Origin of the sequence: Saccharothrix carnea (assembly GCF_003014735.1) — a bacterium.
GTDB classification, from domain to species: Bacteria; Actinomycetota; Actinomycetes; order Mycobacteriales; family Pseudonocardiaceae; genus Actinosynnema; species Actinosynnema carneum.
In genome coordinates this window covers 1-57671 of the sequence record NZ_PYAX01000024.1, presented here as the reverse complement: position 1 = coordinate 57671, position 57671 = coordinate 1, and the positions used below count along the sequence as shown (strand labels likewise).

Below are 57671 nucleotides of genomic sequence, written 5' to 3'. Positions count from 1 at the left end.
CACGCAGGCGGCGTCACCGACCGGGAACAGCCCGCCCACCGGCCGACCGCCCGGTGCGAGCGTGCCGCGCAGCGCGTTCGGCGGTGTCGCGATCACCCGGACCGGGGTCAGCGGTGTCGCGACCTCGTCAGCCGCCCACGCCGCCACGTGCGGTGTCAGCCGGGCCGCGGTGGTGAACGCCTCGGGTCGGCGCAGGACGGCCGTGGCGCGGTCGTCGGACGGCGTGCCGACCGTGATCGCGAAGACGCCGTCGTCCGCCAGGTGCACGATCGCCGCGTAGTGGTCCCAGATGCCGCCCGCCGCGTTGCCCCGGTTGAGCGGACCGGGCAGTGCCCCGGGCTCGCGCAACCGGTAGAAGCGGGTGAAGCACCGGATCCCGGTCGGGCTGGTCACGTCCTCGGGGACCGCCACACCGGCGTCGGCTAGCCAGGACCGCGACAGCGCCTTGCGGCCGGTGGCGTCCACCACGAACCGCGCCGGCACGTGCTCGCCCCGGTCGGTCACCACCGCCGACACGTGGCTGCCCGCGGAGTCCGACACCACCCCGCGGACCGTCGTGCCCCAGCTGATCGTCACCGCGGGCAGGGCCTGGACGGCACGCCGGAGCACCAGGTCCAGCACCGGGCGGCGCACGGCGAGCGCGACCAGTTCGTCCTCGGCCGGGTCGGGTGGGCCCGGTGGCGCCGCCGTGGCCAGGTCGAGCAGCACCGCGCCTTCCTCCAGCGCCGCGTCGAGCACGTCGGGCGCGTGCCGGCGCAGCACCCGCACACCCAGCGACGTCAGCACGTGCGAGTGACCGCTCTGCGGCACGGTCGGCCGGCCCCACCACTCGACGGCCTCGGCGACCGGACCACGCGGTGGCGGCGCGGCGCGTTCCAGGACCCGCACCGGGCAGCCGCGCCGGGCCAGCGCCAGCGCGGTGGCCAGACCCGCGGTGCTGCCACCGACGACGACCGCGGGCGTGCTCACCGCCGGCGCCCGTCGATGAAGAACACCCGGCGCACGTCCCGCACCTCGCGGGCCGGGACGGGGTCGGGCCAGCGGCCGAAGTCCGCGCCCGGCTCACCGGGCTGCGACGCCACCACGTCGAAACCGTGCTCGGCGAACAACGCCTCCGGCTCGTCGCTGCCGAACAGCCACGGGCAGCCCCAGCCCGCGAACACGTCCAGCAGGCCGCGCATGTTCGGCAGGGTCAGCGCGGCGGCGTTGACCAGGTCGGCGGCGATGCGGCTGCCCGGCGCGGTGATCGCGGCGACGCGCGCCAGCACGCGGCGCGCGTCCGCCTCCGGGATGTAGTAGAGCAGGCCTTCGAGCAGCCACGTGGACGGCCGGGACGGGTCGTAGCCCGCGGCGACCAGGTCGTCCTCCCAGTCCGGCGCGGTCAGGTCGACGGCGACGGTGCGGTGGTCGACGTTCGGCGCGACGCCCGCCAGCCGCTCCGCCTTGAAGTCGAGCACGGCGGGCCGGTCGACCTCGAAGTAGCGGACCCGGTCGGGCCACGACATCCGGTAGGCCCGCGAGTCCATGCCCGCCGGTGCCAGCACGACCTGCGTCGTGCCCTCGTTGTCGGCGGCGTCGCGCAGCAGGTCGTCGAAGAACCGCGTGCGGATGGCGTTGTAGTCCGGTGTGCTGGGCAACGTGCGCTGCCGGTCGACCGGGAACGTCGCGGCCCGCACCTCGGCCAGCAGCTCCGGGCCGATGTCGCCGGCGAGCCGTTCGGCGTACGGGTCCTGGTAGAGCCGGTCCGGGCGGCGGGTCTCGGCCGCGCGCAGGGCGGCGGTCAGCAGCGCCGTGCGCTCCACCGAGTTCAACAGGTCGGACATGTCCGCTCCCTCGTCAGGCGCTGGTCGGGCCGGTCAGGCGCCGCCAGCGGTCGTCGTCCTGCCAGAACAGGCGGTCCTTCACCTGGGTCGGGCGGACGCCGTCGGCCACCGCCGCGTGCCAGTCGCGGTGAAAGGCGTCCGGCCCGAGCAGCCGCACCGCGGGCGGGGACAGGCGCCGCTCCGCCCGTGCCGCCCGGTAACCGGCGGACTCCCGGGCGAGGGCCGCGTCGAGCGCGTCCGCGAAGCGGCCGACCTCGCCCTCCAGCCACGAGCCGACCGGCGCCACCGCGAACAGGTACCTCGGCGTCGCACCGTCCCGGTCCACCCGGCACGCCACGTTGCGCAGCCCGAGGCCCCCGCTCGCCAGCGCCGCGGCCACCGCCCGGACGACCTGAGACTCGCGCAACCGCTCACCGGCCACGTCGGACCGCGTGGCACGGCCCGCGTACGCCACGCGCGGCGTACCGCCGACCATGTCCACGACCCGCACCACGTCGCCGACCGCGTACCGGTACAGGCCACCGACGTGGCTGAAGATCGCGTGGTACTCCCGGCCCTGCTCCAGCTCGTGCGGCAGCAGGGTGTCCACGTCCGGTGCGAGGTCGGTCTCGGCGGGCACGAACTCGTACAGCGCGGCCGACGCGACCAGGCTTCCCGCGGCGCCGTGCCGGTCCAGCGGCACCGCCACCGGCCCTTCCGAGGCGGCCACCGGCGCGGGCAGCGCCGCCACGCCGACGCCGAACTCCTCGCGCAACGCGGGCAGGTACAGCGAGGCGATCCCGGTCGTCCAGCCGAACAGGGCCCGCATCCGAGGCCACACGTGAGCCGGCCGCACGGCGCCGAAGTAGTCGGCCAGCTGCTCCAGTTCGGCGGCCCGCGCGGGATCCGGGTCGAGGAGCGCGACACCGCCGAGCGTGCCGTCGCGCACCTCCTTGACGATCCGCTCCCACCACAGGTTCAGCTGGTAGGGGACCGCCGCGAGCATCGCCGGGTTGATGCCGATCACGGCGCGCACGTCGTGCTGCACCGCCAGCCGCAGCCGCAGGTAGGTCTTCTCCAGGTGGTCGTCCGGCGCGACGTCGACCGGCAGGGTGGACCAGGGCGCCGCGGTGCCGAGCTCCGCCGAGAGGGGTTCGCCGAACGTCGTGCCGAAGTCGACCTGGCTGGCGCCGACGTGCGGGTAGCCGCCCGCCGTGACGGGCGGCGCGGACAGCGGGTCGTGCTTGAGGTTGAGCACCGCGTCCGGCCGGTGCGCCACGTCCGGGAAGCTCTCGATCAACGGCGCCCAGGCCGCGTAGTAGAACGGGAAGAAGGTGGTGCGCATGAACCGCCGGGTGACCGGGATCTTCTTGTGCGCGCCGGTGCTGCCGCTGCTGGTGAAGTACACGACCGGCGGGTCGGCGGACAGCACCCCGGTCTCACCGGCCGCCATGCGGTCGATCATCGGCGCGATGGCCCGGTAGTCCTGGACCGGCACGGCCCGCCGGTAGGCGTCGACGTCGCCGATGCGGTCGAACCCGTGCCGCCTCCCGAACTCGGTGCCCGCGTTGAACTCCAGGAAGTCGGCGAGCACCGCGTGCTGCCGGGCGGCCAGGTGGTCGAGGTCCGCGGCCAGCCGGTCGCGCTCGGCGAGCACCCTGGCGCGGTACCGGTCGGCGTGCCCCGGCGAAGCCCAGCTCTCGTCGCCCGTCACCGGTCGAGCACCTCGGCCACCGCCGCCGCGGTCCGCGCCACGTCGGGTTGTTCGGCGATCACGGTCACCGGCAGGTGACCCACCTCCTCCAGCATCAACTTCCCGAGACCTTTCTGGTAGCGCTCGAACCCCGGCCAACCCGGGTGGTCGCCGAAGTGCTCGAGCGGGTTCAACCGCGTGCCGTGCCCCGACCGCCGCCACGCCGTTTCCGGTGACACGTCGAGGTAGATCACTCCGCCGGGCTGCGGGAAAGACCTCCACCACTCGTACAGCGGGTGTTCGTCGATTCCGGCGAGGCGGCACTTCGCGAGGATCTTGTAGTAGTAGGAATCCACCAACAACGGCGTGTCACCGGCCCGCAGGACCTCGTCGCGCAGGTGCACGACGGCGGTTTGCAGGACGCTGGCGAGGAATTCGGCGGAATACGCGTCGCCGAGCCCCGGCAGCACGTCGCGCACGACGTGCCGCCGGAGCCGGCCGATCAGCGCGTGCCCGGCGCCGAGGAACTCGTCATCCGTGGACACCGCCCGCCAGTGGGGCAGGCTCGTCCGCAATTCCGCCAGGGCGGAGGATTTGCCCGCGCCGTCCGGGCCGAGCAGCACTTGGAACATGTCTCACATCCCCGGGGGGAACCGCGAGTCGATTCGTGCTTACGCGCGCACCCGGTCGAGGGCCTGTTCCGCGGCCCTGAACCCGCTTTCGATCGCGCCCTCGACGAACCCGCCCCACGAAGTGGAGAGCCCTTCGTTGGCGAACGTCATGCGCCCGTGCGGCTGCTGGATCCCGGGCAGGTGCGCGAAGAGCTGGCCGGGACGCCGGTACGCCCAGCCGCCCAGGGAGAACTCGTCGCGTCCCCAGTCCACCGCCCGGACGTCGAGCACCTCGATCGGCCCGAACAGGCTGACGGCCTCCTGAAGCTGTGCCCGGTCGTAGACGTTGAACGTGTCGTCCTGGCTGAAGCCGATCATCAGCTGGTCGCCGTCGTCCAGCTGGTGGTAGGTGAACAGCGAGTTGACCGGGTAGCCCTCGGCCGCGCTGGCGGACAGGGAGCCGATGTCACCGCGGGTGCGCAGCCAGAACTTCGCGCTGTACGGGACGTTGAGCTGCCGTGCGGCGGCGTCGACGTGCACCGCGGGCAGCCCGGGGGAGAAGTCGATCTTCTTCCAGATGTTCGGCGGCACGGCCACGACCACCGTCTTCGCCGAGAAGACCCGTCCGCTGCGGGTGGTGACCCGCACGTGGTCACCGGCGTCGACCACCCTCGTGACGGGGTTGCTGAGCCGGACCTCGGCGCGCGCGTCGTCCAGCATCCGCTGCAGGAAGTTGCCGACACCGCCCACGGGCGCCTGCCCGATGAACGTGTTCCACCCGGCCGCGTCGTGCCCGGCCGCGGCCCACCACTGCGCCATCGGGGTGAACGCGCCGCGGCTGCTGTCACCGCCCGCGTAGGTCGACGTGACGTTGCTCAGCCAGAGCTTGTCCTGCTCGGACACGGGCAGCTGGTCCAGTCGTTCGCGCAGCGTCAGCTGGTCGAGCCTGCGGATCACCTCACCGGCGGCCAGCGGCCGGTAGGGGTCCGGGTAGTAGTCCCGGGTGCCTTCGAAGAACACCCCGAGCAGGTGGTCGAAGTGGGCGAACGCCGTTTGCGGGTCGAACTGCGCGACGCCGTCGACCGTGGGCATCAGCACCTTTTCCGGGAATACGCCCTCCGGCACGAGGTCGATCCCGTAACGGCGCAGTTCCGCGGTCACCAGCGGGTGGTGCGGCGAGAACCACGAGGCGCCGAGGTCGATCGTCTTCCCGGCGAAGGTCTGGCTGAACGCCTTGCCGCCCACGCGCGGGCGCGCCTCCAGCACGAGCACCCGCAGGCCCGCGGCGCGGAGTTCACGGGCCGCCGTGACCCCGGCGAAGCCGGCGCCCACCACGATCGCGTCATAACCGCGTGATTCCGTCGAATCGTCACCGTGCGCTTGCGGTGAAGAGGCCAGCACGCCGGCGGCGACCCCGCCGACCACGCCGCTGAGAAAGCCGCGACGCGACAACTCCATGTGCACTCCTCGGTATGAGAGTCGACGTCCGGGCGGTCAGACCGGTTGGTGGCTGACGACATTCCCGATCTCGGATTTCGTGACGTCCTCGACAGTCATATCCCAGGGCTGCGGCGATGGGTTCTGCGATCGGTAATGGGACGGTAATTCACGCGTCCGGACGAATCACGTCCTGCACGCGTGCGCCGACCGTCACCGGCGTGACGGGTGCGGTCACCCGGTGGTCACCGCGGGATCGGCGGCCGGGTGATCGGCGACGTGATCGGCGGCGACGAGAGCGACGGCCGGGTGGTCGGCGGCGACGAGCGCGGCCACCTCCGCGAACGTCATCCGCCGTCCCCGTTCGAGCGCGGTGCTGCACCCGTCCTCGCCGAGCGTCTCGCGGCACCGGGCGGAGATCCGCTCGACGTCACCCGCCTCGCCGGCCGGCAGCGCGGCACCCGCCTTCTCCCGCGCCTCGGCCGCCGCGCCGAGCAGGTGCGCGGCCAGTTCGTGCTGCCCGGTCAGGGTCTTCGCGCCGGCCAGCCCTTCCAGGCTCAACGCCACCGCGCGCGGGTCACCGCTGGAGGTGGCCGCCCGGAAACCGCGCAGGTGCAGGTCGAGCGCCGAGTCGACGTCGCCGCGCTGCTCGGCCACGAACCCCAGTTCGGCCAGGATCAGCGAGGCACCCGGCTCGGACTCGTCCTGGCGGTGCCAGTCGAACACCTGCCGCAGGTAGGCCTCCGCGGCGTCCAGGCGCCCCTCCCGGCGGGCCGCGAGCCCGAGGCCGATGGTCGCGTGGATCTCCCCGGTGCGGTTGGAGTGCTCGACGGACAGCCGCAGCGCCTTCTCGTGGTACTGGCGCGCGGCGGCGTGGTCACCGGACAGCATCGCGATGTTGCCCAGGCCGGTGAGCTGCTCACCCGCCTCCAGCCACAGGCCCATCTCCTCCGCCATCCGCAGCCCGTCCTGGTACAGGCGGTTGGCCTTGTCGTAGTCGCCGACGATCTCGGCCAGCGCGCCGAGCGGCGCCAGCGTCTGCAACCGCCCCCACTGGTCGCCCAGCCTGCGGAACAACGCCTCGCTGCGCTCGCCGTCCCGTTGCAGGCCCGCGAGGTCGCCCCGGATCAGGCGCTGGATCGCCCGGGTGCTCAACGCCGCCGCGACACCCCAGTCGTCGCCGAGGTCGCGGAACGAGGTCAGCACCCGCTCGATCAGCTCCTCGCTCGCCGCCAGCTCACCCGCGCCGCTCAGGGCGAAACCGAGGAACCACAGGCTCCGCGCGCGTTCGGCCGGGTCCGCGATCGTCTCCGCGGCCCGCAGCGCCCGGCAGTGGTGCTCCAGCGGTGCCGGGTAGTCGCCGGTGAGCAGCGCGACCCCGACCTGCCAGGCCGTCGCCGTCGCCCGCGCCTGCTCGGGACCGCCTTCGAGCCCGAGCGCCAAGTCGAGCGAGCGCCGCGCCTCGCCGAGTCGACCGCGCAGGAACCAGTACCAGACCGCGGAGTTGACCAGCCGCAACGCCAGTTCGGCGTCCCCGTCCTGCACCGCGCCGTCCAGCGCGGTGCGCAGGTTCGAGCTCTCCGCGTCGAGCCGGCGCAGCCACTCCCGCTGGGGGTGACCCCGGAGCAGGGCGGTGGCCGGTGCGACCAGGTCGGCGTAGTACCGGTTGTGCCGCCGCCGGACGTCGTCCCGCTCGCCCGCCTCGTGGAGGCGTTCCAGGCAGTACGCGGCCACGGACTCCAGCAGCCGGTAGCGGCTGCCGCCCGCGTCCTCGATCATCATCACCAGCGACCGGTCGACCAGGCGGCCGAGGTGGTTCGCGACCTCCTCCACCGGCACGTCCGGCCCCGCGCACACCGACTCCACCGCCTTGAGCGTGCAACCGTCGGCGTGCACGGCGATGCGGCGCAGCACCGCGCGCTCCGGCCCGGGCAGCAGGTCCCAGCTCCAGTCGATCATCGCGCGCAGCGTCTGCTGCCTGGGCACGGGGCTGCGGTTGCCCGAGTTCAGCAGGCGGAAGCGGTCGTCGAGCCGCGCCACGACGTCGTGCACGCCGATCGACCGCACCCTGGTCGCCGCGAGCTCCAGGGCGAGCGGGATCCCGTCGAGCCGGTTGCACAGCACCGCGATCGCTTTCGCGTTGTCCTGGTCGAGGGTGAAACCCGGTAGCGCGGCCCGCGCACGGGCCATGAACAACCGCACGGAACCCACTTGTTCCAGTTCCGCCGGCTCCGGCACCGCGGAGGTGTCCGGCAGGTCGAGCGGCGGTACCACCCGGCTCACCTCACCGGGCAGCCCGATCGCCTCCTGGCTCGTGGCGAGCACCCGGATGTGCGGCGCGGTCTGGAGCAGGACGCCGACGACCGCGGCGACCGCCTGGACGAGGTGTTCGCAGTTGTCCAGCACGAGCAGCAGCCGCTTGCCCCGCAGGGCCGCCGCCAGCCGCGTCGCCGGGGTGACCGGCCTGCCGGTGACCGGCACGCCCGCCACCGCGTGGTCGCGGATGTCCAGGGTGGCCGCGATGAGCCCGGCGACCTCGGCCATCGCCGCGTCCGGGTCGTCCGGCGGGTCGAGGGCGGCCAGCTCCACCAGCCAGGTGCCGTCCGGGAACTGCCGGTTGAGCTGCGTCGCGGTGGCCAGCGCGAGCCTGGTCTTGCCGACGCCGCCGGTGCCGGTGAGGGTGACGAGCCTGGCCTGCCCGACCAGCTCGCACACCTCGTCCATCGCCTGCTCGCGGCCGATCAGGTCGGTCAACGGCACCGGCAGGTTGTTCGGCGGCACGGCCTGCGCGGCGTCGAGCGCGGGCGCCTGTTCGAGGATCGCCTGGTGCAGGGCGGTCAGGTCGGCGCCCGGGTCGAGGCCGAACTCGTCGGCCAGCAGTCGGCGCAGGTCGTCGTAGCTGGCCAGGGCCTCGTGCTGGCGGCCGGCCCGGTACAGGGCGCGCATCTGCGTCGCCCGGAGCCGCTCGCGCGTCGGGTACCGGTCGACGAGTACGGACAGCTCGCTGACCAGCAGGTCGTGCTCGCCCAGCTCCAGGCGTGCCTCGACCTGGTCCTCGATGGCGACCACGTGCTGCTCGCTCAGGCGGGCGAGCGTCGGCTGGGCGAACTCGTCGTCGGCGAACTCCGCCAGCGGCTGGCCGCGCCACAGGGCCAGCGCGTCACCGGCGAGCGCGACCCGCTTGCCGGGGTGCGCGGCCTCGTGCGCCCGTGTCGCCAGCGCGGTGAACTGGTCGGCGTCGATGTCGCAGGCGTCGGAGCGCAGCATGTACCCGGGCGGCTGGGACACCACCAGGTCACCCGACCCCGGCTCGGCGTCCTCGATCGTCCGGCGCAGGCGCCACACCTTGTTCTGCAGCGCCGCGGCCGGGTCGCGCGGCAGGCGTCGGTCCCACAGCGCCTCGACCAGTTCGTCGGTGGAGACCGGGCGACCGCGGTTCACCAGCAACACCGCGAGCAGCTTGCGCACCTTCACCTCGGGCACCGCGACCTCACGGCCACCGGTGTCCCAAACCGCCAGTGGGCCGAGAATGCCGAAACGCATACCGATGACGTTATCGCACGCCAATCGGTGTCGCGCTGTCATTCGGGAGTGGACCGGTGGCCGCACGAGATCCGGGCGAGACCCGAGCAAGAGCGCTACCAGTAAGACTGTCGTCGAAGTGCGGTCGGACGCTGGGCAGGTGGCACGAGACCTGCGGGTTCGCGATCGCGCACGGGATCACGACGCGGCGGGGCACCACGCACCGGTCCGCGTCACAGGATCGAACGACAGGGGAAGTGGAAGACTCCATGAGTGAAACCGTCTCGGGGGGTACGGCGGTCCGTGCCGGCGCCAAGGAATGGCTGGGGCTGGCCGTGCTCGCCCTGCCGACGCTGGTGCTCGCGGTGGACGTCACCGTGCTGTTCCTCGCCCTCCCGCACATCGGTGCGGATCTCCAGCCCAGCAGCGCCCAGACGCTCTGGATCATGGACAGCTACGCGTTCCTCGTCGCCGGCTTCCTCATCACCATGGGTACGTTGGGCGACCGGATCGGCCGGCGCAAGCTGTTGATGATCGGCGCGCTCGCGTTCGGCGCCGCGTCCATCATCGCTGCCTACGCGCCGAGCGCCGAACTGCTGATCGCGGCCCGTGCGCTGCTCGGCGTCGCCGGTGCCACGCTGATGCCCTCGACGCTCGCCCTGATCAGCAACATGTTCCGCGACGAGAAGCAGCTCGGGCTGGCCATCGGCATCTGGACCAGCGTGTTCTCCGCCGGGCTCGCGCTCGGCCCGCTGGTCGGCGGCCTGCTGCTGGAGTGGTTCTGGTGGGGCTCGGTGTTCCTGCTCGGCGCCGTGGTCATGGTGGTCCTGCTCGTCGTCGGACCGATGCTGCTGCCCGAGTACAAGGACACCGAGGCCGGGCGCCTGGACCTGGTCAGCGTCGCCCTGTCGCTGGCCACGATCATCCCGGTGATCTACGGGATCAAGGACATGGCCACCAACGGCGTGGACCTGGTGCCGGTCGCGGTGCTGGTCGCCGGCGTGGTGTTCGGCGTGGTGTTCGTGCTGCGGCAGCGCGGGATGGCCGACCCGATGCTCGACCTCAAGCTGTTCCGCAACCGGTCGTTCACCGTCGCGCTGAGCGTGATGCTGCTCAGCCTGGTCGCGACCGGTGGCGTCTACCTGATCATCGCGCAGTACCTGCAGCTGGTCGAAGGGCTGACGCCGCTGCGGGCGGGCCTGGCGCTGCTGCCGGCCGCGATCGTCATGGTCATCTCGTCGGTGCTGGCGCCGGGGCTCGCCCAGCGCTTCGGTCCCGGCCTGGTCATCGGTGTCGGCCAGCTGATCGCGGCGGTCGGCTACGTGCTGGTGTCGCTGGTGGAACCCGCGGGCGGGCTCGGGTTCGTGGTCGTCGGCCTCGCGGTCCTCTACTTCGGCGGCGGCCCGATGATGGCGCTCGGCACGGGCATCATCGTCGGCTCCGCGCCGCCGGAGAAGGCCGGTTCCGCGGCGTCGGTGTCCGAGACGGGCACCGAGTTGGGCGTCGCGCTCGGCGTCGCCATCCTCGGCAGCGTCGGTGCGGCGGTCTACCAGGGCCGGATGGACGACGTGAACCCGGCGGGCGTGCCCGCGGAGGCACTGGCCGACGCGCAGGACTCGCTGGACAAGGCGACCGCCGCGGCGGCGGGTCTGCCTGAGCAACTGGGCAACGCGGTGCTGGAGCCCGCCAAGGAAGCGCTGACCGGTTCGCTGACCGTGGTCGCCGGCATCGGCGCGGCCATGGTGGCGATCCTCGGTGTGCTGATCATGGTCACGCTCCGCAAGAACCGCGATGCCCCCGAGTCGGACGCGAACGCGGACCCGCAGCCCGCGGACGCGTCCTCGCTGGACCCCACGCCCGGCGTACCGGAACCCGGCCGGGCCGGCTGATCCGGGCAGGCGTCCAGCCTCGGCCCCGTGCGAACCCCCCCAGGCGCACGGGGCCGAACCCTTTTCCGGGGTCAGCGGTGGACGGTCTGCTCCGGCCGGGGAACGGGTTCCGCCGTGCGGCGCGTGCGCGGCTTGGACCACCGGCGCGTGATGGGCCGCTCGACCCACGCGTACAGGGCCCACGAGGCGAGCACGCTGACACCGAGCATCACCACGAGCAGGGCGGTGCCGACCGGCGCGGAGAACAGCTGGTCGCCCAGCAGCTTCCGGCCGAACGCGAGGACGATGTAGTGCAGCAGGTAGAAGGCGAAGGAGATCTCGCCCAACCACACCATCGTCCGGCCGGACAGGAACGTGTTCCGCTCCCGCACGTCCGACTGCGCCGCCGCCACGATCAGCAGCACGATCGGGATGGTGAACACCGCCCGGTGCGCGTACAGGTGCGGGACCATGAGCGAGACCGCGTAGGACGCGGCCAGCAGCAGCCCCGCCGGGACCAGGCCGACGCGGGGGAACCGACCGGCCCGGACCGCCCGCGCGACGAGGATGCCGAGCGCGAAGTCGAGCAACCGCGACGGCGGCAGCAGGTAGACGAACCAGTACTGCACGGTAGAGGTGTCCTCGGCACCGGGCAGCGGGATGCCGGCCGCCGGGACCAGGGTGTAGGCGACGAGCGGTACCGCGATGACGCACGCGACCGTGCCCGCGACCCAGGCCATGAGCCGTTCCGGCGCGATCCGCTTGGCGCCGAGCAGCAGCAGCGGGAACAGCAGGTAGAAGAACGCCTCGACGCCGAGCGACCAGCTGGGCGGGTCGACGCTGAAGTGCGTCATGAAGTCGGGCGACCAGACGTGCAGCATGAAGAGGTTGGCGATCGCGCGCCACACCGGCGTGTACGTGCCGGCGAACAGCAGCAGCGCGAGCAGCCACGCCACGACGTAGTTCGGGTAGATCTTGACGAACCGGCGGCGCCAGAACGCGACCGGGGTGTCCCGCTCGCGGGAGGACCACGCCAGGACGAAACCGCTGAGCACGAAGAAGAACGACACGCCGAGGGCGCCGGTGTGCGACGCGACCGACGCGAACGCGGTCGCCGTGGCGTCGTCGAAGATGCGGACCTCGGGGTCCATCATGGCGGCGTGGAAGACGAATACGAGCAGCGCCGCGGGAAAGCGTAAACCGGTGAGCGAGGGCAGGCGGCTGTGGTGTGTGCCGATGTCGGACATGTCTGACTCTTCCTTGGGCAGGCCCGTCAGGGCGCGGTCTCGGTGTGGCTGGGGCGCGGCGTTCCGGCAGGGCTGCCCGTCGCCGTCCGGCACCACGGTTGGAGGTCCGATCGGGGAGGCGAGGCGGCCAGTTCGGACACGGAACGTCACGACTCCCGGGCGTACGTGTGAATGTGACAGTGGTTGCGGAGCATCCGGTCCCCCTTCCGGAGGATGTGTGTGACTGTGCAGTAAGTGCGCTCATCGGGGGGTAACTCGTCGTCCACCGGGCGCCGGTCCGCGCGCCGGCGGTCCGGGACCGCTCCCTTGTGGACTCGTCGGTCCGGTGCGGTGGCCGAAAGGCAGTGGGAAACGTCACCGGACCCGTCGCGGTGAGGTCGACGTGATCTGCGCGACCCCGTAGTGTCGTCCCTCACTCCATTGCCCGCGGCGGGCGATTCGCCGCTCGGCCGGGCCGCTCCGGACGGTCCACGCGGCGAACGCGAGGTGAAATGCCGATCGCGGGCACCGTCGAGAGCGCGCCGAGAGCGGGTCAAGAGCCGACCGAGATCCGCCTCTGAAAGGCTGGACACAAATGTCCAACGCGGTGAACTGGGGTGCCGTGAATGCGGATCGAGCAGTCTACTCGGTCGACGAACGCCGCTCAACAATGATCATCCGTTTGTCGTAGAGCGCGGCGTCTCTAGTGCCGGCAGCACCGGGAGGTGGTGCCGAAGATGTACGTTTTGTCCGTTGGGGCAATCATGGTAGGTTGACGCCATGGGGTGAAAATAAGACTGTCATGCGTTTTCTCTGTGCATTCGGCATGCATATTGGGGGGAGAATTGCATTTTCGCATACTGGGTCCGCTGGAAGTCGTCGACGGCGATCGTCAGATTGTTCTCGGAGGCATTCGTCAGCGGGCCACACTGGGATTCTTACTACTTCAACCGAATAGGGTCGTGGCCACCAGCCAGCTGATGCGGGCGCTGTGGAGGTCGGAGAACCTGCCCTCGTCGGCGCGCAAGATCCTCCAGAACGCGGTGTGGGCGCTGCGGCACGGCGTGCTGGACGAATCGTCCGGTTCGGACAAGTCGGCGGCCCTGCTCACGCAGAAGCCGGGTTACCTGCTGCGGGTCGACCCGGACCAGGTGGACCTGCACCGGTTCACCTCGGAAGTGGACAGAGGGCGCTCGCTGCTCGCGTCCGGCTCGCCCGAGGAAGCGGCGGCCGTGTTGGGCGAGGCGTTGGCGCTGTGGCGCGGTCCCGCGCTCGCCGACCTGGTCGAGATCGGCGTCAACTGGCCGGAGTTGACCGCCGTGCAGAACGCGCGCCTGGACGCCACGGAGGACTACTTCGAGGCCGAGCTCGCCTGCGGCAGGCACCAGGCCGTGCTCTGCGACCTGGAGACGCTGGTCGAGGCGGAACCGCTGCGGGAACGGCTGTGCGGCCAGTTGATGCTGGCGCTGTACCGCAGTGGCAGGCAGGCGGACGCGCTGCACGCCTACGCCAGGGCCAGGTCGGTGATGGTGGACCAGTTCGGCCTCGAACCGGGCAGCGCGTTGCAGAAGCTGCAGCACGAAATCCTCAACCACGACCCGGCGTTGGCGGCACCGACCGCGCCGAAGCCCGTCGTCGCGGCGCTGCGCCCGGCGGACCTCCGGCTGGCCGAGACGGTGGACCTGGGCTGCGTCCCGGACCTGGCGCTGCCCGCCGAGCGGGAGCCGGTGCTGCCGGTGGTGCCGGTGGTGCCGGTGGTGCCGCGCCAGCGGTCGGTCACCGCGGACCGCCGCCACGTCAGCGTGCTGCTGGTGCGCGCCGTGCTCGACCCGGACGGCGACGACCTGGGTCCGGCCGAAGTGGACGGTGCGCTGGAGACCGCCACCGCGGCCATCCGCGAGGAGGCCGCCGCGTTCGACGGCAAGGTGGCCGCCTCGATCGGGTCGCTCTCGCTGGTCGTGTTCGGTGTGCCGGAACGCCGCGAGGACGACGCCACCAGCGCGGTGCGGGCCGCGCTGCGCATCCGAGAGCGGCTCGGCGCGTCGACCGGCCACGGCAGGCGGCTCACCCTCCAGCTCGCGGTGGCCACCGGCAACGCGGTGGTGCGCTACGAGCCCGGCCGGGACGACAGCGTCCGCACGGTGACCGGCGGGCTGCTGGAGGAGTGCGAGTACCTGCTGTTCGACACGCCGGCCGGTGGCATCCGGGTGTGCGACGAGACCCACCGCTCCGCCGCCTCGGCCATCGCGTTCGGTCGTGCCAACGACGAGCGCGGCTGGCTGGTCACCGGCGAGTGGCCCGACCGGGCGACGGTGCCCGCAGAGGCCCCGGTCGCCCGCGAGCGCGAGCTGCAGACCCTCTACGGGCTGCTGGAGTCGGTCCGGCACCGGGCGGAACCGCGCCTGGTGACGGTGCTGGGCGAGGCGGGTGTCGGCAAGACGCGGCTGATCGCGGAGTTCCGGCGGAGGTTCGCCGCCCAGCCGGAGCTGGTCCGATTCCTGGTGGCGCGCACACCGCCACTGGCCAGGGACTCGGTGGCAGCGGTGCAGGCGAGCCTGCTGTCGTCCTACTGCGGTATCCGGCGCGACGACAGCACGGCCGTCGCGCAGGCGAAACTGGGGAAGACCGTCTCCCGGCTGGCGGTGGCCGAAGAAGAACGCGAGTGGCTGCTCGCGGAGCTCGGCCTGCTGCTCGACCGGGAATCGGGTCCGGTGTCCGGCCCGGGCACGCGGGCCGCGTGGCGGCGACTGCTGGAGGCGGTCGCCACCCGCCGTCCACTCGTGCTGGTCATCGAGGACCTGCACCTGGGCGAGGACGCGTTGGTGGACTTCGTCGAGGAGTTGGCCGACCCGTCCTGGTCGGTGCCGCTGCTGGTGCTGGTCACCGCACGGCCGGAGCTGACGCAGCGGCGCCCGGCCTGGGGCGGAGGCGAGCGGCACGGCGTGACGATCACGCTGGACCTGCTGTCCGACGGCACGATCGACCACCTGCTCGACTCGCTGCTGGCCAACATGGACGGCCAGTTCCGGGACATCGTGGACGGGTTGTTCAGCGCGCTGCCCGCCACTCTCCGGGAGGAACCGACGGTGCGCCGCAGGTACGTGCGGTGGCTGCTGGCGTCGGGGTGCACGGCGGGTGACTCCGGCGAGTCCGGGGAGTCCTGCGAGGACGAGGCGGCCCTCGGGTACGACGGGTCGGCGTCGTCGGTGTCGACCGGCGGTTGACGGTTCGTCGGGCGGCCCGCCCGGGCCACCAGGTCTCGGGTGGGCCGCCCACATTACTCCCGGACCGGCCGCCGCGCGGTAATCGAACGTCCACCGAAATAGACCCCCCACGCATTACCGGAGCGAGACCCCGACAGTGGTCGGTGGCGTTTGCCGCTGGGTAGCATCCGATTTGCAATCCCGAGGTCGAGCGATCCCGCGCGGCGCTGGGGGACCGGAGTGAGAAGGAGCGGGCGGAATGGTTTCCTCATCTGCTGCGCAGGAATTCGCCGACGCGAACCTGCGGGCGAAGATGGCCAGCCTCGGAATGGCGATCCACTACACCCGGGCGGAGGGGAACACCCTCTACTACCGGGATTCGGAAAACCGGGAAGTGGCGGTCACCGACTTCGTCGGCAGCTTCGGTTCGCTGATGTTCGGGCACAACCACCCCGAGATCGTGGCGAGGGCGAAGGAGATCCTGGACAACCAGACCCCGATCTTCACGCTCATGCTCGGCCACTCGTACGCCAACGAGGTGGCCACCGCGCTGAACGCGATCGTGCGCCGTGAGCTGGGCACCGACGAGCCGTACTACGGCTTCTTCGCCAACAGCGGCGCCGAGGGCGTCGAGGTGGTGATCAAGCACGCCGAGTTCGACCGGCAGGCGCGTGCCGCCGAGCTGATCGCCGAGGTCGAGGCCAACCTGGAGGCCGCTCGCACGGCCGTGGCAGACGGCGCGGTGATCGCGGACGACGCGTTCGACTCGCTCGGCCTGGCCGCGGCGGAGGGCATCGACGGGCTGGTCGCCGAGGTCGCTCGGGCCAACGCCGAGGTGGCGGCGCTGCCGCCGGTGTTCCTCGCGCTGGAGCGCGCCTTCCACGGCAAGCTGGTCGCCAGCGTGAACCTGACCTACAACCCCGACCTGCGGCTGCCGTTCACCCGGCTGGGGCCGCGGGCGCGGTTCGTGCCGTCCGACGCGCCCGACCGGCTGCGCGAGGTCGTCGCCGAGGAGCGCCGCCAGGTGTTCGACGTCCAGGTCGCCGATGGCGTGGTGTCGGTCGTGCGGCGGGACTTCCCCGTCTTCGCGGGCTTCTTCGTCGAGCCGATCCGCGGCGAGGCGGGCATCAAGCCGGTCAACGCCGAGTACGCCCGGGAGATCGAGCGGGTCTGCGCCGAGCTCGACTGCCCGATCGTGCTGGACGAGATCCAGAGCGGCATGGGCCGCACCGGGACGTTCTTCGCCAGTACCCACATCGGGCTGCGCGGCGACTACTACGTGCTGGCCAAGAGCCTGGGCGGCGGTATCGCCAAGACGTCCGCGGTGTTGGTGCGGGAACGCCGCTACCGCAAGGACTTCGAGCTGCTGCACAGCTCGACGTTCGCCAAGGACAGCTTCTCCAGCCTCATCGCGCTCAAGGTGCTGGAGCTGCTGGAGGCCGAGGACGGTGAGGCCTACCGCAAGGCCGCCGAGCGCGGCGAGCGGCTGACCGAGATGCTCACGGGGCTCTGGAAGGAGTACCCGGACGTGATCAAGGAGGTGCGCGGTCGCGGGCTGATGCTCGGCGTCGAGTTCCAGGACCAGCTGGACGCGTCGTCGCCCGCGATCCGGGGCATCGCCGAGGAGGGCTTCCTCGGGTTCGGCATCGCGAGCTACCTGTTGCGGGAGCACAAGATCCGCACCTTCCCGACCGCGAGCGCCACGACGACCCTGCGGCTGGAGCCGTCGATCCACCTGACCGACGCGGAGATCGAGAAGCTCGACACGGCGTTGCGCGACCTGTGCGCCCTGGTCCACGCGCAGGACGACCGGTGGCTGGCGCAGGCCTAGCCACCCGACCGACCTCGGTCCGGCCGACCCGGGCCCACCCCGGCCCGACCCAGCCGGGACTTCGGGCCGGCCGGACCCTCCCCACCCGACACACCAGACCGACCGATCCTGGCGCCAACCGGCCCGGCCGAGCCGACGCGCGCCCGGAGCGAACCGGCCGAGCCGACCTCGGTTCAGCCGACACCGGCCACCGGTCCGGTGAAGCCGGCTTCGGCCGATCGATCGCCGGCCAAGCCAGGTCCGGCCAGTCAGAACCGGCCCAACCGACCCCCGGCCCTATCGACGGAGTGCCGCGATGAGCAACCCGAACCGTCCCCTGGTCATCGACCCCACCGGCCGTGACCTGCACGGCACCGGCGAGCGCCTGCGCGCCCTCGGCCGAGCCGCGCTGGCCGAGCTGCCCGGCGGCGTCGTGGTCTGGTGGGTGACCGACCACGCCCTGATCAAGCAGCTGCTGACCGACCCGCGGGTGTCCCGCGACGCCTACCGCCACTGGCCCGCGTGGGGCAACGGCGAGAGCGAGCTGGCCAAGACCTGGCCGCTGGCCATGTGGGTCGCCGACCGGAACATGATCACCGCGTACGGCGCGGAGCACACCCGGCTGCGCAAGATGGTGGCCAAGACGTTCACCGCCCGCCGGACCGCCGCCCTGCGCCCGCGCATCGAGAGCATCACCGCCGAGCTGCTGGACAAGATGGCCGCCACGCCGCCCGGTCAGCCGGTGGACTTCCGCCAGGAGTTCGCCTACCCGCTGCCCACGCAGGTGATCTCCGAGCTGCTCGGCATGCCCGACGACATCCGCGACCGCCTGCTGCGCGCGGTGGCCGCGATGCTCCAGACCGCGGTCACCGAGGAAGAGGCGAAGGCCAACGAGCAGGAGCTGTACGGGCTCATGGCCGACCTCGTCGAGGTCAGGCGCGCCGACCCCGGCGACGACCTGACCACCGGCCTGATCACGGCACGCGCGGAGGACGGCGGGCCCGGCCTCACCGACCGGGAACTCGCCGACACCCTGCTGCTGATGTTCACCGCGGGCCACGAGACCACCGTCAACCTCCTCGACCAGACCGTGTTCGCCCTGCTCACCAACCCCGACCAGCTCAAGCTGGTGCGCGCGGGCGAGGTGACCTGGGAAGACGCGATCGAGGAGTCGCTGCGGCTGGAAGCACCGTTCGCGAACCTGCCGCTGCGGTACGCCGTCGAGGACATCGAGCTGCCGGACCTGGTGATCCGCAAGGGCGAGGCGATCGTCATCTCGTTCAGCGCGGCGGGGCGCGACCCGCGGGTCCACGGCGGCACCGCGGACCGGTACGACACCCGGCGACCGACCCGGCGCGACCACATCGCGTTCGGCCACGGCGCGCACCACTGCGTCGGCGCGCCGCTGGCCCGGCTGGAGGCGTCCATCGCGATCCCCGCGGTGTTCGACCGGTTCCCCGACCTGGCGCTCGCGACCCCACCGGAGTCGATCCCGATGCTGGAGTCGTTCATCTCCAACGGGCACCGCGAACTCCCGGTCCACCTGTCCTGACCGGGAACCCCGTTGGCCAACCAACCGACGTTGTGGAGCACAAGCACATGAGCAGGTACGCGGACAAGAAGGCCGTGGTCATCGGCGGCACGCACGGGATGGGCCTGGCGATCGCCGCCGCCCTCCTCGACGAGGGCGCCGCGGTGGTGGCGACCGGTCGGGACGAGACCAACGTGGACAAGGCGGGCGCCGAGCTGGGCGAGCGGGCCGTCGTGGTGCGGTCCGACGTCACCAGCATGGGTGACATCGCCGCGCTCGGCGAGCTGGTGGCCGAGCGGTTCGGGCGGTTCCACTACCTGTTCGTCAACGTCGGCACGGCGGTGCTGGAGCCGATCGTCGCGGTGACCGAGGAGAGTTACGACCGCCAGTTCGCGGTCAACACCAAGGGCGCGTTCTTCACCGTCCAGCGCCTGCTGCCGCTGATGGAGGACGGCGGCGCGATGGTGTTCACCAGCTCGATCGCCGACGAGGGCGGCCAGCCCACCATGGGTGTGTACTCGGCGACGAAGGCGGCGCTGTTCTCCTTCGCCCAGGTCCTCGCCTCCGAACTGCTGCCGCGCCGCATCCGGGTCAACGCGGTGAGCCCCGGGTTCATCGACACGCCCAGCATGGGTGTGCCCGGTCTGACGGCGGAGCAGCGGACCGTGCTGCAGGCTGTCGGTGACGAGATGACGCCGATGAAGCGGCACGGTTCCGCGGAGGAGGTGGCGCGTGCCGCGCTGTTCCTGGCCGCCGACGCCACCTTCACCACCGGCGTCAAGCTGCCCGTCGACGGCGGTCTCGGCGAGAGGCTGCAGTACCCGCAGTTCTGACGAAAACAGAAGATCAACCCCTGCTTCGACCGCGGACCGCACCGGTCCGCGGTCGAAGTGGCGTACCGAAGAGGAGGCCAGGTTGGCCGAGCGGCTTGAGTTGCTCCCGGACGACTGGCAGCGCGCGCTGGCGATCATCGCGCACCCGGACGACATGGAGTACGGCGTCGCGGGTGCGGTGGCGGAGTGGACCGCGACCGGACGGGAGGTCTCCTACCTCATCGTCACCCGCGGCGAGGCCGGTATCGACGGCCTGCCGCCGGACGAGGCCGCGGTGGTCCGGGAAGCCGAGCAGCGCGCCAGCGCCGCCGTGGTCGGTGTGTCCGCAGTGGACTTCCTGGACGGCCACCACGACGGCGTGATCGAGGGCGGTGTCGCGCTGCGCCGCGAGCTGGCCCGCGAGATCCGCCGCCACCGCCCCGAGCTCGTGGTCACGATCAACCACCACGACACCTGGGACGGCAGCTCCTGGAACACCCCGGACCACCGCGTGGTGGGCCGCGCGGTGCTCGACGCCGTGGGTGACGCGGGCAACCGCTGGATCTTCCCCGAGCAGCTCGCCGACGGCACGCTCCAGCCGTGGGACGGCGTGCGGCACGTGGCCGTGGCCGGATCACCGCACCCCACGCACGTCGTCACGGTGGGGGAGAAGGGTTTCGAGCTGTCCGTGGCGGCACTGGCCGAACACCGCGCCTACCTCGGTGCGCTGCGGGACGAAGATCCCACCGCCCAGGCCCGCGGCACGTTGACCCAGATCATGAGCGACATCCCGCCGGGCTTCGGCGCCTACGGCGTCACGTTCCAGCTGTACGGGCGCTGACCCGACCGGCACCATCAGCGCCGACCCGCCCGCGGCCGAGCCCGGCGCCCGACGCGGTCCCGTCCGAGGGAGCCGCGTCGGGCGCCGTTCGTTCACGCGGCGAACTCGACCGCCTGGCGCGCGGCGCGCTCACCGGACTCGATCGCGCCCTCCACGAACCCGACCCAGCCCTCGACCAGGCCGTCGTTGGCGAACGTGAGGCGGCCGTGGGGCTGGAGGATCGCGGGCACGTGCTCGAACAGCTGGCCCGGTCGCCGGAACGACCACCCGCCGCGGGTGAACTCGTCTCGGCCCCAGTCGTGGGCGCGCACGTCGAGGATCTCGATGTCGCCGAACAGGCGCACCGCTTCCGCCAGCCGGTCCCGGTCGCGCACGTCGAACGACGCGTCCTGGCTGAAGCCGATCAGCAGCTGGTCGCCGTCGTCCAGCTGGTAGTAGGTGAACAGCGACGAGATCGGGTAGCCCTCCGGCGCGTGCGCGGAGATGGCGCCGACGTCGCCACCGGCACGCAGCCAGAACTTGGCGCTGGCCGGCACCGACAGCTTGCTCGCGGCGGCCGAGACGTGGACGTCGGGCAGGCCGTTGCCGAACCGGATGGTCTCCCAGGCGCTCGTCGGGACCGCGACCACCACGACCGGCGCGGAGAAGACCTCGCCGCCGCCCGTGGTGACCCGCACCAGGCGGCCGTCGTCGTCCACCGCCGTGACGCGGGTACCCAGGCGCAGCTCCGCGTCCGAGTCACCGACCATGGCCTCCAGCAGACCGCTCATGCCGGTCTCCGGGCTCATGCCGATGAGGGTGTTCCACCCGTCGACCGTGCCGCCGGGCAGCTCCCACCACTGCGCCAGACCGGTGTACGCGCCGCGGGCGCTGTCGCCGCCCGAGTAGGTGCCGGTGATGTTGCTCAGCCAGCGCTCGTCCCGGGTCGACAGCCCGAGCCGGTCGAGGTGGTCGCGCATGGACAACGCGTCGGCCTCGCGCAGCCGCGCACCGCCGAGCAGCGGTTCCTCCGGCTCCGGGAACAGCTCCCGCGACCCGGCGAAGTACTTCGTCAGCAGCTGCCCGTAGTGCCCGAACGCCTCCGCCGGGTCGATCGGGCCCACGCCGTCGTCGGTCGGGAACACCGCGTGCTCCGGCATCACGCCCTGCGGCACGAGCGCGATGCCGTAGCGCTCCAGCTCCTCGCGGACCCGCGGCTGGTGCGGTGAGAACCAGGCCGCACCCAGCTCGATCCTCTTGCCGGCGAAGGTCTCGGTGCGCGCCCGGCCGCCGACGCGGTCGGAGGCCTCCAGCAGCAGGGGGCGCAGGCCGGCGGCGGACAGCTCGCGCGCGGCGGTCACGCCGGCGAAGCCCGCCCCGATCACGATGGCCTGGTGGGTGGGTGCATCCGATGTCTGGCTCACGCTGGCTCCCGGGTGGTTGGCGGGTGGTCGGGTGCTGCCGGTGCTCCGGCGTCCGCGCGGATCAGGTCCGCGGCACGTTCGGCGATCATCACGGTGGTGGCGTGGGTGTGGCCGCGGGGCAGCCGCGGCATCACCGCCGCGTCGACCACGCGCAGCCCGGCGACGCCGCGCACCCGCAGGTGCGGGTCCACCACGGCGGCCGGGTCGTCCGCACGTCCCGCGCGACACGTGCCGACCGGGTGGAACAGGGTCTCGGCCCGGGCGCGGACCAGCTCGTCCAGCTCGTCGTCGGACCCGGGCAGGGCGGGCTGGTCGGCCAGCAGCGGGCTCAGCGCCTCGCCGCGCAGCAACCGGTCGGCGAAGCGCAGGCCCGCGCGCAACCGGTCCACGTCCGAGGCTTCGGCGAGGTAGCCGGGGTCGATGCGCGGCGGCGTGGCCGGGTCGGCGTCGGCGAGGGTGATCCGGCCGGTGCTGTCGGGTTGCAGCAGCACCACCGCCACGGTGAACCCGGCACCGGTCGGGCCTTCCTCGGTGAAGGCCACCGGCGCCCAGATCAGCTCCAGGTCCGGTGCGCCGGAGCCGCCGTCCGCGCGCAGGAACGCCACGGCCTCGGTCATGTTCGAGGTGAGCGGGCCGAGCCGGTGCTGTTCGTACTGCTCGCGGTGGGCGGGCGTGTCCGCTGTCGCGAGCCGCACGGGTGCCGCCGCGTCCCGCACGAGGTCCACGGCCACGTGGTCCTGGAGGTTGCGGCCGACACCGGGCAGGTCCACCAGCGGCGTCACGCCGGCGGCCCGGAGGTGGTCGGCGTCGCCGATGCCGGACAGCATCAACAGGTGCGGTGAGCCCACCGCGCCCGCGCACAGGATCACCTCGCGCCGCGCGGTCAGGGTCTCCCCGGCCAGTTCGACACCGGTGGCGCGGCCGTCGTCCAGCAGCACGCGGCGCACCTGCGCACCGGTGATGACGCGCAGGTTCCCGCGTTCCAGCGCGGGCCTGAGGTAGCCGTCCGCGGCACTCCAGCGCGAGCCGTTCGACTGGTTGAGGGGCGTGAGCGAGGAACCGGTGTGGTCGGGGCCGCCGATCCCACCGGGCACCTCCTTCAGGCCCAGGTCCGCGCACGCGTCGAGGAAGCGCGCGGTGCTCGGGTCCGGGTCGCGGGGCGGCGAGATCCACAGTGGACCGCCGGTGCCGTAGGTGTGCCCGTCAGCCGGGTCACCCGCCCACCGCTCGGACCGGCGGAAGTACGGTCGCACCGCGTCCCAGGACCACTCCGGGCCCGCCGCCGCGACCCACGGGTCGTAGTCGTCGCGGTGGCCGGGCACCCACATCTGGAAGTTGACCGACGACGACCCGCCGACCACCTTGCCGCGCGGCCAGTACACCTCGCGTCCGTCCAAACCGGACTGCGGCACGGTGGTGAAGCCCCAGTCCACCGGGGTACCGAGCAGGCGTGCCGCGTGCAGCGGCACCCGGATGTCCGGGTCGTCGTCCGGTCCGCCCGCCTCCACCAGCGCCACCCGGACGCCCGCGTCCTCGGACAGGCGGGCGGCGAGCACGCACCCCGCCGAACCGGCACCGACGACGATGTAGTCGAACTCAGCAGCCAATTTCCACCCCCAGCATGGTTTGTGCGCACCGGTCGTCGCGCCGCGCGCCGTTCGGCCGGCCGCGCCGCGCGTTCCGTTCGGGGAACTCCCCGGCGCTCAGTTGCCGCGATCGGCGCCGAGGCGCACCGGGAACGTGATGACCGTGCGGGAGATCCAGTCCTCGGTGTAGTGGATCTCGTCGCGCGGGATGGCCAGTTCCAGCTCGGGGAACCGGTTGAACAGCGCGGGCAGCGCGATCTTCGTCTCCAGCCGCGCCAGGGCCGAGCCGAGGCAGTTGTGCAGGCCGTGGCCCAGGCCGAGGTGGCGCGGACCGGTGCGGGTGAAGTCCAGCCGGTTCGGGTCGACGTACTTGCGCTCGTCCCGGTTCGCCGACTGCAGGGCCGCCACCACGGGCGCGCCCGCGGGCAGCCGCACGCCGCCGAACTCCAGGTCTTCCTTGGCGAAGCGGAACAGGGCGATGGTGAACGCCCCGTCGTAGCGCAGGAACTCCTCCACCGCCGCGTCGATCAGCTCCGGTTGCTCGGCCAGCAGCTTGCGCTGGTCGGGGAAGTCCAGCAGGCCCAGGCTCGCCGAGCCGACCAGGTTGCGGGTGGTGTCCAGGCCCGCCAGGATCATCAGTGCGATCATGGACGCCAGCTCGTCCTCGCTGAGCCGGTCGCCGCCGTCGCGGGCGGTGATGAGCGTGGACGCGAGGTCCTCGCCCGGCTGCCGCCGCTTCTCCTCGATCAGCTCACGGGCGTACTGCTCGATCTCGCCGTACGCCTGCCGCACGTCGTCCTGGCTGTCCGGGGCGGGGTTGAACGCGCGCTCGATCGCCGAGATGGTGTCCTCGTAGCGGTCCAGCCGGAACCCGAGGAACGCGCCCATGACCTCCGCCGCGACCTGGCCCGCGTAGTCCATGAGGTCCGGCTGCTCCTGCGCGGCCAGCCGGTCCAGCGCACCCGCCACGACCCCTTCGATCGCGCTCTTCCACTGCGCGATCTTGCGGGGCGTGAACGCGCTCATCGCGAGCTTGCGCACCCTCGTGTGGTCCGGCGGGTCCAGCACGGTGAGCGTCTTCTCGAACACCGTGCCCTCGCCGAGCACCATGCCGGAGGCCTTGAACTCGTCACTCGCCCACGCCGTGGCATCGGTGCTGAACCGCGGGTCGCCCATCAGCTCCCGGACGTCGTCGTACCGGCTCACGATCCACATCGGCACATCGCCGACCGGGAATCGGAACTCGTGCATCGGCGCGTTGTTCCGCAACCACTCGAACGCCGGGTAGGGGTCCTGGTAGTACTGGTAGTCGAAAAGCCCGGGGGCAGGCGTCGAGGGTGCCACTGCTGTTCTCCAGGGGTGTGCGAGGCCTGACGACGAACGTGTCCCGGTCGCCGTGATCCGTTGGTCCGTTGATTCGGAGTTTATGGAGACGGCCACCACACGCCGGTAACCCGACGTTCTCGACCGCGCTCGCCGCGAAAACCGGGTCGGTGGTTACCCGACGATTACCGGCCGGTGTGGTGAGAACGGCGAAAAGCTGGAAAAAAAACTTGAAAAGCGTCCTCGCCGGACGGGCACCCGCACATCCGGGATCGGGCGGCCGGGCGCTCTCGCCGCGCCCGACCGCCCGTCGGCACTACGCGGCGGGCTCGTCGATGACGGGACGGTCCACGGCCATGAACCACCGGCCGTTCGCGTCCCGCGTCATCACGTCGGTGCACGTGCCGGTCATCCTGACCGGCGTGCCGTCCTCGCCGGGCGCCTCCAGCTCGAAGTCCACGATCAGCAACCGGGTGTCCCCGGTCGTGTAGACCTCGCGCAAGGTCGCCGACAGCGACGGCTTCGCCGCCAGCATCTGCTTGATCGCCTCGACGCGCGCCTGTCCGGTCAGCGGTTGCCCGGACAGGTTGGAGATCGCGTCGGCGTGGTAGAGCCGGTCGAACAGGTCGCCGTCGCCGGAGTTGAACGCGACGGTGAACACCTCGTTCTGCTGATCGGGGTCGTCGGTCAGGACCAGGTCGAGACTGCCAACGGTGTCGGTCACGATCGCTTCTCGCTTTCGTCTGTCGTGCTCACAGGAACGGGCTGTCCGGGTCGAGGCCGAGCAGGACCCGGCCGTGCACTTCGAGGTTGGTGCTCAGCAGCAGCAGGCCGTGCTGCGCCAAACCCTGGATGTCGCGGTGGAACCGCTGGAGCGGCACGCTGCGCTGGATGACCGTCGCGCCGCTCGCGGTGTAGAGCACCTCGACGGCTTCCTTGGCCAGCTGGATCGCGAACGCGGCCTGACCGCGCATCGCCGCCTTCTCCGCGTCGGTCATCGGCTCGTCCGAGTCCGCCCGCTCCTGGAGCAGCCGCAGCCACCGGTCCTGCATCGCCTCCGCGGCGGTGATCTTGTTCGCCGCGGTCGCCACCTGGATCTGGGTGAGCGGGTGCTGGGACTGGTCGGTGTGGTTGGTGTAGGCGATGGCGCGGCCCTTGACCCGCTCCAGGAACAGCTCCAGCGCGCCCTTGGCGATGCCGACGTAGGTCGCCACCGCGGAGGCCAGCACGAAGCTGAACAGGCCGTAGCCGCGGCCCGGGGTCGGGGTGCGGTCCGGTGCGGAGCCGAGGATCGCGTCCACGAAGGTGATCACCCGGTGGGCCGGGACGAACACGCCCTTCGCGGTGGACGTCGAGCTGCCCGTCGCCGCCGCGGCGGAGGTGTGCCAGTCGTCGGCGATGGTGAACTCCGACATCGGCACGATGGCGACGAGTTCTTCCGGGGTGCCGTCCGGGTGGTGCACGGTCGAGGTCGCGATGTTCCAGTCCGCGCCGCGGCAGCCGGAGTTGAACCGCCAGCTTCCGTCGAGGATGTAACCGCCCTCGACCGGGGTGAGCGTGCCGCTCGGGGTGAACCCGCCGGAGATGCGCACCGAGTCGCTCGCGAAGATCTCCTCCTGCGCGCGGTCGGGGAACAGGGTGGCCAGCCAGGTGCTCGACGACCACACCATGGCCACCCAGCCGGTCGAGCCGCAGCCGCGGGCCACCTCGGTGAGCACCCGGACCTGGTCTTCGATCGGGAGGTCGAGCCCGCCGTACCGCTTGGGCGTGGCGATGCGGAACACGCCCGCCTTCTCCAGCAGGGCGATGTTCTCCTCCGGGAGCCAGCGCAGCTCCTCGGCTTCCCGGCCGTTCTCCCGGAGCTTGGGGACGATGTCCTTGACGGCGTCCACCACGGACGCGACGTCGGTGAAGGTGTTGGTCACGGGTGCTCTCCAGAATCGTTCTCGGTCAGCGCTCGGCGCCGTGGGGGTGGTCGATCACGTGGCGCCACCGGCCGTCGGCGGCGCGGCGCAGCACGTCGACGGCCTGGCCGGACATCGTCTCGGCGGTGCCGTCGGGCTGGGGGGTCTCGACCGTCCAGTCCACGATCATCAGCGCCGCGTCCGCGGTGATGTGCGACTCGCGGATCGTGGCGGTCATCTTCGGCCCGGCGCTGAGGATCTCGGCCAGCGCGTCCCTCCGGGGCTGACCGGTCATCGCCTGGCCCTCCCACACCGACACCGCGTCGTCGGCGTAGAGCGCGAGCAGCAGGTCCGGGTCGCCGGAGTTGAACGCGCGGACGTACACGTCGATGTGGTCGTGCGCCTCGGTGACCGGTTCGAAACCGGTCGTGGTGGTTGCCATGTCAGGTTTTCTCCCTTTCCGGCGTTGAACTATTGACGTCCGCAGGGATTTCGTGATGAAAAGTATCCGGACCCGCCCCACTTACCGCCCACCTGCCGGTAACCGGGTCGCCCCGCGAGGTAACCGGGGCGCCACGCGGGCGGTCGAGACCCGACGCGTACCGGGCCATTACCGGCGTCGTGCGAGATTCGTCTTCGAATGGCCGCACGTCTGCCCGCGCCCGCACCGGTCGGTCGACTCCGGTTGCGCCGAAAACACCCTCGCGATTCCGGCACGAAAGGTTGATTCCAGCGTGATCACGAATGCGCACCGTGGTGGAGCAGAGCCCGAGCCCGGTGACCAGGTCGCCGTCGTCGGGCTGTCGTGCCGGCTGCCGGGCGCACCCGACCCGGCCGCGTTCTGGCACCTGCTGCGCAGCGGTACCGACGCCGTCACCGACGCACCGCCCGACCGCCCGCAGTCCGGTGACGGCACCCGGCGGGGCGGCTTCCTGGACGCGGTGGACCGGTTCGACGCGGGTTTCTTCGGCGTGTCACCGCGCGAGGCCGCGGTCATGGACCCGCAGCAGCGCCTGGTGCTGGAACTGGCCTGGGAGGCGCTGGAGGACGCGGCGGTCGTCCCCGCCGACCTCGCCGGCAGCCGGACCGCGGTGTTCGTCGGCACGTTGCGCGACGACTACGCCGCCCTGGCCTACCAGCACGGTGACGCGGTGCTGACCCAGCACTCGATGACGGGCCTGAACCGGGGCGTGATCGCCAACCGGGTGTCCTACCACCTCGGGCTGCGCGGCCCGAGCCTCACGCTCGACTCGGCGCAGTCGTCGTCCCTGGTCGCCGTGCACCTGGCGGTGGAGAGCCTGCGCAGCGGCGAGTCGGACGCGGCCATCGTCGCGGGCGTCAACCTGAACATCCTCGCCGAGAGCGGGGTCAGCGCGCAGCGGTTCGGCGGGCTCTCGCCGGACGGCCGGTGCTACACGTTCGACGCGCGCGCCAACGGTTTCGTGCGGGGCGAGGGCGGCGCCGCCCTGGTGCTCAAGCCGCTGTCCCGGGCGTTGGCCGACGGTGACCACGTGTACGGCGTGATCCGCGGCAGCGCGGTGAACAACGACGGCGCCACCGAGGGCCTGACCGTGCCCAGCGGCGAGGCGCAGGAGCAGGTCGTGCGGGCGGCGGTCCGGCGGGCGGGGTTGGCCGCGGACGACGTGCAGTACGTGGAGCTGCACGGCACCGGTACGCCGGTGGGCGACCCGATCGAGGCCGCCGCGCTGGGTGCCGCGCTGGGCCGTGACCGCACCGCGCCGCTGCCGGTCGGGTCGGTGAAGACGAACATCGGGCACCTGGAGGGCGCGGCGGGCATCGCCGGCCTGGTGAAGGTGCTGCTGGGCATCGCGCACCGCGAGCTGCCGCCGAGCCTGAACTTCGCCACGCCGAACCCGGCCATCCCGCTGGCCGAGCTGAACCTGTCCGTGCAGCGGGAACTGACCGCGTGGCCGCGACCGGACGCACCGCTGGTGGCGGGTGTCAGCTCGTTCGGCATGGGCGGCACGAACTGCCACGTCGTCGTGTCGGAGGGTCCTGCCGGCGCCACCGGACCGGCTCCCGAGCAGCGCACCGCGTTGCCGTGGGTGCTGTCCGCCCGCAGCGCGGAGGCCTTGCGCGGCCAGGCGGCCCGGCTGCGCGACGCCGTGGCGGACGACGCCAACACCGTCGACGTCGGGTGGTCGCTGGCGTCCACCCGTTCGGTCTTCGGGCACCGGGCCGTCGTCGTCGCGGACGACCGGGACGGCTTCCTCGCCGCGCTCGACCGGCTGGCCGCCGGGGAGACCGGGGGCGACATCGTCGTCGGCGCCGCGCGGCCGGACGGGCGGCACGCGTTCGTCTTCACCGGCCAGGGCGCCCAGCGCGTCGGCATGGGGTTGGAGCTGTACCGGGCGTTCCCGGCGTTCGCCGCGGCGTTCGACGAGGTCTGCGCGCACCTGGACCCCGTGCTGGACCGACCGCTGCGGGACGTCATCGCGACCGGTGACGGGCTCGACCGCACCGGCTACACGCAGCCCGCGCTGTTCACGGTCGAGGTGGCGCTGTTCCGGCTGCTCGAATCGTGGGGCCTGCGGCCGGACTTCGTGGCGGGCCACTCGATCGGTGAGATCGCGGCGGCCCACGTCGCCGGTGTGCTGTCCCTCGCCGACGCCTGCGCGCTGGTCGCCGCCCGCGGTCGGCTGATGCAGGCGCTGCCCGAGGGCGGTGCCATGGCCGCGGTCGAGGCGACCGAGGATGAGGTGCGGCCCCTGCTGGTCGACGGTGTCTCGATCGCGGCGGTGAACGGGCCGCGCGCCGTGGTGGTCGCCGGTGACGAGGACGCGGTGGCCGAGGTGGTCGCGGGCTGTGCCGCGCTGGGCAGGCGCACCAAGCGGTTGGCGGTCAGCCACGCGTTCCACTCCCACCGGATGGAGCCGATGCTGGCCGAGTTCCGGCGCGTCACCGAGGGCCTGACGTTCCACGAGCCGCGCATCGCCGCCGTGTCCACGGTGACCGGCGAGGTCGTGCGGGACGAGTGGAGGACACCGGACTACTGGGTCGAACAGGTCCGCCGGCCGGTGCGGTTCAGCGACGCGGTGCGGGCGCTGGAGGCCGAGGGCGTCAGTTCGTTCGTGGAACTCGGCCCGGACGCGGTGTGCGCGCCGATGGTCGCCGAGTCGGCGGCGGGTGAGGTCGGCGCGGTGGCGGTGGCCCGGTCCGGGCGGCCCGAGGTGCGCACGCTGCTCACCGCCGTGGCGCGCTGGTTCACGTGGGGCGCCGACGTCGACTGGCGCGCGTGCTACGCCGGGCTGGGCGGTCGGCGGGTGCCGTTGCCCACCTACGCGTTCACCCGGGAACGCCACTGGCTCGACGGTGCGGCCCGCGCACCCCGCACGATCACCCCGGCCCGCGAGACCCCGACCCCGGTCGCCGACAACGTGCTCGCCGAACGGCTGGGCACGTTGTCCGAGCCGGAACGCACGCGCGTGGTCACCGACCTGGTGACGGCGAAGATCACCGCCGTGCTGGGCCTGGCGGCCGATGCGCCGGTCGAGCCGACCGCGCCGTTCCGGGAACTGGGCTTCGACTCGATGCTGGCCGTCGAGCTGCGCAACGAGCTGGGCGCGGCCACCGGGCTGACGCTGCGCAGCGGCCTGCTGTTCGACCACCCGACTCCGGCCCGACTGGTCGACCACCTGGTGTCCGAGCTGGTCGGTGGCGCCGAGGTGGAGACCACCACCGCGTCCCGGCCCGCCGACGAGCCGATCGCGATCGTCGGCATGGCGTGCCGCTACCCCGGCGGTGTCCGCTCGCCCGAGGACCTGTGGCGGCTGGTGGCCGAGGGCCGTGACGGCATCTCCGCGTTCCCGACCGACCGCGGCTGGCCGGAGGACCTGTACGACCCGGATCCCGAGCGCGGCGGCCACACCTACGTCCGCGAGGGCGGTTTCCTGCACGACGCGGGCGAGTTCGACGCCGGGTTCTTCGGCATCTCGCCCCGCGAGGCACTGGGCATGGACCCGCAGCAGCGGCTGCTGCTGGAGACGACGTGGGAGGCGCTGGAACGCACCGGCCTCGACCCCGAGTCGCTCAAGGACACCCGCACCGGCGTGTTCGTCGGCGCGACCGCCCAGGACTACGGGCCGCGGATGCACGACGCGCCCGCCGGCACCGAGGGTTACCTGCTGACCGGCGGCACGACCAGCGTCGCGTCCGGCCGGATCGCCTACCAGCTCGGCCTGCTCGGACCTGCGGTCACCGTGGACACGGCGTGCTCGTCGTCGCTGGTGGCGCTGCACCTGGCGGTGCGGTCGCTGCGCCAGGGCGAGTCGACGCTGGCCGTGGCGGGCGGTGCGGCGGTGATGGCCACGCCCGGCATGTTCCTGGAGTTCTCCCGCCAGCGCGGGCTCGCACCGGACGGCCGGTGCAAGTCGTTCGCCGCCGCCGCGGACGGCACCGCCTGGTCCGAGGGCGTCGGCGTGCTGGTGCTCGAACGGCTGTCCGACGCGCGCCGCAACGGTCACCGCGTGCTGGCGGTCGTGCGCGGCACCGCGATCAACCAGGACGGCGCGTCCAACGGCCTCACCGCGCCCAGCGGACCCTCGCAGGAACGCGTGATCCGCGACGCCCTCGCCGACGCCGGACTGTCCACTTCGGACATCGACGCGATGGACGCGCACGGCACCGGCACCCGGCTGGGCGACCCGATCGAGGCCGAGGCGATCCTGGCGACCTACGGGCGCGATCGCGACGAGCCGCTGTACCTGGGTTCGCTCAAGTCGAACATCGGGCACGCGCAGGCCGCCGCGGGCGTCGGCAGCGTGATCAAGCTGGTCGAGGCGATGCGGCACGGCGTGCTGCCCAAGACGCTGCACGTGGACGAGCCGTCACCGCACGTCAACTGGTCGTCCGGCGCGGTCGAGCTGCTCACCGAGGTCCGGCCGTGGCCGGAGACCGACCGGCCGCGCCGTGCCGCCGTGTCGTCGTTCGGCATCAGCGGCACCAACGCGCACGTGGTGCTGGAGCACGTCGAACCGGCCGCCGCCGAGCCCGCCGAGCCGACCGCGCCGACGCCCTGGGTGCTCTCCGCCCGTGACGAGACCGCGCTGCGCGCACACGCCCAGCGGCTGCGCGAGTTCCTCGACGCCTCGCCCGACGTGCCGCCGGCCCGGGTCGGCGCGGCGCTGGCGACCCGGACCCCGTTCGCGGAACGGGCGGTCGTGCTCGGCCGCACCCGCGACGACCTGCTGGCCGGGCTGGACGCGGTGAGCGCGGGCACCGACGCGCCGGCCGTGGTCCGCGGCCGTGCCACCCGGACCGGTCGGACGGCGCTGCTGTTCACCGGCCAGGGCGCGCAGCGGCCGGGCATGGGCCGCGGGCTGCACGAGGCGCACCCGGTGTTCGCCGAGGCGCTGGACGAGGTGTGCGCCGCGTTCGACGGGCTGCTCGACCACCCGCTGCGCGAGGTGGTGTTCGCCGAGGACGGTGACCTGCTGCACCAGACCCGCTACACCCAGCCCGCGCTGTTCGCCGTCGAGGTGGCGCTGTTCCGGCTGCTCGACCACCACGGCCTGCGGCCGGACCTGCTCGCGGGCCACTCCATCGGCGAGATCGCCGCCGCGCACGTGGCCGGGGTGCTCTCGCTCGCCGACGCGGCGGCGCTGGTCGCCGCACGGGGCAGGCTCATGCAGGCGGCCCGCGCCGGTGGCGCGATGATCGCGATCGAGGCGGCGGAGGAGGAAGTCGCGGTTTCCCTGGCCGCGGAACCGGGCGTCGGCCTCGCGGCGGTCAACGAGCCGGGCTCGGTCGTGGTGTCCGGCGACGAGGACGCGTGCGAGCGGGTCGCCGCGCACTGGCGCGAGCGGGGCCGCCGGACGCGGCGGCTCACCGTGAGCCACGCGTTCCACTCGGCGCACATGGACGAGGTGCTCGACGAGTTCCGGCGGGTGGCCGAAGGGCTGGACTTCCGGCCGCCGGCCATCCCGATCGTGTCGACGCTGACCGGTGACCTGGCGACCGCCGAGCAGCTGGCCTCGCCCGACCACTGGGCCCGCCAGATCCGTGAGCCGGTCCGCTTCCTGGACGCCACCCGGCGGCTGGCCGACCAGGGCTGCACGGTGTTCGTGGAGGTCGGGCCGGACGCGGTGCTCACCGCGATGGCGCGCAAGTCGCTCGCCGACGTGACCGCGGTGCCGCTGCTGCGCGCGGGGCGCGACGAGGCGGAGACGTTCGCGACCGGTCTGGCGGAGGCGCACGCGCACGGCGCGGCGTTGGACGTGGCTTCGTTCTTCCCCGGCGCGGTGGCCGCGGACCTGCCCACGTACCCGTTCCGGCGCGACCGGTTCTGGCTCGCCCAGGCGACCGGTACGGACGCCCGGGTGCTCGGCCTGGACGTGGTGCGGCACCCGTTGCTGGCGTCCGGGGTCGAGCTGGCCGACCACGACGACGAGACCGTGCTCAACGGCAGGCTGTCGCCGGCCGCGCAGCCGTGGCTGGCCGACCACGTCGTGGACGGCGCGGTGCTGGTGCCCGCGACGGCGTTCCTCGACCTCGCCTCGACCGCCGCCCGCCACGTCGGCCTGGACGTGGTGGAGGAGCTGACCCTCGAAGCGCCGCTCGTGCTGCCCGAGGGGCGGGCGGTGCGGCTGCAAGTGGTGATCGGTGCGGAGGCGGCGGGCCGCCGGTCGGTGGCGGTCCACGCGCGGTCGGACGAGGACGGGCAGCCGTGGACGCGGCACGCCTCCGGTTCGCTCGCCGCCGAGTCCCTCGGCGCGGACGAGATCGGGGAGTGGCCGCCCGCCGACGCCGAGGCCGAGCCGGTCGCCGACGCCTACGCGCGCCTGGCCGACCTGGGCTACGACTACGGGCCGGCGTTCCAAGGCCTCGCGGGGGTGTGGCGCCGGGGCGACGAGGTGTTCGCGGAGGTGCGGTTGCCGGAGGAGCGGCACGGGGAGGTCGCGGGTTTCGGCGTCCACCCGGCGCTGCTCGACGCGGTGCTGCACCCGCTGGTGCTGGAGTTGGCCGGGCCGGGCAGCCTGCGCCTGCCGTTCTCGTGGAGCGGCGCCGGGTTGCGTGCGACCGGTGCGACGTCGCTGCGCGCCCGCCTCACGCCCAGCGGTCCGGACTCGTACGAAGTGGTGCTCGCCGATGGCGCGGGCGCGCCGGTGGGGCGGATCGGGTCGCTGACGATGCGGCCGGTCGAACGGGACCGGCTCGGCGCCCGGACCGGTGACCTCTACCTGCCGGAGTGGAAGACCGTCCCGGCCGGTGCGGCGGACGACGTGCGCTGGGTCGAGGTCGAGGACCTGCCCGAGGAGCACCCCGTCGACGCCGACGTCCTGGTGGTGCCGCACCGCTTCACCACAGCGGAACTCCCGCAGGACGCGCGCACGGCGACCGCGCGTGCGCTGGGGCTGCTGCGGCGGTGGCTCGCCGACGAGCGGTTCGCGGGCACCCGGCTCGTCTTCCGCACCACACGGGCGGTCGCGGTGCTGCCGGGTGAAGACGTGCTCGACCTCGCCGCCGCCCCGCTGTGGGGCCTGGTCCGCTCGGCGCAGAACGAGCACCCCGGCCGGATCGTCCTGCTCGACACCGACACCGACGACCCCGCCGTGATCGCCCAACTGCCCAGCGGTGAACCGCAGGTCGCCGTGCGGAACGGACGGCTGCACGCGCCGCGCCTGGCTCGCGTGCCCGCCGCCGGCACGCCGGTCGCCCTCGACCCGGACGGGACCGTGCTCGTCACCGGCGGCACCGGCGGGCTCGGCGCGCTGCTGGCCCGGCACCTGGTCGCCAAGCACGGCGTGCGGCGGCTGGTGCTCACCAGCAGGCGCGGACCGGAGGCACCCGGGGTCGGCGAGCTGGTCGAGGAGCTGACCGGCGCGGGCGCGGAGGTCACCGTCGTGGCCGCCGACGTGGCCGATCGCGACGACGTGGCCAGGCTGGTCGCGGACGTCCCCGCCGAGCACCCGCTGACGGCCGTCGTCCACGCGGCGGGCGTGCTGCGGGACGGCCTGGTCGACTCGCTGACGCCCGACCAGCTCGACGAGGTGATGCGGCCCAAGGCCGACGCGGCACGGCACCTGCACGAGCTGACCGGCGACCTGCGGGCGTTCGTGCTGTTCTCCTCCGTCTCCGGCCTGCTCGGCACGGCCGGTCAGGCGAACTACGCCGCCGCCAACGCCGCCTTGGACGCCCTGGCGCACCACCGCGCCGCCACCGGCCTGCCCGCCTCGTCGCTGGCGTGGGGCCTGTGGGACGGCACGTACGGCATGGGCGGCACGCTGGGTGACGCCGACCTGTCCCGCTGGGCGCGGGCCGGGGTCAAGCCGCTCACCCCCGACCAGGGCCTGGCGCTGTTCGACGCCGCGCTGGGCAATGCGGCACCGGTGCTCGTCCCGGCCGCCCTCGACCTGGCGCGGTGGCGCACGGAGGAACCGCCTGCCCTGCTGCGCGGCCTCGTGCGGGCACGTCCGCGCAAGGCGGCACAGGCCGCGGGCTCGTCGTGGGCGGCGGGCCTGGCCGGTCTGGGCGACGCTGAACGCGACGCCGCCGTCCTGGACCTGGTCCGCGGCGCGGCGGCGGCCGTGCTCGGGCACGCCACGGCCACCGCGATCGACCCCGGGCGGGCGTTCAAGGAACTCGGCTTCGACTCGCTGGCGGGGGTGGAGCTGCGCAACCGGCTCGTCACCACCACGGGGCTGAAGCTGTCCGCCACCGCCGTGTTCGACCACCCCTCGCCCGTCGCGCTCGCCGCACACCTCTCGACCCTGCTCTCCGGGGAGGCCAAGGCCGCCCGACCCGCCACCCGGACCACCTCGCGGGTGGACGAACCGATCGCCATCGTCGGCATGGCCTGCCGGTTCCCCGGCGGGGTCGGCTCGCCGGACGACCTGTGGCGGCTGGTCGCGGACGGGGTGGACGCCATCAGCGAGTTCCCCGACAACCGCGGCTGGGACCTGGACCGGCTCTACCACCCGGACCCGGAGCGGATCGGCACGTCCTACACCCGGCACGGCGGGTTCCTGCACGACGCGGACCGGTTCGACCCGGAGTTCTTCGGCATGTCACCGCGCGAGGCGACCGCCACGGACCCGCAGCAGCGGCTGTTGCTGGAGACCGCGTGGGAGGCGTTCGAGAGCGCCGGCATCCCGCCCGCCTCGGTGCGCGGCAGCAACACCGGTGTGTTCGCGGGCGCGATGTACGACGACTACGCGTCCCGCCTGGCCGCCGCGCCCGCCGAGTTCGAGGGCTTCCTGCTGGCGGGGAACCTGTCCAGCGTGGTGTCCGGTCGGCTCGCCTACAACTACGGGCTGGGCGGTCCGGCGGTCACCGTGGACACGGCGTGCTCGTCGTCCCTGGTGGCCCTGCACCTGGCGGCGAACGCGCTGCGCAACGGCGAGTGCGACCTGGCGCTGGCCGGTGGCGTCACGGTGATGAGCGGCCCCAACACGTTCGTCGAGTTCAGCAGGCAGCGCGGCCTGGCCGAGGACGGCCGCTGCCGGTCGTTCGCCACGTCGGCGAGCGGTACCGGGTGGGCCGAAGGCGTCGGCCTGCTGCTGGTGGAACGCCTGTCCGACGCGCGCCGCAACGGGCACCGGGTGCTCGCCGTGCTGCGCGGCTCGGCGGTCAACCAGGACGGCGCCAGCAACGGCCTCACCGCGCCCAACGGCCCCGCGCAGGAACGGGTGATCCGGCAGGCGCTGGCCGCCGCCCGGCTGCGCCCGGACGAGGTCGACGCGGTGGAGGCACACGGCACGGGCACCAAGCTGGGCGACCCGATCGAGGCGCAGGCCCTGCTCGCCACGTACGGCGACGACCGGCCCGAAGACCGTCCACTGTGGATCGGGTCGCTCAAGTCGAACATCGGGCACGCGCAGGCCGCGGCCGGTGTCGGCGGTGTGATCAAGATGGTGCAGGCGATGCGGCACGGTGTGCTGCCCAGGACGCTGCACGTGGACGAGCCGTCGCCGCACGTGGACTGGTCGTCGGGTGCGGTGGAGCTGCTCACCGAGGCACAGCCCTGGCCGGAGACGGACCGGCCGCGTCGAGCGGCGGTGTCGTCGTTCGGGATCAGCGGCACCAACGCCCACGTCATCCTCGAACAGCCACCGGCCGAGGCGGAGCACGAACCGCCGCCCGCCGCGGTCGTGCCGTGGGTGCTGTCCGCGCGGGACGACGGCTCGCTGCGCACCCAGGCCGAACGCCTGCGCCGCCACCTGCTCGACCACCCGGACGCGCACCCCACGGACATCGGCTTCTCCCTGGCCACCACGCGTGAAGCGCTGCCGACGCGTGCAGCGGTCGTCGGCGCCGACCGCGAGGAACTGTTGCACGGCCTGGACGTGCTGGCCCGCGGCGGGTCGGCGCCGAACGTCGTGCGCGTCGACCGCGTCCGGACCGGCCGCACGGCGTTCCTGCTGACCGGGCAGGGCAGCCAGCGCCTGGGCATGGGCCGTGAGCTGTACGCGGCGGAGCCGGTGTTCGCCCGCGCCCTGGACGAGGTGTGCGCGCACCTCGACGCCGACCTCCCGCGGCCGCTCAAGGACGTGCTGTTCGCCCCCGAGCACTCGGCCGACTCGGCGCTGCTGGACCAGACCGCGTTCACCCAGGCCGCGCTGTTCGCCGTGGAGACGGCGTTGTTCCGGCTGGTCGAGCACCGCGGCCCGCGGCCGGACTTCCTGCTCGGCCACTCCATCGGCGAGGTCACCGCCGCGCACCTGGCCGGTGTCCTCGACCTCGCCGACGCCTGCACGCTGGTGTCCGCCCGGGGCAGGCTCATGCAGGGCGCCCGGGAGGGCGGCGCCATGGTCGCCGTCCAGGCGTCCGAGGACGAGGTGCGCGAGTCGATCGCGCTCGACCCGGGCGGGGTGGACGTGGCCGCGGTGAACGGACCGCTCGCCACCGTCGTGTCCGGTGACGAGGACGCCGTCGAACGGCTGGCCGCGCACTGGCGCGCGGAGGGCCGCAAGACCCGGCGGCTGCCGGTGAGCCACGCGTTCCACTCCGCGCACATGGACGGGGTGCTGGCCGAGTTCCGCGCGGTCGCGGAGACCCTGGAGTTCCGCCCCTCGCGGATCCCGGTCGTCTCCAACGTCACCGGTCGGTTGGCCACCGACGAGCAGCTGCGCTCCCCTGAGTACTGGGCCGACCACATCCGCTCGGCGGTCCGCTTCGCCGATGGCGTCCGCGCACTGGAGGCCGAGGGCGTGGTGAACTGGCTGGAACTCGGCCCGGACGGCGTGCTCGTCGCGATGGTCGCCGATGGCCTCGCCGAGCCGCCGGGCGCGCTGGTGCCGGTGCTGCGGGCGACGCGTCCCGAGGTGGAGACCGTGGTCACGGCGGTGGCCGCGCTGCAACTGCACGGGGCACGCCCGGACTGGACGGCGGTGTTCCCCGGCGGACGGCGGGTCGAGCTGCCGACCTACGGCTTCCGCCGCGACCGGTACTGGCTGGAGGGGTCCACGACGACGGGTGACGCCGAGGGGTTCGGCCTGACCGCCGGAGGCCACCCGCTCGTCGCCGCCGTGGTCACGCCCGCCGACCGGGACGAGTTCCTGTTCACCGGCAGGCTGTCCCGGCACGCACACGGCTGGCTGGCCGACCACGCGGTGGGCGGCTCGGTGCTGGTGCCGGGCACCGCGCTGGTGGAACTCGCGGTCCAGGCCGCCGACCACGTCGGCCTGGACTCCGTCGAGGAGCTGACGATCACCGCGCCGCTGGTGCTGCCCGAGCGCGGTGGCGTGCGGACGCAGCTCGTGGTCGGCGCTCTGGATGAGCTGGGACGGCGTGCACTGGAGGTGTTCGCCCGGACGGACGACGACGCGCCGTGGACCCGGCACGCGACCGGTGTCCTGTCGTCCACGCCGGTGGTCGCGGCGCAAGCACCGACCGCTTGGCCGCCGTCCGGTGCGCGGGAAGTGGACCTCGACGGCGTCTACGACCGGTTGGCCGGGCAGGGCTACGACTACGGCCCGGTGTTCCAGGGCCTGCGGCGGGCGTGGCGCACGGACGAGGAGATCCTCGCCGAGGTCGAGCTGCCCGAAGGCGTGTCACCCGCCGGTTTCGCCCTGCACCCGGCCCTGCTCGACGCGGCACTGCACCCGGTGCTGCCCGGCGTGGTCGTGGACGGCGCGGCGAGGCTGCCGTTCGCCTTCGGCGGGGTGGCGGTGCACGCGACCGGCGCGTCGGCGCTGCGGGTGCGGATGTCGGTGCCGGACGCGGACGCCGAGTCGGCGGAGGTGTCGGTCGCCGTGTTCGACGGGACCGGCGCACCCGTGGCCACCGTGGAATCGCTGCTGCTGCGCCCGCTGGCGAAGGACACGACGGCGAACGACGGCCTGTTCCGGGTGGACTGGACGCCGGTCGCGGCTCCGGACGGCACCACGGACGGCTGGGTCTCGCTGGGCGACGCCGGTGTGCCGGTGCCTTCGTTCCCGGACCTCGACGCGGTGGCCGCCACCGTCGAGTCGGGTGATGCCGCGCCTTCGGTCGTGCTGCTGCCCGTGGCCGGTTCCGGCGAGTCGCCCGACGCGGCCCGCGCGGTGGTCGGCGACCTGCTCGACGTGGTGCGGTCCTGGCTGACCGACCCGCGGTTCGCCGGTACCCGGCTGGTCGCGGTGACGCGGGGTGCCACCGGGGTGCGTGACGACGACGTGACCGACCTGGCCGCCGCCGGCGCGTGGGGCCTGCTGCGCGTCGCCATGGCGGAGAACCCGGGCCGGATCAGCGTGGTCGACCTCGGCTCGGAGGACGGCTCCGCGCTGCCCGCCGCCGTGGCGACCGGTGAGCCGGAGACGGTGGTGCGCGGCGGCGAGGTGCTGGTGCCGCGCCTGGCCCGGGTCACCCAGACCGCGGTGGAGCCCGACTCGCCCTGGGGCGGCGGTGCGGTGCTGGTCACCGGCGCGACCGGCGCGCTGGGCACGGTCCTCGCCCGGCACCTGGTGGCGGAACGCGGTGTGCGGCGGCTGGTCCTGGTGAGCCGTCGGGGCCTGGACGCGCCGGGTGCGGACGAGCTGCGGGACGAGCTGGCCGCGTTGGGCGCGGAGGTCGTGGTCGCGGCTTGCGATGTGGCTGATCGGGAGTCGTTGGCGGCGGTCTTGGACGAGCACCCGGTGACGGCGGTCGTGCACACGGCGGGTGTGTTGGACGACGGTGTGCTGACGTCGTTGACGCCCGACCAGGTCGACCGGGTGTTGCGGCCGAAGATCGACGCGGCCTGGCACCTGCACGAGCTGACGCGTGATCGGGAGCTGTCCGCGTTCGTGCTGTACTCCTCGATGGCTGGGTTGCTCGGCACGGCCGGTCAGGCGAACTACGCGGCGGGCAACGCGTTCCTGGACGCGTTGGCGCGGCACCGGCGCTCGCTCGGGCTGCCCGCGACGTCGCTGGCGTGGGGCCTGTGGGAGCAGACGAGCACGATCTCCGCCAACCTGAGCGACGTGGACCGGCGGCGGATCTCGCGCCTCGGCCTGCTGCCGCTGTCCGTCCGCGACGGCATGGCGATGTTCGACACCGCCACCGCGCTGGACGAGCCCGTGCTCGGCGCCACGCACCTCGACACCGCGGCGTTGAGGTCGCAGGCGGACGAGCTGCCCGCACTGCTGCGCGGCTTGGTGCGCACCACCAAGCGGCGGGGCGCGGCCACGGTGACCGCCAACGACGGCGGTCTCGCGGAGCGGTTGAGCGCGATGCCGCCCGCCGAACGGGAACGCGCACTGGTGGAGCTGGTCCGCGACCACGTGGCCGCGGTGCTGGGCCACGCCGACCGCTCCACCGTCGAGCCGACCCGGCCGTTCAAGGACCTCGGCTTCGACTCGCTGACCGCGGTGGAGCTGCGCAACCGGCTGTCCGCGGCGGCCGGGGTGCGGCTGCCCGCGACGGTGACGTTCGACCACCCGACGCCGGTGGCGGTCGCCGCGTTCCTGGCCGCCGAACTCGCCGTGGACGAGACGTCCGCGGTGCTCACCGAACTCGACCGGCTGGTGCCGCTGGTCCGGGTGGCGGCCGACGGCGACGCCGTGCAGGACGTCGTCGCCAAGCTGCGCCGGATGCTGGAGCTGTGCGGCGCGGAACCCGGCCGTGACCGGGGCTCGGACGACGACCTGGACGACCTGGACTCCGCGACCGACGACGAGCTGTTCGCACTCGTCGACGACCTCGACTGACCTCATCCCACACTGACTCTCCGGGGGAGTTTTACACGTGTCTGACGACGGCAAACTTCGCGACTACCTCAAGCGGGCCATCGCCGACGCACGGGAGGCACGCAGGCGCCTGAAGGAGGTCGAGGACGCCAACCACGAGCCGATCGCGATCGTGGGGATGGCATGTCGGTACCCCGGTGGTGTGCGTTCGCCGGAAGATCTGTGGAACCTGGTCCGTGGTGAGGTGGATGCGGTTTCGGGGTTCCCGGTGGATCGTGGGTGGCGGGTCGAGGAGTTGTTCGATCCGGATCCGGACAGTGCGGGTCACAGCTATGTGCGTGAGGGCGGGTTCCTCCACGACGCCGATCAGTTCGACGCGGGGTTCTTCGGTATGTCACCGCGTGAGGCTCTTGCGACGGATCCGCAGCAGCGGTTGTTGTTGGAGACGGCGTGGGAGGCGTTCGAGAGTGCGGGTATCCCGCCGACGTCGTTGCGGGGCAGCAAGACCGGTGTGTTCGCCGGTGTCATGTACAACGACTACGGCTCGCGCCTGCGGACCCCGCCGGAGGACTTCGAGGGCTACCTCCTGAGCGGTAGCGCGGGCAGTGTCGCGTCCGGGCGGGTGTCCTACACGTTCGGGTTCGAGGGGCCCGCGGTGTCGGTGGACACGGCCTGCTCGTCGTCCCTGGTCGCCTTGCACCTGGCCGCCCAGTCGCTGCGCAACGGCGAGTGCGACCTGGCGCTGGCCGGCGGTGTGACCGTGATGTCCTCGCCCGCTTCGTTCATCGAGTTCTCGCGTCAGCGGGGGTTGGCGCCGGATGGTCGGTGCAAGCCGTTCGCGGCGGCGGCGGACGGCACGGGTTGGGCTGAGGGTGTGGGCTTGTTGTTGGTGGAGCGTCTTTCGGACGCCCAGCGCAACGGTCACCAGGTACTCGCGGTGATCCGGGGTTCGGCGGTGAACCAGGACGGTGCCTCCAACGGCCTCACCGCGCCGAACGGCCCGTCGCAGCGCCGGGTCATCCGGCAGGCGCTGACCAACGCCCGCCTGGACACGTCCGAGGTGGACGTCGTCGAGGCACACGGCACCGGCACGCCCCTGGGCGACCCGATCGAGGCCCAGGCCCTGCTCGCCACCTACGGCAAGGACCGGCCGGCGGACCGTCCACTGTGGCTCGGCTCGTTGAAGTCCAACATCGGCCACACCCAAGCGGCGGCCGGTGTCGGCGGCGTGATCAAGATGGTGCAGGCGATGCGGCACGGTGTGCTGCCCAGGACGCTGCACGTGGACGAGCCGTCACCGCACGTGGACTGGTCGGTGGGCGCGGTGGAGCTGCTCACCGAAGCCCAGCCCTGGCCGGAGACCGAGGTCAGGCGCGCGGCGGTGTCGTCGTTCGGCATCAGCGGCACCAACGCCCACGTCATCCTCGAACAGCCACCGGTGGCGGAGGACGCGACCGAGCCGGGCACGCCGCCGTCCGCCGTGCCGTGGGTGGTGTCCGCACGCGGTGACGAGGCGTTGCGGGCGCAGGCGGAGCGGCTCCTGGCGACGGTGGGTGACCACGAGCCGGTGGACGTCGGCTTCTCGCTGGCCACGACCCGCGCGGTGCTGCCGAACCGGGCCGTCGTGGTCGCCACCGACCGCGAGAGCGCGCGGGCCGGCCTCGACGCGCTGGTCCGGGGCGAGCCCGTGCCGAACGTCGTCACCGGCGCCGCGGCCCTGTCCGGCAAGACGGTGTTCGTGTTCCCCGGCCAGGGTTCGCAGTGGGCGGGCATGGGCGCGGAACTGCTGGACTCCGCGCCGGTGTTCGCCCGCCGGATGGCCGAGTGCGCCGAGGCCCTCGCGCCGCACGTGGACTGGTCGCTGCTCGACGTGGTCCGCCAGGCGCCCGGGGCGCCGTCGCTCGACCGCGTGGACGTCGTGCAGCCGGTGACCTTCGCGATGATGGTGTCGCTGGCGGCGCTGTGGCGCTCGCTCGGCGTGGAGCCGGACGCGGTGGTCGGCCACTCGCAGGGTGAGGTGGCCGCGGCGTGCGTCGCCGGCGCGCTGTCGCTCGAGGACGCGGCGAAGGTCGTGGCGCTGCGGAGCAAGGTGATCGCGGCCGGGCTCGCGGGCCGCGGCGGCATGATGTCCGTGGCGCTGTCCGAGCAGGACGTCCTGCCCCGCCTGGGTGACGGGCTCGAACTGGCCGCCGTGAACGGGCCGAGGTCGGTCGTCGTCGCGGGCGACCCGGCGGCGCTGGACGAGCTGCACGCCCGCTGCCAGGCCGAGGACATCCGGGCTCGCCGGGTGCCGGTGGACTACGCCTCGCACACCTCGCACGTGGAGAGCATCGAGCAGGACCTGCTCACCGTGCTGGCCGGGCTCGAACCGCGCTCGCCGGAGATCCCGTTCTACTCGACCGTGGACGGCGAGTGGCTGACCGTCCCCGTCGACGCCCGCTACTGGTACCGCAACCTGCGGCAGCGCGTGGGCTTCGCGGGTGCGGTGCGGGCACTCGCCGAGCAGGACCACCGGGCGTTCATCGAGGTCAGCACGCACCCGGTGCTGACGATGAGCGTGCAGGACGCGGTGGAGGCGCACGAGCACGGCGGCACGGTGGTCACCGGCACGCTGCGGCGCGACGAGGGCGGGCTGGACCGGTTCCTCGTCTCGGTGGCCGAGGCGTTCACCGGCGGTGTCGCGGTGGACTGGGCGCGGTGCTTCACCGGCAGCGGCGCGCGGCGGGTCGAGCTGTCCACCTACGCCTTCCAGCACGAGCGGTACTGGCTGGAGGACCGCGCCGGCGCGGGCGACGTCGCCTCGGTCGGCCTGTGGTCGACCAGGCACCCGCTGCTGGGCGCCGCCGTGGAGCTGGCCGACGGTGCGGGCGTGGTGCTCACCGGCCGGTTGTCCACGGCGACGCACCCGTGGCTGGCCGACCACGCGGTGGCGGGCTCGGTGCTGCTGCCCGGCACGGCGTTCGTGGAGCTGGCCGTGCGGGCGGGCGAGCAGGTCGGCTGCGACCGGGTCGAGGACCTGGCGCTCACCGCGCCGCTCGTGCTGCCCGAGAACGCCGGTGTCGCGGTGCAGGTGGTCGTCGGCGAGGCCGACGAGCGCGGACGCCGTCCGCTGAGCGTGTTCTCCCGGCCGGACGGCGACGAGCAGCCGTGGCGACCGCACGCCGAAGGCCGCCTCGCGCCGACCACCGACCACGCACCCGAAGGGCTGGCGGTGTGGCCGCCGTCCGGCGCGGAGGAAGTGGACCTCGACGGCGCCTACGACCGGCTGGCCGAGCAGGGCTACGGGTACGGCCCGGTGTTCCGGGGCCTGCGGCGGGCGTGGCGCGCGGCGGACGAGGTCTACGCCGAGGTCGAGCTGCCCGCGGGCGCCGACGCGGGTGACTTCGTCCTGCACCCGGCGTTGCTGGACGCCGCCCTGCACCCCCTGCTGCCCGGTGTGGTCGACCCGGACGGAACGCCGTGGCTGCCGTTCGCCTTCTCCGGCGTGACGGTGCACGCGATCGGCGCGTCGGTGCTGCGGGTCGCCCTGTCCCCGATCACGAGTGACCCGGACGGTGCGGTGGTCCGGGTGCTCGTCGCCGATGGCGCCGGCGCGCCCGTCGCCGAGGTGGAGCGACTCTCCCTGCGCCCGCTGGACACCGGCGCGGTGCGGCAGGCCCGGACCGCGCGGGACGGCCTGTTCGAGGCCACGTGGACGCCGTTGCCCGCGGGACAGCCCGACGAGTCGTCGTGGGCCGCGGTGGGCGACGTGCCGCACGTCGGCGAGGCGTACCCCGAGCTGACCGCCGTGGCCGAGGGCGGGCACACGCCCGACGTCGTGGTGCTCGCGCTGACCGGCACCTTCGACGGCGACCTGCCCGAGCGGGCACGTGCCGCGACCCACCACGCGTTCGAGGCGGTCCGGGCCTGGCTGGCCGACGAGCGGTTCGCCTCGTCCCGGCTCGTGGTGCTCACCCGCGGCGCGATCGGCGTGGGTGAAGAGGCCGTGACAGACCTCGCGCACTCCGGTGTCTGGGGCCTGGTGCGCAGCGCGCAGTCCGAGCACCCGGGCCGGTTCACGCTGGTCGACACCGACGACGACGCGCGGTCGCACGAGCTGCTGCGCGTGGCGGTCGGCAGCGGTGAGCCGCAGGTGGCGCTGCGGGCGGGCGAGCTGTTCGTGCCCCGGCTGGCCAGGCCGGGCCGCGACGGGGTGGACGCGCCGGACTGGGGTGGCGGCGCGGTGCTGGTCACCGGTGCGACCGGCGCCCTCGGCACGATCCTGGCCCGGCACCTCGTCACCGAGCACGGCGCACGTCGGCTGGTGCTGCTGAGCCGTCGTGGACTGGAGGCGGCGGGTGCGGTCGAGCTGCGGGACGAGCTGACCGCGCTGGGCGCCGAGGTCGTGGTCGCGGCTTGCGACGTGGCTGACCGGGAGTCGTTGGCGGCGGTGTTGGCGGAGCACCCGGTGACGGCCGTGGTGCACACGGCCGGTGTGCTCGATGACGGTGTGCTGACGTCGTTGACGCCCGACCAGGTCGACCGCGTGCTCCGGCCCAAGATCGACGCGGCCTGGCACCTGCACGAGCTGACCCGAGACCTGGAGCTGTCCGCGTTCGTCCTCTACTCCTCGATGGCGGGACTGCTCGGCACGGCCGGTCAGGCGAACTACGCGGCGGGCAACACCTTCCTGGACGCGTTGGCGCAGCACCGCCGCTCGCTCGGGCTGCCCGCCACGTCGTTGGGCTGGGGCCTGTGGGAGCAAGCCGGCGGCATGACCGGTCACCTCGGCGAGCTCGACCTGCGCCGGATGGCCCGCGCCGGGCTGCCCGCGCTGCGCACCGAGGACGCGATGGCGTTGTTCGACGCCGCGCTCACCAACGGCAAGCCGGTGCTGGCCGTCACCGGGCTGGACACCCGCGCCCTGCGCGACCGGGGTGACGACGTGCCGGCCCTGCTGCGCGGTGTGGTCGGTGCGCCCACCCGGCGGGCCACGGCGGCGGGTCACCAGTCCACGTCGTTCGCCCTGCGGCTGGCCTCGCTGCCCGCCGCCGAACGGGAACGCGAGGTGGTCGACCTGGTGCGCGGCCGGGTGGCCGCGGTCCTCGGGCACGCCACGCCGGACGCGGTCGGCCCGGACCGCCCGTTCAAGGAGTTCGGCCTGGACTCGCTGACCGCCGTGGAGCTGCGCAACCAGCTGTCCGCGGCGACCGACCTGCGCCTGCCGACGACGCTGGTCTTCGACCACCCGACACCCCGTGCGGTCGCGCGGCACCTGCTCTCCGAGCTGGTCGGCGACGAGCCCGACGTCGTCACCGCGCAGACCACCGCCGACGCGCTCGACCCGATCGCGATCGTGGGGATGGCGTGTCGGTTCCCGGGTGGTGTGCGTTCGCCGGAGGATCTGTGGAACCTGGTCCGTGGTGAGGTGGATGCGGTTTCGGGGTTCCCGGTGGATCGTGGGTGGCGGGTCGAGGAGTTGTTCGATCCGGATCCGGACAGTGCGGGTCACAGTTATGTGCGTGAGGGTGGGTTCCTGTACGACGCCGATCAGTTCGACGCGGGGTTCTTCGGTATGTCTCCGCGTGAGGCTCTTGCGACGGATCCGCAGCAGCGGTTGTTGTTGGAGACGGCGTGGGAGGCGTTCGAGAGTGCGGGTATCCCGCCGACGTCGTTGCGGGGCAGCAAGACCGGTGTGTTCGCCGGTGTCATGTACAGCGACTACGCCAGCCGCTTGCCCTCTGTTCCCCAGGAGGTCGAGGGCTATCTCCTGAGCGGTAGCGCGGGCAGTGTCGCGTCGGGCCGCGTGTCTTACACGTTCGGGTTCGAAGGCCCGGCGGTCACGGTCGACACCGCGTGCTCGTCCTCGTTGGTGGCACTGCACTTGGCGGCGAACGCGCTGCGCAGCGGTGAGTGCGACCTGGCGCTCGCCGGCGGCGTGTCGGTGATGGCGAGCCCCGGCGCGTTCGTGGAGTTCTCGCGTCAGCGGGGGTTGGCGCCGGATGGTCGGTGCAAGCCGTTCGCGGCGGCGGCGGACGGCACGGGTTGGGCCGAGGGTGTGGGCTTGTTGTTGGTGGAGCGTCTTTCGGACGCCCAGCGCAACGGTCACCAGGTGTTGGCGGTGATCCGGGGTTCGGCGGTGAACCAGGACGGTGCCTCCAACGGCCTCACCGCACCCAACGGGCCGTCACAGCAGAAGCTGATCCGGCAGGCGTTGGCCGGAGCGCGGCTCACGGCGTCCGATGTGGACGTGCTGGAGGCGCACGGCACCGGCACGCGGCTCGGTGACCCGATCGAAGCGCAGGCCGTGATCGCCACCTACGGCAAGGACCGCCCGCAGGACCGTCCGCTGTGGCTCGGCTCGTTGAAGTCCAACATCGGGCACACGCAGGCCGCCGCCGGTGTGGCCGGTGTGATCAAGATGGTGCAGGCGATGCGGCACGGTGTGCTGCCCAGGACGCTGCACGTGGACGAGCCGTCGCCGCACGTGGACTGGTCGTCGGGTGCGGTGGAGCTGCTCACCGAGGCCAAGCCCTGGCCGGAGAACGATCGGCCGCGTCGAGCGGCGGTGTCGTCGTTCGGCATCAGCGGCACCAACGCCCACGTCATCCTCGAACAGCCGCCCGCCCAGGCCGAGCCGGTGGCCACGACCACGCTGCCGGCGGTGCCGTGGCTGCTGTCGGCCAAGAGCGAGGCCGCGCTGCGCGACCAGGCGCGTCGCCTGCTGGAAACCGTGACGCGGCCCGAGGTCGAGCCGGTCGACGCGGCGTGGACGCTCGCGGTCGGCCGTGCGCCGCTGGAGCACCGCGCGGCCGTGGTCGCCTACGACCGCGACGAGGCGTTGGTCGGGTTGCGTGCCCTGGCCACCGGGGAACCGGGGCCGGTGCGGGGCGTGCGCGGCGACGGCAAGCTCGCGATCCTGTTCACCGGGCAGGGCGCGCAGCGGCTCGGGATGGGACGCGAGCTGCACGACGCGTTCCCGGCGTTCGCCGAGGCGTTCGACGCGGTGTGCGCCGAGCTCGACCCGCTGCTCGACCGGCCTCTCCGCGACGTCGTGTTCGGTGACGACCGCGCCCTGCTCGACCGGACCGCCTGGGCGCAGCCCGCGCTGTTCGCGCTGGAGGTCGCGCTGTTCCGGCTGGTGGAGTCGTGGGGCGTGCGGCCGGACTTCCTCGCGGGCCACTCGGTCGGCGAGCTGACCGCCGCGCACGTCGCCGGCGTGCTGTCCCTGCCCGACGCGGCGGTGCTCGTCGCCGCCCGGGCCCGGTTGATGCAGGCCCAGCCGCAGGGCGGGGCGATGATCGCCCTGGAGGCCACCGAGGACGAGGTGCTGCCGCTGCTGGGCGACCAGGTCGGTATCGCGGCGGTCAACGGGCCGTCGTCCGTGGTCGTGTCCGGTGCCGAGGACGCCGCCCAGGCCATCGCGGACGCGTTCACGGCGCGGGGCCGCAAGACCAAGCGGCTGCCGGTCAGCCACGCGTTCCACTCCGCGCACATGGACGGGATGCTCGCCGAGTTCGGCCGCGTCGCCGCCGGGCTCGACTACCGCTCGCCGCGCATCCCGGTCGTCTCCAACGTGACCGGCGAGGTCGCCGACGCCGACCTGCTGGCCACACCGGGCTACTGGGTGCGGCACGTGCGTGACGCGGTCCGGTTCGCGGACGGGGTGGCGACGCTGGCGGCGCAGGGCGTCACGGCGTTCCTGGAGCTGGGACCGGACGGTGTGCTCAGCGCGCTCGCCCAGGAGACGTTGACCGGCGAGGAACGGGTGTCCGCCGCGGTGCGCCGCGGCCGGGACGAGCCCCGTCAGCTGGTCGAGGCGCTGGCCGAGCTGCACACCGCGGGCGTCGAGGTCGACTGGTCGGCCTTCTTCGCGGGCAGCGGCGCCCGGCACGTGACCCTGCCGACCTACGCGTTCCGCCGGCAGCGGTACTGGCTGGACCTGCCGTCCGGCCGCCCGGAGGACGCGGGGTCGGACCACCCGCTGCTCGGCGCACCGGTCGCCGCCGCCGCGGACGGCGGCGTGCTGTTCACCCGCCGGCTCGGCGCCGACGACCTGCCGTGGCTCGACCCGGCCGGCCACGCGGCCGTGCTGCCCGCCACCGCGCTGGTCGAACTGGCGTTGCGGGCGGGCGAGGAGGTCGGTTGCCCGGTCGTGGCGGAACTGTCCGTGCAGGCGCCCGTGGTGCTGCCCTCCGGTGAGGACGTCACCCTCCAGGTGGACGTCGGCACACCGGACGACTCCGGGCGGCGCAAGCTGGTCGTGTACGGCCGCACCGATGGCGCGCCGTGGACCCGGCACGCCGAGGGCGTGGTCGGCCACGACGCCGACGAGCCGCGCGAGGCGGGCGACGGCGGACCGGAGGTGCGGCTGCCGGACGAGCTCCTGCCGTCCGCGGCCCGGTTCGGCCTGCACCCGGTGCTGCTCGACGCGGCGGTGCGCGGCCTGGCCGGTACCGCACCCGAGGGCCACCACCGGGTGCCCACCGAGTGGCGTGGCGTGCGCCTGCACTCCATCGGAGCGCACACCGTGCGGGTCGAGGGTGGCACGGGCGTGCGGCTCACCGACGAGACCGGTCGGGTCGTGCTGACCGCCACCTCGGTGGAGTTCCGCGACGTCGCGGACGACGAGTTCACCGTCGAGGGACGCCTGTTCGAGCGGACGTGGCTGCCGCAGCCGCTGCCCGAGGCCGGTGCCGTGCGGTGGGGCGTGCTGGGCGAGGTCCCGGTCGACCTGCCGGGCGCACCGCGGTTCGACGACGTGGCGGCGGTGCGGGAGGCGGCGTCCTCAGTGGACGCGGTGCTGGTCGCACTGGCCACTTCGGACGACCCGGAGGACGTGCCGGAATCGGTCGCCCGCACGGCGCACCGGGCGCTGTCCGCGGCCCGGGAATGGGTGGCGGACGACGGTCCGGCGGGCGTCCGACTCGTGCTGGTGACGCGCGGTTCGGTCGTCTCCGGGGACCCGGCGGCGGCGGTGGCGTGGGACCTGCTCGTCGCGCTCCAGCAGGAGGCACCCGGTCGGCTCCAGCTGGTCGACCTCGACGGCGACACCTCGGCGCTCGACGCGGTCGTGGGTTCGGGTGAGCCGCAGGTGCTGCTGCGCGCGGGCAAGGCGTCCGTGCCGAGCATCGAGGGCGTGCCGGTCACCGCGGGCGGCGACCAGCCGTGGCGGCCGGGCGGCACGGTGCTCGTCAGCGGCGGTGCGTTGGGCGCGGTGATCGCACGGCACCTCGTCACGGAACACGGCGTCACGCGGCTGCTGCTGACCGGGGGAGCGGAGCCGGCGGACACCGCCGAGCTGACCGCCCTCGGCGCGACTGTCATCACCGCCGACCGTGACGCCCTGGCCGCCGCCGTCGCGGGCCTGCCGGACGAGTACCCGCTGACCGGCGTGGTGCACGTGGCGGGTGAGCGGGACACCGCGCGGGAGGTGTTCGGCCCGGAGCACCTGGACCGGGTCTTGGACGGTGACGTGGCCGCGGCGTGGCAGCTGCACGAGCTGACCCGTGATCACGACCTGGCGGCGTTCGTGCTCCTCGCCCCGCTCGCGGGCACGCCGGCCGACGCGGTCCGCGCCGGTTTCCTCGACGCGCTGGCACGTCACCGCGTCGCCGCCGGACTGCCCGCGGTCTCGATCGCGCGCGGCCCGTGGCGCGGCGTGGACGACGGTTCGGGCGCACGGCCCACGAGCCTGCGCGACGGCCTGGCGGCCTTCGACCGGGCGGTCGCGGCGAACCGGCCCGCGGTGGCGCTGATCATCCCGGAGGAACGGTCGGTGCGCGCGCTCGGCGTGGTCCCACCCGCGCTGCGCGACCTGCTCCGCACGGCGCAACGCGCGGCGGACGCACCGGGCAGGCCGCTGGGCGAGCGGCTCGACGGGCTCTCGCCCGACGACCGGCGCCGTGCCGTGGTCGAGTTCGTCGGCGCGGAGGTCGCGGCCGTCCTGGGCCACGGCTCGGTCGACGGGATCGGCCTGGACCAGCCGTTCCAGGACCTCGGCTTCGACTCGCTGACCGCGGTCAACCTGCGCAACCGGCTCAAGAGCGCCACCGGGGTGGAACTGCCGGTGACGCTGGTGTTCGACCACCCCACGCCCGCCGCGCTCGCCGAGCACCTGCTCGACCGGCTCGCGGGCAGCGACGGCGCGTCCGTGCTGGCCGAGGTCGACCGGCTGGAGGAGCTGTTCGACTCGGTGGCCGACGAACGGCTGCGCGGGTCGGTGGTCGAGCGGCTGAACGCGTTGCTGGCCCGGTGGAACGGCGTGCCGGAGCACCGGGACGAGACCGACACCGTGGCGGACCTCGACGGCGTATCGACCGACGAGCTGTTCGCCTTCATCGACAACCAGCTCGGCCGGGCGGACTGACCATGGAGGAGACAGTGGTGGCCAAGGAAGAGAAGCTGGCCGAGTACCTGAAGCGGGTCACCGCCGACCTGGTGAAGACCCGGCAGCGGGTGGCGGACCTGGAGGCGGAGCGGCAGGAGCCGATCGCGATCGTCGGCATGGCCTGCCGCTACCCCGGCGCCGTCCGGTCGCCGGAGGACCTGTGGCGGCTGGTGGTCGAGGAGCGCGACGCCGTCACCGAGTGGCCCGCCGACCGCGGCTGGGACGTCGAGGCGCTGTACGACCCCGACCCGGACAAGCCGGGCAAGACCTACGCCCGCACCGGCGGGTTCCTCGACGACGCCACGATGTTCGACGCGGGCTTCTTCGGCATCTCGCCCCGCGAGGCGCGGTCGATGGACCCGCAGCACCGCGTGCTGCTGGAGACCGCGTGGGAGGTCTTCGAACGCGCGGGCATCGACCCCGGCACGCTCAAGGGCAGCAACACGGGCGTCTACGTCGGCGTGCCCGAGGAGACCTACCTGGGGCTCACCGCGCCCGAGGAGTTCGAGGGCTACCTGATGACCAGCAAGCTGGGCAGCGCGGCGTCCGGCCGGGTGGCCTACGCGCTCGGGCTGGAAGGGCCCGCCGTCACGCTGGACACGGCGTGCTCGTCGTCGCTGGTCGCCCTGCACCTCGCCGTGCAGGCACTGCGGCAGGGTGACGTGGAGCTGGCCGTGGCGGGCGGTGTCACCGTCTACGGCCACCCCGGCGGGTACGTGGACTTCTCCCGCCAGCGCGGGCTGTCGCCAGACGGCCGCTGCAAGTCGTTCGCCGCCACGGCGGACGGCACCGGCTGGGCGGAGGGCGTCGGCCTGCTGCTCGTGGAACGGCTGTCCGACGCGCGCCGCAACGGCCACCGCGTGCTGGCGGTCGTGCGCGGCTCGGCGATCAACCAGGACGGCGCGTCCAACGGCCTCACCGCCCCCAGCGGCCCGGCCCAGGAGCGGGTGATCCGACAGGCGCTGGCCAACGCGCGGCTGGCACCGTCCGATGTGGACGTCGTGGAGGCGCACGGCACCGGCACCCGGCTCGGCGACCCGATCGAGGCGCAGGCGCTGATCGCCACCTACGGCCAGGGCAGGCGTCGGCCGTTGTGGCTCGGTTCGCTCAAGTCCAACATCGGCCACACCGTCACCGCCGCCGGTGTCGGCGGCGTGATCAAGATGGTGCAGGCCATGCGGCACGGCGTGCTGCCCAGGACGTTGCACGTGGACGAGCCGACACCGTTCGTGGACTGGTCGCAGGGCGCCGTGGAGCTGCTCACGTCCGCGCGGCCGTGGCCGGAGACCGGTGCGCCGCGCCGCGCGGGCGTGTCGTCGTTCGGGGTGAGCGGCACCAACGCGCACGTCGTGCTGGAACAGGCACCGGCACCGGAGGACGCGGAGCCGGAACCGACCGTCCCGCCCGTCGTCACGTGGGTGCTGTCGGCCAAGACCCCCGAGGCGTTGCGCGACCAGGCCCGGAGGCTGGCGTCGTCCGCCGACTCGGCCAACCCGGTCGACGTGGCCCGCTCGCTGGCCACCACCCGGGCCGCGCTGCCCGAACGCGCGGCGGTCGTCGCCACCGACCGTGACGGGTTGCTGGACCGGTTGCGCGCGCTGGCCGAGGACGAGCCCGTGCCGGGCGTCGTGCGCGGACGGGCCGCGCGGACCGACCCGGAGGTCGCGTTCGTGTTCCCCGGGCAGGGCACGCAGTGGGTCGGCATGGCGGTCGGGCTGCTGGACTCCGCGCCCGCGTTCGGCGAGCGGATCGCCGAGTGCGGCAAGGCGCTGGCGCCGTTCGTGGACTGGGAGCTGGAGGACGTGCTGCGCGGCCGGGACGGCGCGCCGCCGCTGGACCGGGTGGACGTGGTGCAGCCCGCGCTGTGGGCCGTGATGGTGTCCTTGGCGCACCTGTGGCGGCAGCACGGGGTGCGGCCGTCCGCCGTGGTCGGGCACTCGCAGGGCGAGATCGCGGCGGCGTGCGTGGCGGGCATCCTCTCGCTGGACGACGCGGCACGCGTGGTGGCGCTGCGCAGCCAGGCGATCCGGCGGGTGCTCGCCGGTCTCGGCGGCATGGCGTCGATCGCGCTGGACGCCGACACCGTCCGCGCCCGCCTCGCGCCGTGGCGGGACGAACTTCAGGTGGCCGCCGTCAACGGGCCGCGGTCGGTCGTCGTGTCCGGTGCGTCGGGACCGCTGGATGAGCTGCTGGCCGCGCTGGAGGCGGAGGAGGTCCGGGTCCGCCGGGTGCCGGTGGACTACGCGTCGCACTCCGCGCACGTCGAGCTGCTGCGCGACGAGCTGGCCGAGCTGCTCGCACCGGTCCGCCCCGGCGCGGCGGAGATCCCGTTCCTGTCCACGGTGACCGGCGCGTGGGTCGACGGTCCCGAGCTGGACGCCGGCTACTGGTACCGCAACCTGCGGCAGACCGTGGAGCTCGCACCGGCCGTCCGGGCGCTCGCCGACCGCGGGTTCGGCCTGTTCGTGGAGGTGAGCCCGCACCCGGTGCTGACCGGCGCGATCCAGGACACCGTGGACGACGCGGGCCGGGACGCGGCGGCGATCGGGTCGCTGCGGCGCGACGAAGGCGGCCTCGACCGCTTCTGGACGTCGCTGGCCGAGGCGCACGTGCGCGGCGTGCGGATGGACTGGGACGCGGCCTTCCCCGGTGGGCGGGTCGTCGACCTGCCGACCTACGCGTTCCAGCGGGAGCGGTACTGGTACTCGTCGGCGGCCTCGACCGCGGACGCGGACGGGCTCGGCCTGCGTGCGGCGGACCACCCGCTGCTGGGCGCGGCGGTCGCCGTGGCGGGGTCCGACGAGGTGCTGTTCACCGGCAGGCTGGCGGTGTCGGCGCACCGGTGGCTGGCCGACCACGAGGCGCACGGCTCGGTGGTGCTGCCGGGGTCGGCGCTGGTCGAGCTGGCGGTGCGGGCGGGTGACGAGTTCGGCTGCACCGTGGTGGACGAGCTGGACGTCGTGGCGCCACTGGTGTTCCCCGCCGGCGGCGGCCTGCACGTGCAGCTGAAGGTCGGCCCGCCGGACGCGGACGGTGGGCGCGCGTTCGCCGTGCACGCCCGGCCCGATGGCGGTGAGGCGTCGTGGACGCGGCACGCCACCGGTCGGCTCGCCGTCCACGGCCCCGACGAGGGCTTCGACCTCGCCGAGTGGCCGCCCGCGGACGCCGAGCAGACCTCGTCCGGCGGGTGGCGGCGTGGCGCGGAGGTCTTCGCCGAGGTCGAGCTGCCCACCGGGGTCGACGCCACCGGTTACGGGCTGCACCCGGCGTTGCTCGACGCGGCGCTGCGGGCACTCGGCGGCCCCGGGCTCACCACGACCCGGTGGCGCGGCCTGCGCCTGCACGCCTCGGGCGCCACGGCGGTGCGCGCCCGCCTGCAGCCAACGGACGGCGAAGCGGCGGCGTTGTGGCTCGCGGACCGCACCGGGCGTCCGGTCGCGTCGGCGGAAGTGGCCTGGCGGCCTCTCACCGCCGCCGAGGTGACCGTCGCGGGCGCGCGGCACCACGACGCGCTGTTCCGCCTGGAGTGGACGCCGTGGCAGCCGAGCCGGTCGGGCACCGCGCCACGGCTGGCCGTGCTGGGTGACGTGCTCACCGAGGCCGTTCCCGACGCGCTGCGGGACGTCGAGCGGTTCCGCGATGTGCCCGGTGTCGCCAAGGCCGTCGAGTCGGGCACGGCACCGGACGCGGTCGTCGTGGTCGTGCCGCCGTCCGGTGACGACGTGGTCGGCGAGGTGCACGACCTGACCCGCCGGGTGCTCAGGCTGGCGCAGGACTGGCTGCCCGACGACCGGCTCACCGGCACCAGGCTCGTCGTGGTCACGTCCGGTGCGGTGGGTGGTGCCGACCTCGCCGCCGCCTCGGTGTGGGGCCTGCTGCGCTCGGCCCAGGCCGAGTCACCGGGCCGGATCGCCCTGGTCGACCTCGACGGCACCGACGAGTCGTGGGGGCTGCTCGCCGCTGCCGTGACGTCCGGTGAGCCGCAGCTGGCCATCACGGGCGGTCGGGTCACCGTGCCGCTGCTGCGCCGCGTGACGCCGCCCGCCGCGACGGCCGAACCCCGGTGGAACCCGGACGGCACCGTCCTGATCACCGGTGGTACCGGCATGTTGGGCGCGTTGTTCGCCCGGCACCTCGCCGCCGAGCACGGTGTGCGGCACCTGCTGCTGGTCAGCAGGCGCGGTCGGGAGGCGGCGGGCGCCGACGAGCTGGCGGCCGACCTGACCGCGCTCGGCGCCCGCGTCACCATCGCGGCCTGCGACACCGGCGACCGCGCGGCGCTGGCCGCGTTGCTGGCCGACGTGCCCGCCGACCTGCCGCTGACCGGTGTCGTGCACGCGGCCGGTGTGCTGGACGACGGCCTGATCCCGTCGTTGACCCCGGAACGGCTGGCCGCCGTGCTCGCGCCGAAGGTGGACGCCGCCTGGCACCTGCACGAGCTGACCCGGTCGGCGCAGCTGTCCGCGTTCGTGCTGTTCTCCTCGGTCGCGGGCATCATCGGCGGTCCGGGCCAGGCCAACTACGCCGCCGCGAACACGTTCCTGGACGCGCTCGCCGAGCACCGCGCCTCGCTCGGCCTGGCCGCCACGTCGGTGGCGTGGGGCCTGTGGGCGCAGGCCGGCGGCATGACCGGGCAACTGGACGAGGCCGACCTCAAGCGCATCGCCCGCGCGGGCTTCCGCCCGATCGAGTCGGAGACGGGCACGGCGATCCTCGACACCGCCCTCGGTCTGGGCGCACCGGCGCTCGTGGCCACCCCGTTCGACGCGACCGCGCTGCGCGGCTCCGGTGCCGTGCCGCCGGTCCTGCGGGGTCTGGCCCGCGTGCCCACCCGGCGCACCGCCCAGGACACCGGCGTGGACGCCACCGCGCTCGCGGCCCGGCTCGCCGGGCTGCCGGAGGCCGAGCAGCGGCGACTGGTGCTGGACGTGGTCCGCGCCGAGACGGCCGTCGTGCTGGGGCACGGCGACCGGAGCGCGATCCACCCCGACCGGACGTTCCCGGAACTGGGCTTCGACTCGCTGACGTCGGTCGAGCTGCGCAACCGGCTCGGCACGGCCACCGGTACGCGGCTGCCCGCCACCGCCGTGTTCGACCACCCGACCCCCGGTGCGCTCACCGGGTTCCTGCTCGGTGAGCTGCTCGACCGGCGGACCGGCGCGGCGGTCGTCGACTTCGCGGCGGAGGTCGGGCTGGCGGACGACATCGTGCCCGCGGCGGAGGTGGTGGACGTCGTCACGGATCCGGGTGACGTGCTGCTGACCGGCTCGACCGGCTTCCTCGGCGCGTTCCTGCTGCGCGACCTGCTGCGGTCGACCACCGCACGGGTGCGCTGCCTGGTCCGCGGCGAGGACGAGGCCGACGCCGTGGACCGCCTGCGCGACAACCTGAAGTGGTACCGGGTCGAGTCCGAAGTGGACTTCGCGCGGGTGTCGGTCGTCGTCGGTGACCTGGCCCGGCCGCAGCTCGGGTTGACCGAGGAGGCGTTCGACGCCCTGGCCCGCGAGGTCGACGCCGTCTACCACGCGGGTGCGGCGGTCAACTGGCTCCAGCCGTACACGGCGCTGAAGGCGACCAACGTGACGGGCACCGAGGAGGTGCTCAGGCTCGCCGCCCGGCACCGCACCGTGCCGGTGCACCACATCTCCACGACCGGTGTCTTCGCCAAGCCGATGCCCGAGGGCAGGCCCGCCCGTCCGGACGACCCGATCGGCCCACCGGAGGAGCTGCCCAACGGCTACACGCAGAGCAAGTGGGTCACCGAGCAGATGCTGGGGCTCGCGTCCGAACGCGGCCTGCCGGTGACGGTGTACCGGGTGGACCTGGTCTCGGGCGACCAGCGCAACGGCGCCTGCCAGACCCGCGACTTCGTCTGGCTCAGCCTGCGCGGCCTGCTCGAAGCGCGGGCCGTGCCCGCGGACCTGGTCGGCGGCTTCCACATGCTGCCGGTGGACTACGTCAGCGCGGCCGTCGTCGCCCTGTCCCGCAAGCCCGCGGTGACCGGGCGGACCCTGCACCTGTACAACCGCAGCGACATGGCCACCGCGGACATCGTCGGCCACCTGCGTTCGTTCGGGTACGAGCTGGCGGAGCTGGACCGGGACACCTGGCGCGCCCGCGTCGCGGCGGACCCGGACAACGCCATGACGCCGCTGCTGGACGCGTTCGACATGGTGACCTCGCCCGGTGCCACGGTGTACCCGCCGATCGACGCGAGCGAGACCGAGCAGCTGCTCGCGGAGGACGGCCTGCGCTGCCCGGAGATGACCGTGGACCTGCTGAAGAAGTACGTCGGGTTCTTCGTCGAAGTGGACTACTTCCCGGCCACCTGAGCCACCGTCCAAGGAGGCGCCGCTTTCCCGGCGGGCTCCCCCCGGTGCCGCGTGCCGCCCGTTTCCCCCAGTGCGGGCGGCACGCGGCACACTTCTTTTCCTTGAAGCAAGGAGAAACGCCCCGCCGGGATCTCCGACGGGGCGTTTCGCTTCCCTGTTACAGCGGTGTGTTGCCGTGTTTGCGGCGGGGTGGTTCGGTGCGTTTGTCGCGGAGTGCGTTGAGGCCGCGGGCGATGGCGGCGCGGGTGTCGGCGGGGTCGATGACGTCGTCGACGAGGCCGTGTTCGGCGGCG

The 57671-nt window shown here is 73.4% G+C and carries 22 protein-coding genes and 1 pseudogene (1 of these 23 running past the window's edge); 9 read left to right on the top strand and 14 right to left on the bottom strand.

The genetic code is table 11. The annotated features are described in order from the left end of the window. The 6 genes from B0I31_RS37605 to B0I31_RS37580 all read right to left on the bottom strand — a co-directional run. Positions 1-969: the 5' portion of an NAD(P)/FAD-dependent oxidoreductase gene (locus B0I31_RS37605; protein WP_106620149.1), read on the bottom strand. 453 nt of this gene lie to the left of the window's left edge; the window shows 969 of its 1422 coding nt (coding positions 1-969); its start codon is at positions 967-969; its stop codon lies off the left edge, out of view. Further along, positions 966-1823 carry a class I SAM-dependent methyltransferase gene (locus B0I31_RS37600; RefSeq protein ID WP_106620148.1) on the bottom strand — a complete coding sequence of 286 codons (858 nt, stop codon included), beginning with the start codon at positions 1821-1823 and terminating at the stop codon, positions 966-968. The genes B0I31_RS37605 and B0I31_RS37600 overlap by 4 nt, the downstream gene beginning before the upstream one ends. A 13-nt stretch (positions 1824-1836) precedes the next feature. Next, positions 1837-3516: a GH3 family acyl-acid amido synthetase gene (locus tag B0I31_RS37595; protein ID WP_106620147.1), complete on the bottom strand. Its 1680-nt coding sequence runs from the start codon at positions 3514-3516 to the stop codon at positions 1837-1839. Next, positions 3513-4127 (bottom strand): hypothetical protein, encoded by a 615-nt coding sequence (locus B0I31_RS37590; protein WP_106620146.1) that lies wholly within the window; start codon positions 4125-4127, stop codon positions 3513-3515. The genes B0I31_RS37595 and B0I31_RS37590 overlap by 4 nt, the downstream gene beginning before the upstream one ends. A gap of 39 nt (positions 4128-4166) precedes the next feature. Further along, positions 4167-5564, bottom strand: a complete 1398-nt coding sequence (locus tag B0I31_RS37585) for a flavin monoamine oxidase family protein (RefSeq protein WP_106620145.1) — start codon at positions 5562-5564, stop codon at positions 4167-4169. A gap of 213 nt (positions 5565-5777) precedes the next feature. Then, positions 5778-9086, bottom strand: a complete 3309-nt coding sequence (locus B0I31_RS37580) for an ATP-binding protein (protein WP_106620144.1) — start codon at positions 9084-9086, stop codon at positions 5778-5780. Positions 9087-9334: 248 nt separating this feature from the next. Here B0I31_RS37580 and B0I31_RS37575 point away from each other — a divergent pair, with 248 nt between their 5' ends. Then, positions 9335-10954 carry an MFS transporter gene (locus tag B0I31_RS37575; RefSeq protein WP_106620143.1) on the top strand — a complete coding sequence of 540 codons (1620 nt, stop codon included), beginning with the start codon at positions 9335-9337 and terminating at the stop codon, positions 10952-10954. A 71-nt stretch (positions 10955-11025) separates the two neighbouring features. Here the strand turns inward: B0I31_RS37575 and B0I31_RS37570 are convergent, their stop codons facing one another. After that, a complete protein-coding gene (locus B0I31_RS37570; protein ID WP_106620142.1) occupies positions 11026-12180 on the bottom strand; it encodes an acyltransferase family protein in 1155 nt (384 codons plus the stop codon). Between the two features lie 941 nt (positions 12181-13121). Between B0I31_RS37570 and B0I31_RS37565 the strand changes: the two genes are divergently transcribed. The 5 genes from B0I31_RS37565 (at position 13122) to B0I31_RS37545 (ending at position 20356) form a co-directional block, all read left to right on the top strand. Further along, positions 13122-15383, top strand: a complete 2262-nt coding sequence (locus tag B0I31_RS37565) for an ATP-binding protein (RefSeq protein WP_106620141.1) — start codon at positions 13122-13124, stop codon at positions 15381-15383. Between the two features lie 238 nt (positions 15384-15621). Continuing rightward, on the top strand, positions 15622-17193 hold the full coding sequence (locus B0I31_RS37560; protein WP_106620140.1) for an aspartate aminotransferase family protein: 1572 nt from the start codon (positions 15622-15624) through the stop codon (positions 17191-17193). 295 nt (positions 17194-17488) lie between these two features. Continuing rightward, positions 17489-18724 (top strand): cytochrome P450 family protein, encoded by a 1236-nt coding sequence (locus B0I31_RS37555; RefSeq protein WP_106620139.1) that lies wholly within the window; start codon positions 17489-17491, stop codon positions 18722-18724. 47 nt (positions 18725-18771) lie between these two features. Further along, a complete protein-coding gene (locus tag B0I31_RS37550; RefSeq protein ID WP_106620176.1) occupies positions 18772-19536 on the top strand; it encodes an SDR family oxidoreductase in 765 nt (254 codons plus the stop codon). Positions 19537-19618: 82 nt separating this feature from the next. Next, on the top strand, positions 19619-20356 hold the full coding sequence (locus tag B0I31_RS37545) for a PIG-L deacetylase family protein (RefSeq protein ID WP_106620138.1): 738 nt from the start codon (positions 19619-19621) through the stop codon (positions 20354-20356). Between the two features lie 92 nt (positions 20357-20448). On the opposite strand, the gene B0I31_RS37540 is transcribed toward B0I31_RS37545, so the two are convergent. From B0I31_RS37540 to B0I31_RS37515, 6 genes are all read right to left on the bottom strand, one after another. Then, entirely contained in the window at positions 20449-21759 is a 1311-nt protein-coding gene (locus B0I31_RS37540) for a flavin monoamine oxidase family protein (RefSeq protein ID WP_106620137.1), read from the bottom strand. After that, the gene (locus B0I31_RS37535) at positions 21756-23366 is read right to left on the bottom strand and encodes a GMC family oxidoreductase (protein WP_106620136.1); all 1611 of its coding nucleotides are present in this window, start codon (positions 23364-23366) and stop codon (positions 21756-21758) included. The genes B0I31_RS37540 and B0I31_RS37535 overlap by 4 nt, the downstream gene beginning before the upstream one ends. Positions 23367-23462: 96 nt before the next feature. Then, on the bottom strand, positions 23463-24689 hold the full coding sequence (locus B0I31_RS37530; RefSeq protein ID WP_219910982.1) for a cytochrome P450 family protein: 1227 nt from the start codon (positions 24687-24689) through the stop codon (positions 23463-23465). 295 nt (positions 24690-24984) lie between these two features. Further along, entirely contained in the window at positions 24985-25392 is a 408-nt protein-coding gene (locus B0I31_RS37525) for a YybH family protein (protein ID WP_106620135.1), read from the bottom strand. A gap of 28 nt (positions 25393-25420) precedes the next feature. Beyond that, on the bottom strand, positions 25421-26593 hold the full coding sequence (locus tag B0I31_RS37520) for an acyl-CoA dehydrogenase family protein (protein WP_106620134.1): 1173 nt from the start codon (positions 26591-26593) through the stop codon (positions 25421-25423). A gap of 25 nt (positions 26594-26618) precedes the next feature. Continuing rightward, positions 26619-27014 carry a YybH family protein gene (locus B0I31_RS37515; protein WP_106620133.1) on the bottom strand — a complete coding sequence of 132 codons (396 nt, stop codon included), beginning with the start codon at positions 27012-27014 and terminating at the stop codon, positions 26619-26621. A gap of 292 nt (positions 27015-27306) precedes the next feature. On the opposite strand from B0I31_RS37515, the gene B0I31_RS37510 reads away from it, so the two are divergent. The 3 genes and pseudogenes from B0I31_RS37510 to B0I31_RS37500 all read left to right on the top strand — a co-directional run bounded on the left by B0I31_RS37510 (position 27307) and on the right by B0I31_RS37500 (position 57378). Beyond that, positions 27307-40698, top strand: a complete 13392-nt coding sequence (locus B0I31_RS37510; RefSeq protein ID WP_245950725.1) for a type I polyketide synthase — start codon at positions 27307-27309, stop codon at positions 40696-40698. 55 nt (positions 40699-40753) lie between these two features. Beyond that, positions 40754-51025: pseudogene (locus B0I31_RS37505) on the top strand (SDR family NAD(P)-dependent oxidoreductase); the annotation flags it as partial. A gap of 17 nt (positions 51026-51042) precedes the next feature. Beyond that, positions 51043-57378 carry a thioester reductase domain-containing protein gene (locus tag B0I31_RS37500; protein WP_425444477.1) on the top strand — a complete coding sequence of 2112 codons (6336 nt, stop codon included), beginning with the start codon at positions 51043-51045 and terminating at the stop codon, positions 57376-57378. Positions 57379-57535: 157 nt separating this feature from the next. On the opposite strand, the gene B0I31_RS43000 is transcribed toward B0I31_RS37500, so the two are convergent. Continuing rightward, the coding region (locus B0I31_RS43000; RefSeq protein WP_181320747.1) for a carboxyl transferase domain-containing protein at positions 57536-57671 on the bottom strand (136 nt) is incomplete at its 5' end.

What these genes read in the sequence shown, in the direction of transcription:
- B0I31_RS37560 (WP_106620140.1), top strand. Translation starts at nt 15,622, where the DNA reads ATGGTTTCCTCATCTGCTGCGCAGGAATTCGCCGACGCGAACCTGCGG.
- B0I31_RS37575 (WP_106620143.1), top strand. Translation starts at nt 9,335, where the DNA reads ATGAGTGAAACCGTCTCGGGGGGTACGGCGGTCCGTGCCGGCGCCAAG.
- B0I31_RS37580 (WP_106620144.1), bottom strand. Translation starts at nt 9,086, where the DNA reads ATGCGTTTCGGCATTCTCGGCCCACTGGCGGTTTGGGACACCGGTGGC.
- B0I31_RS37590 (WP_106620146.1), bottom strand. Translation starts at nt 4,127, where the DNA reads ATGTTCCAAGTGCTGCTCGGCCCGGACGGCGCGGGCAAATCCTCCGCC.
- B0I31_RS37600 (WP_106620148.1), bottom strand. Translation starts at nt 1,823, where the DNA reads ATGTCCGACCTGTTGAACTCGGTGGAGCGCACGGCGCTGCTGACCGCC.
- B0I31_RS37570 (WP_106620142.1), bottom strand. Translation starts at nt 12,180, where the DNA reads ATGTCCGACATCGGCACACACCACAGCCGCCTGCCCTCGCTCACCGGT.
- B0I31_RS37555 (WP_106620139.1), top strand. Translation starts at nt 17,489, where the DNA reads ATGAGCAACCCGAACCGTCCCCTGGTCATCGACCCCACCGGCCGTGAC.
- B0I31_RS37585 (WP_106620145.1), bottom strand. Translation starts at nt 5,564, where the DNA reads ATGGAGTTGTCGCGTCGCGGCTTTCTCAGCGGCGTGGTCGGCGGGGTC.
- B0I31_RS37515 (WP_106620133.1), bottom strand. Translation starts at nt 27,014, where the DNA reads ATGGCAACCACCACGACCGGTTTCGAACCGGTCACCGAGGCGCACGAC.
- B0I31_RS37550 (WP_106620176.1), top strand. Translation starts at nt 18,772, where the DNA reads ATGAGCAGGTACGCGGACAAGAAGGCCGTGGTCATCGGCGGCACGCAC.